General features: G+C 63.4%; 66 protein-coding genes, 1 tRNA gene and 1 pseudogene (2 of these 68 cut by a window edge). 22 read left to right on the top strand and 46 right to left on the bottom strand.

Annotated elements, in window-relative coordinates; translation table 11 throughout:
* Window positions 1-779: the 3' portion of an alpha,alpha-trehalose-phosphate synthase (UDP-forming) gene (gene otsA / locus J2126_RS12800; protein ID WP_209487313.1), read on the top strand. It extends 697 nt beyond the left edge of the window; 779 of the gene's 1,476 nt are visible here — the last part of the coding sequence; its start codon lies off the left edge, out of view; its stop codon occupies window positions 777-779.
* Window positions 780-1,087: 308 nt separating this feature from the next.
* A tRNA-Leu gene (locus tag J2126_RS12795) sits at window positions 1,088-1,172 on the top strand.
* A gap of 85 nt (window positions 1,173-1,257) precedes the next feature.
* Here J2126_RS12795 and J2126_RS12790 read toward each other — a convergent pair.
* Window positions 1,258-2,151 (bottom strand): LysR family transcriptional regulator, encoded by an 894-nt coding sequence (locus tag J2126_RS12790; protein WP_052818860.1) that lies wholly within the window; start codon window positions 2,149-2,151, stop codon window positions 1,258-1,260.
* A gap of 228 nt (window positions 2,152-2,379) precedes the next feature.
* Between J2126_RS12790 and J2126_RS12785 the strand changes: the two genes are divergently transcribed.
* The 5 genes from J2126_RS12785 (at window position 2,380) to J2126_RS12765 (ending at window position 5,761) form a co-directional block, all read left to right on the top strand.
* Window positions 2,380-3,114, top strand: a complete 735-nt coding sequence (locus J2126_RS12785; protein WP_052819068.1) for an SDR family NAD(P)-dependent oxidoreductase — start codon at window positions 2,380-2,382, stop codon at window positions 3,112-3,114.
* Window positions 3,115-3,127: 13 nt separating this feature from the next.
* Window positions 3,128-3,895, top strand: a complete 768-nt coding sequence (locus J2126_RS12780; protein ID WP_052818859.1) for an SDR family NAD(P)-dependent oxidoreductase — start codon at window positions 3,128-3,130, stop codon at window positions 3,893-3,895.
* A 27-nt stretch (window positions 3,896-3,922) separates the two neighbouring features.
* Window positions 3,923-4,522: an NADPH-dependent F420 reductase gene (locus tag J2126_RS12775; RefSeq protein WP_108606858.1), complete on the top strand. Its 600-nt coding sequence runs from the start codon at window positions 3,923-3,925 to the stop codon at window positions 4,520-4,522.
* Between the two features lie 84 nt (window positions 4,523-4,606).
* Entirely contained in the window at window positions 4,607-5,020 is a 414-nt protein-coding gene (locus tag J2126_RS12770) for a nuclear transport factor 2 family protein (protein WP_052818858.1), read from the top strand.
* 108 nt (window positions 5,021-5,128) lie between these two features.
* Window positions 5,129-5,761, top strand: a complete 633-nt coding sequence (locus tag J2126_RS12765; protein WP_052818857.1) for a class I SAM-dependent methyltransferase — start codon at window positions 5,129-5,131, stop codon at window positions 5,759-5,761.
* Here the strand turns inward: J2126_RS12765 and J2126_RS12760 are convergent.
* The 8 genes and pseudogenes from J2126_RS12760 to J2126_RS12725 form a co-directional block, all read right to left on the bottom strand.
* Window positions 5,715-6,293, bottom strand: a complete 579-nt coding sequence (locus J2126_RS12760) for a peptide-methionine (S)-S-oxide reductase (protein ID WP_218142126.1) — start codon at window positions 6,291-6,293, stop codon at window positions 5,715-5,717. The two genes, J2126_RS12765 and J2126_RS12760, sit on opposite strands and share 47 nt — an antisense overlap.
* 54 nt (window positions 6,294-6,347) lie before the next feature.
* Window positions 6,348-6,842, bottom strand: a pseudogene (locus J2126_RS12755) (Dps family protein).
* Between the two features lie 198 nt (window positions 6,843-7,040).
* Window positions 7,041-7,307, bottom strand: a complete 267-nt coding sequence (locus tag J2126_RS12750; protein ID WP_052818855.1) for a hypothetical protein — start codon at window positions 7,305-7,307, stop codon at window positions 7,041-7,043.
* A gap of 166 nt (window positions 7,308-7,473) precedes the next feature.
* A complete protein-coding gene (locus J2126_RS12745) occupies window positions 7,474-7,755 on the bottom strand; it encodes a DUF427 domain-containing protein (RefSeq protein WP_052818854.1) in 282 nt (93 codons plus the stop codon).
* 66 nt (window positions 7,756-7,821) lie between these two features.
* Window positions 7,822-8,094 carry a glutaredoxin 3 gene (grxC, locus tag J2126_RS12740; protein ID WP_052818853.1) on the bottom strand — a complete coding sequence of 91 codons (273 nt, stop codon included), beginning with the start codon at window positions 8,092-8,094 and terminating at the stop codon, window positions 7,822-7,824.
* Between the two features lie 52 nt (window positions 8,095-8,146).
* Window positions 8,147-9,412 carry a thiolase family protein gene (locus J2126_RS12735; protein WP_052818852.1) on the bottom strand — a complete coding sequence of 422 codons (1,266 nt, stop codon included), beginning with the start codon at window positions 9,410-9,412 and terminating at the stop codon, window positions 8,147-8,149.
* Between the two features lie 68 nt (window positions 9,413-9,480).
* The gene (locus J2126_RS12730) at window positions 9,481-10,224 is read right to left on the bottom strand and encodes a ferredoxin reductase (protein WP_052818851.1); all 744 of its coding nucleotides are present in this window, start codon (window positions 10,222-10,224) and stop codon (window positions 9,481-9,483) included.
* Window positions 10,217-10,822, bottom strand: a complete 606-nt coding sequence (locus tag J2126_RS12725; RefSeq protein ID WP_052818850.1) for a sulfite oxidase-like oxidoreductase — start codon at window positions 10,820-10,822, stop codon at window positions 10,217-10,219. The genes J2126_RS12730 and J2126_RS12725 overlap by 8 nt, the downstream gene beginning before the upstream one ends.
* 605 nt (window positions 10,823-11,427) lie before the next feature.
* Here J2126_RS12725 and J2126_RS12720 point away from each other — a divergent pair.
* The 6 genes from J2126_RS12720 to J2126_RS25340 all read left to right on the top strand — a co-directional run bounded on the left by J2126_RS12720 (window position 11,428) and on the right by J2126_RS25340 (window position 15,182).
* On the top strand, window positions 11,428-12,441 hold the full coding sequence (locus tag J2126_RS12720; RefSeq protein ID WP_209487311.1) for a zinc-binding alcohol dehydrogenase family protein: 1,014 nt from the start codon (window positions 11,428-11,430) through the stop codon (window positions 12,439-12,441).
* 73 nt (window positions 12,442-12,514) lie between these two features.
* Complete coding sequence (locus J2126_RS12715; RefSeq protein ID WP_004357630.1) at window positions 12,515-12,946, top strand: GlcG/HbpS family heme-binding protein; 432 nt, start codon at window positions 12,515-12,517, stop codon at window positions 12,944-12,946.
* Between the two features lie 62 nt (window positions 12,947-13,008).
* On the top strand, window positions 13,009-13,299 hold the full coding sequence (locus J2126_RS12710) for a DUF1330 domain-containing protein (protein WP_011191344.1): 291 nt from the start codon (window positions 13,009-13,011) through the stop codon (window positions 13,297-13,299).
* A gap of 150 nt (window positions 13,300-13,449) precedes the next feature.
* The gene (locus J2126_RS25345; RefSeq protein ID WP_026227543.1) at window positions 13,450-13,920 is read left to right on the top strand and encodes a peroxiredoxin family protein; all 471 of its coding nucleotides are present in this window, start codon (window positions 13,450-13,452) and stop codon (window positions 13,918-13,920) included.
* A gap of 3 nt (window positions 13,921-13,923) precedes the next feature.
* Entirely contained in the window at window positions 13,924-14,415 is a 492-nt protein-coding gene (locus J2126_RS12700) for a DM13 domain-containing protein (protein ID WP_052819067.1), read from the top strand.
* Window positions 14,416-14,423: 8 nt separating this feature from the next.
* A complete protein-coding gene (locus tag J2126_RS25340; RefSeq protein ID WP_245327302.1) occupies window positions 14,424-15,182 on the top strand; it encodes a hypothetical protein in 759 nt (252 codons plus the stop codon).
* 20 nt (window positions 15,183-15,202) lie between these two features.
* Here J2126_RS25340 and J2126_RS12690 read toward each other — a convergent pair whose 3' ends face one another.
* Entirely contained in the window at window positions 15,203-15,796 is a 594-nt protein-coding gene (locus tag J2126_RS12690; RefSeq protein ID WP_052818849.1) for a TetR/AcrR family transcriptional regulator, read from the bottom strand.
* 71 nt (window positions 15,797-15,867) lie between these two features.
* On the opposite strand from J2126_RS12690, the gene bdcA reads away from it, so the two are divergent.
* Complete coding sequence (gene bdcA / locus J2126_RS12685) at window positions 15,868-16,581, top strand: SDR family oxidoreductase (protein ID WP_209487309.1); 714 nt, start codon at window positions 15,868-15,870, stop codon at window positions 16,579-16,581.
* Between the two features lie 19 nt (window positions 16,582-16,600).
* Complete coding sequence (locus tag J2126_RS12680; protein WP_052818847.1) at window positions 16,601-17,254, top strand: NADPH-dependent F420 reductase; 654 nt, start codon at window positions 16,601-16,603, stop codon at window positions 17,252-17,254.
* A 313-nt stretch (window positions 17,255-17,567) separates the two neighbouring features.
* Here J2126_RS12680 and J2126_RS12675 read toward each other — a convergent pair whose 3' ends face one another.
* Together J2126_RS12675 and J2126_RS12670 are read right to left on the bottom strand one after the other, a co-directional pair.
* Window positions 17,568-17,816 carry an RNA polymerase sigma factor gene (locus tag J2126_RS12675; RefSeq protein WP_197283317.1) on the bottom strand — a complete coding sequence of 83 codons (249 nt, stop codon included), beginning with the start codon at window positions 17,814-17,816 and terminating at the stop codon, window positions 17,568-17,570.
* Between the two features lie 138 nt (window positions 17,817-17,954).
* Window positions 17,955-18,782, bottom strand: coding sequence for a HEPN domain-containing protein (locus tag J2126_RS12670; protein ID WP_159091606.1), 828 nt, complete (start codon window positions 18,780-18,782; stop codon window positions 17,955-17,957).
* Between J2126_RS12670 and J2126_RS12665 the strand changes: the two genes are divergently transcribed.
* Complete coding sequence (locus J2126_RS12665; protein WP_245327301.1) at window positions 18,765-19,592, top strand: MFS transporter; 828 nt, start codon at window positions 18,765-18,767, stop codon at window positions 19,590-19,592. The two genes, J2126_RS12670 and J2126_RS12665, sit on opposite strands and share 18 nt — an antisense overlap.
* A 30-nt stretch (window positions 19,593-19,622) precedes the next feature.
* Here J2126_RS12665 and J2126_RS12660 read toward each other — a convergent pair whose 3' ends face one another.
* The 8 genes from J2126_RS12660 to J2126_RS12625 form a co-directional block, all read right to left on the bottom strand.
* Window positions 19,623-20,024, bottom strand: coding sequence for a RidA family protein (locus J2126_RS12660; RefSeq protein ID WP_004099044.1), 402 nt, complete (start codon window positions 20,022-20,024; stop codon window positions 19,623-19,625).
* Between the two features lie 106 nt (window positions 20,025-20,130).
* Window positions 20,131-20,580 carry a hypothetical protein gene (locus J2126_RS12655; protein ID WP_052819674.1) on the bottom strand — a complete coding sequence of 150 codons (450 nt, stop codon included), beginning with the start codon at window positions 20,578-20,580 and terminating at the stop codon, window positions 20,131-20,133.
* Between the two features lie 89 nt (window positions 20,581-20,669).
* The gene (locus J2126_RS12650; protein WP_052819673.1) at window positions 20,670-21,242 is read right to left on the bottom strand and encodes a hypothetical protein; all 573 of its coding nucleotides are present in this window, start codon (window positions 21,240-21,242) and stop codon (window positions 20,670-20,672) included.
* Between the two features lie 94 nt (window positions 21,243-21,336).
* Window positions 21,337-22,305 carry a magnesium and cobalt transport protein CorA gene (locus J2126_RS12645; protein WP_052819672.1) on the bottom strand — a complete coding sequence of 323 codons (969 nt, stop codon included), beginning with the start codon at window positions 22,303-22,305 and terminating at the stop codon, window positions 21,337-21,339.
* Window positions 22,302-23,006 carry a glutathione S-transferase N-terminal domain-containing protein gene (locus J2126_RS12640; RefSeq protein WP_003464969.1) on the bottom strand — a complete coding sequence of 235 codons (705 nt, stop codon included), beginning with the start codon at window positions 23,004-23,006 and terminating at the stop codon, window positions 22,302-22,304. The genes J2126_RS12645 and J2126_RS12640 overlap by 4 nt, the downstream gene beginning before the upstream one ends.
* A gap of 140 nt (window positions 23,007-23,146) precedes the next feature.
* The gene (gene msrA, locus J2126_RS12635) at window positions 23,147-23,686 is read right to left on the bottom strand and encodes a peptide-methionine (S)-S-oxide reductase MsrA (RefSeq protein WP_003464967.1); all 540 of its coding nucleotides are present in this window, start codon (window positions 23,684-23,686) and stop codon (window positions 23,147-23,149) included.
* Window position 23,687: 1 nt separating this feature from the next.
* Entirely contained in the window at window positions 23,688-24,131 is a 444-nt protein-coding gene (gene msrB, locus J2126_RS12630) for a peptide-methionine (R)-S-oxide reductase MsrB (RefSeq protein WP_004099035.1), read from the bottom strand.
* Window positions 24,132-24,277: 146 nt separating this feature from the next.
* The gene (locus J2126_RS12625; RefSeq protein ID WP_011191349.1) at window positions 24,278-25,153 is read right to left on the bottom strand and encodes a LysR family transcriptional regulator; all 876 of its coding nucleotides are present in this window, start codon (window positions 25,151-25,153) and stop codon (window positions 24,278-24,280) included.
* A 228-nt stretch (window positions 25,154-25,381) separates the two neighbouring features.
* Here J2126_RS12625 and J2126_RS12620 point away from each other — a divergent pair, with 228 nt between their 5' ends.
* The 3 genes from J2126_RS12620 to J2126_RS12610 are packed head-to-tail and all read left to right on the top strand — an operon-like array spanning window position 25,382 to window position 28,234.
* Window positions 25,382-26,614, top strand: coding sequence for a bifunctional alpha/beta hydrolase/OsmC family protein (locus tag J2126_RS12620; protein ID WP_052819671.1), 1,233 nt, complete (start codon window positions 25,382-25,384; stop codon window positions 26,612-26,614).
* 32 nt (window positions 26,615-26,646) lie between these two features.
* Entirely contained in the window at window positions 26,647-27,231 is a 585-nt protein-coding gene (gene msrA / locus J2126_RS12615) for a peptide-methionine (S)-S-oxide reductase MsrA (RefSeq protein WP_082178899.1), read from the top strand.
* A complete protein-coding gene (locus J2126_RS12610) occupies window positions 27,212-28,234 on the top strand; it encodes a zinc-binding alcohol dehydrogenase family protein (protein WP_197283330.1) in 1,023 nt (340 codons plus the stop codon). Before msrA (J2126_RS12615) ends, J2126_RS12610 begins: the two co-directional genes overlap by 20 nt.
* 396 nt (window positions 28,235-28,630) lie before the next feature.
* Here J2126_RS12610 and J2126_RS12605 read toward each other — a convergent pair whose 3' ends face one another.
* Together J2126_RS12605 and J2126_RS12600 are read right to left on the bottom strand one after the other, a co-directional pair.
* The gene (locus J2126_RS12605; protein WP_004099028.1) at window positions 28,631-29,125 is read right to left on the bottom strand and encodes a MarR family winged helix-turn-helix transcriptional regulator; all 495 of its coding nucleotides are present in this window, start codon (window positions 29,123-29,125) and stop codon (window positions 28,631-28,633) included.
* A gap of 316 nt (window positions 29,126-29,441) precedes the next feature.
* Window positions 29,442-29,585 carry a hypothetical protein gene (locus J2126_RS12600; RefSeq protein ID WP_156316066.1) on the bottom strand — a complete coding sequence of 48 codons (144 nt, stop codon included), beginning with the start codon at window positions 29,583-29,585 and terminating at the stop codon, window positions 29,442-29,444.
* Window positions 29,586-29,874: 289 nt separating this feature from the next.
* On the opposite strand from J2126_RS12600, the gene J2126_RS12595 reads away from it, so the two are divergent.
* Together J2126_RS12595 and J2126_RS25335 are read left to right on the top strand one after the other, a co-directional pair.
* Window positions 29,875-30,363 carry a YkgB family protein gene (locus tag J2126_RS12595; RefSeq protein ID WP_052819669.1) on the top strand — a complete coding sequence of 163 codons (489 nt, stop codon included), beginning with the start codon at window positions 29,875-29,877 and terminating at the stop codon, window positions 30,361-30,363.
* Entirely contained in the window at window positions 30,323-30,820 is a 498-nt protein-coding gene (locus J2126_RS25335) for a DUF6314 family protein (protein ID WP_348634295.1), read from the top strand. The genes J2126_RS12595 and J2126_RS25335 overlap by 41 nt, the downstream gene beginning before the upstream one ends.
* A gap of 38 nt (window positions 30,821-30,858) precedes the next feature.
* Here the strand turns inward: J2126_RS25335 and J2126_RS12590 are convergent, their stop codons facing one another.
* A complete protein-coding gene (locus J2126_RS12590; protein WP_052819667.1) occupies window positions 30,859-31,818 on the bottom strand; it encodes a YeeE/YedE thiosulfate transporter family protein in 960 nt (319 codons plus the stop codon).
* A 26-nt stretch (window positions 31,819-31,844) separates the two neighbouring features.
* Window positions 31,845-32,444: a MarR family winged helix-turn-helix transcriptional regulator gene (locus J2126_RS12585; RefSeq protein ID WP_245327299.1), complete on the bottom strand. Its 600-nt coding sequence runs from the start codon at window positions 32,442-32,444 to the stop codon at window positions 31,845-31,847.
* A 190-nt stretch (window positions 32,445-32,634) separates the two neighbouring features.
* Here J2126_RS12585 and J2126_RS12580 point away from each other — a divergent pair, with 190 nt between their 5' ends.
* Window positions 32,635-33,531 carry a LysR family transcriptional regulator gene (locus J2126_RS12580; protein WP_052819665.1) on the top strand — a complete coding sequence of 299 codons (897 nt, stop codon included), beginning with the start codon at window positions 32,635-32,637 and terminating at the stop codon, window positions 33,529-33,531.
* Here the strand turns inward: J2126_RS12580 and J2126_RS12575 are convergent.
* From J2126_RS12575 to J2126_RS12470, 22 genes are all read right to left on the bottom strand, one after another.
* Window positions 33,528-33,764, bottom strand: a complete 237-nt coding sequence (locus J2126_RS12575; protein ID WP_026227538.1) for a DUF2274 domain-containing protein — start codon at window positions 33,762-33,764, stop codon at window positions 33,528-33,530. The two genes, J2126_RS12580 and J2126_RS12575, sit on opposite strands and share 4 nt — an antisense overlap.
* 2 nt (window positions 33,765-33,766) lie before the next feature.
* On the bottom strand, window positions 33,767-34,987 hold the full coding sequence (locus J2126_RS12570) for a TrbI/VirB10 family protein (protein ID WP_052819664.1): 1,221 nt from the start codon (window positions 34,985-34,987) through the stop codon (window positions 33,767-33,769).
* The gene (gene trbG / locus J2126_RS12565; protein ID WP_052819663.1) at window positions 34,984-36,033 is read right to left on the bottom strand and encodes a P-type conjugative transfer protein TrbG; all 1,050 of its coding nucleotides are present in this window, start codon (window positions 36,031-36,033) and stop codon (window positions 34,984-34,986) included. The genes J2126_RS12570 and trbG overlap by 4 nt, the downstream gene beginning before the upstream one ends.
* Window positions 36,030-36,713 carry a conjugal transfer protein TrbF gene (trbF, locus tag J2126_RS12560; RefSeq protein WP_052819662.1) on the bottom strand — a complete coding sequence of 228 codons (684 nt, stop codon included), beginning with the start codon at window positions 36,711-36,713 and terminating at the stop codon, window positions 36,030-36,032. The genes trbG and trbF overlap by 4 nt, the downstream gene beginning before the upstream one ends.
* Window positions 36,713-38,077, bottom strand: a complete 1,365-nt coding sequence (trbL, locus tag J2126_RS12555) for a P-type conjugative transfer protein TrbL (RefSeq protein ID WP_052819661.1) — start codon at window positions 38,075-38,077, stop codon at window positions 36,713-36,715. The genes trbF and trbL overlap by 1 nt, the downstream gene beginning before the upstream one ends.
* Window positions 38,078-38,081: 4 nt before the next feature.
* Entirely contained in the window at window positions 38,082-38,471 is a 390-nt protein-coding gene (trbK-alt, locus tag J2126_RS12550; protein WP_052819660.1) for a putative entry exclusion protein TrbK-alt, read from the bottom strand.
* Window positions 38,472-38,481: 10 nt separating this feature from the next.
* Window positions 38,482-39,252 carry a P-type conjugative transfer protein TrbJ gene (gene trbJ / locus J2126_RS12545; protein ID WP_052819659.1) on the bottom strand — a complete coding sequence of 257 codons (771 nt, stop codon included), beginning with the start codon at window positions 39,250-39,252 and terminating at the stop codon, window positions 38,482-38,484.
* Window positions 39,249-41,705, bottom strand: coding sequence for a conjugal transfer protein TrbE (trbE, locus tag J2126_RS12540; RefSeq protein ID WP_052819658.1), 2,457 nt, complete (start codon window positions 41,703-41,705; stop codon window positions 39,249-39,251). The genes trbJ and trbE overlap by 4 nt, the downstream gene beginning before the upstream one ends.
* Before the next feature lie 12 nt (window positions 41,706-41,717).
* Window positions 41,718-41,999 (bottom strand): VirB3 family type IV secretion system protein, encoded by a 282-nt coding sequence (locus tag J2126_RS12535; RefSeq protein ID WP_018429603.1) that lies wholly within the window; start codon window positions 41,997-41,999, stop codon window positions 41,718-41,720.
* Complete coding sequence (locus J2126_RS12530; protein ID WP_052819657.1) at window positions 41,999-42,331, bottom strand: TrbC/VirB2 family protein; 333 nt, start codon at window positions 42,329-42,331, stop codon at window positions 41,999-42,001. The genes J2126_RS12535 and J2126_RS12530 overlap by 1 nt, the downstream gene beginning before the upstream one ends.
* Window positions 42,328-43,263 (bottom strand): P-type conjugative transfer ATPase TrbB, encoded by a 936-nt coding sequence (gene trbB / locus J2126_RS12525; RefSeq protein WP_082178887.1) that lies wholly within the window; start codon window positions 43,261-43,263, stop codon window positions 42,328-42,330. Before trbB ends, J2126_RS12530 begins: the two co-directional genes overlap by 4 nt.
* 217 nt (window positions 43,264-43,480) lie before the next feature.
* On the bottom strand, window positions 43,481-43,915 hold the full coding sequence (locus J2126_RS12520) for a hypothetical protein (protein ID WP_052819655.1): 435 nt from the start codon (window positions 43,913-43,915) through the stop codon (window positions 43,481-43,483).
* 8 nt (window positions 43,916-43,923) lie between these two features.
* A complete protein-coding gene (locus J2126_RS12515; protein WP_052819654.1) occupies window positions 43,924-45,909 on the bottom strand; it encodes a conjugal transfer protein TraG in 1,986 nt (661 codons plus the stop codon).
* A gap of 25 nt (window positions 45,910-45,934) precedes the next feature.
* Window positions 45,935-47,674, bottom strand: coding sequence for a relaxase/mobilization nuclease domain-containing protein (locus J2126_RS12510; RefSeq protein WP_052819653.1), 1,740 nt, complete (start codon window positions 47,672-47,674; stop codon window positions 45,935-45,937).
* A 556-nt stretch (window positions 47,675-48,230) separates the two neighbouring features.
* A complete protein-coding gene (locus J2126_RS12505) occupies window positions 48,231-49,319 on the bottom strand; it encodes an IS110 family transposase (protein WP_012112611.1) in 1,089 nt (362 codons plus the stop codon).
* Between the two features lie 190 nt (window positions 49,320-49,509).
* Complete coding sequence (locus J2126_RS12500) at window positions 49,510-50,271, bottom strand: lytic transglycosylase domain-containing protein (RefSeq protein WP_052819652.1); 762 nt, start codon at window positions 50,269-50,271, stop codon at window positions 49,510-49,512.
* Between the two features lie 3 nt (window positions 50,272-50,274).
* The gene (locus tag J2126_RS12495) at window positions 50,275-50,622 is read right to left on the bottom strand and encodes a DUF736 domain-containing protein (protein WP_052819651.1); all 348 of its coding nucleotides are present in this window, start codon (window positions 50,620-50,622) and stop codon (window positions 50,275-50,277) included.
* Between the two features lie 46 nt (window positions 50,623-50,668).
* Window positions 50,669-51,214, bottom strand: a complete 546-nt coding sequence (locus J2126_RS12490) for a S26 family signal peptidase (RefSeq protein ID WP_052819650.1) — start codon at window positions 51,212-51,214, stop codon at window positions 50,669-50,671.
* Window positions 51,211-51,729, bottom strand: coding sequence for a DUF2840 domain-containing protein (locus tag J2126_RS12485; RefSeq protein ID WP_052819649.1), 519 nt, complete (start codon window positions 51,727-51,729; stop codon window positions 51,211-51,213). The genes J2126_RS12490 and J2126_RS12485 overlap by 4 nt, the downstream gene beginning before the upstream one ends.
* Complete coding sequence (locus J2126_RS12480; RefSeq protein WP_052819648.1) at window positions 51,726-51,980, bottom strand: hypothetical protein; 255 nt, start codon at window positions 51,978-51,980, stop codon at window positions 51,726-51,728. Before J2126_RS12480 ends, J2126_RS12485 begins: the two co-directional genes overlap by 4 nt.
* Entirely contained in the window at window positions 51,977-52,615 is a 639-nt protein-coding gene (gene parA, locus J2126_RS12475) for a ParA family partition ATPase (RefSeq protein ID WP_052819647.1), read from the bottom strand. The genes J2126_RS12480 and parA overlap by 4 nt, the downstream gene beginning before the upstream one ends.
* 208 nt (window positions 52,616-52,823) lie before the next feature.
* A protein-coding gene (locus J2126_RS12470) for a replication initiator protein A (protein ID WP_052819646.1) crosses the window boundary here: on the bottom strand, window positions 52,824-52,972 show its 3' portion. The gene runs 739 nt beyond the window's last position; 149 of the gene's 888 nt are visible here — the last part of the coding sequence; its start codon lies off the right edge, out of view; it ends in the stop codon at window positions 52,824-52,826.

Below are 52,972 nucleotides of genomic sequence, written 5' to 3'. Positions count from 1 at the left end.
CCTTCGCGCGGCGGGCGCGGCATGCGAGCCGCACCCGCTTCGTGAAGGCGTTCGACGAAAGTCTCTCCGGCCGCAAGCTCATCATCGGCGTGGACCGGCTGGACTATTCCAAGGGCATTCCCAACCGGCTCGATGCCTACGAGCAGTTCCTGCGCAAGGAACCGGATTGGCACGACCGCGTGACCTTCGTGCAGATCACGCCCAAGAGCCGGACGGACGTGCCGGAGTACCAGGACATGGATCGGAACGTCTCCCACAAGGCGGGCCAGATCAACGGCGCCTACAGCGACGTCTCGTGGACGCCGCTGCGCTATGTGAACCGCACCTATTCCCGCTCGGCGCTCGCCGGCTTCTACCGCCGCGCCAATGTGGCGCTGGTGACGCCGCTGCGCGACGGGATGAATCTCGTCGCCAAGGAATTCGTTGCCGCCCAGGATCCGGCCGATCCCGGCGTGCTGCTCCTGTCCCAGTTCGCGGGGGCGGCCAGCGAACTCGGCACGGGCGCGCTCATCGTCAACCCGCACGACACGGAGGGCGTTGCCGTCGCCCTGCGCCGGGCGCTGGAGATGCCCCTGGTGGAACGCCGCGAGCGGCACCGCCGGATGATGCGGGTGCTGGAAGCCCACGACATCAACCGCTGGGCCGAGGATTTCCTGGCCGCGTTGGTGCCGGACCCGCAGCCGGAACGCCGTGACATCGCGTTGCCCCGCGCCGCGATGCGCAGCATCGTGCGCCTGCCTGTGGGCTGGGGATCGAGCGCCGTGCCGCGCGGCGCCTGAGTCTGTTTGCGGCGACCGACACCGCAAGCACCGACATCCGGGGCGGACGGGCGACAGGCCCGCCGCTTTCCTGTTGGCGCCCGGCCGGCAAGCCTATAAAGAGGCTTCGGCTGCGGGCGTGGCGGAATTGGTAGACGCAGCGGACTCAAAAAGTGGTTTGTCTACCAATCCACAGAAAAACACGATGAATTGAAAACGTCGTGTTTTCAGGGGTTTGAGAAGGAAGGAAAAGTGGCTGGCGATATTCGGTTTTCGCTCTAGGTGCAGTATAGGTGCAGAGAGCGTCGGCTAGAATCGGCGGCAAATGTGCGGGTGTGGTGGAACTGGTAGACGCGCCGGATTCAAAATCCGGTTCCGAAAGGAGTGTCGGTTCGATTCCGACCACCCGCACCATTCTTAAATCAGGTCAAACTCAGCAGGCTATCGCGGCGGACCGGCGGCGGTGGGTCGTTCGCGTTCGACGGAGACCTGCCGGGTATCAATCGTGCGATATGAGCCCCGCGAGAAGCGGCGCGTAGGCGGCGAGCCTGCGGGATACGAACTCAGTGAAGAGCCGCACGCGCTTCGTCTTGCGCGTCTCCCCCTGTGTGAGAAGCCAGAGCGTCCCGTGCATGGGCAGGTCGGTGCCCGGCACTCTCACCAATAGAGCGTCGGCATCGCCGACGAAGCACGGCAGTTTCGTCATCCCGATCCCTTGCTGCGCGGCTACGATCTGCGTCTCGGCGTCCGGCGTCCTGAACGGAACTCCCGTGGTGTGAACCTCTCCCTCGCGCGCCCAGACCGGGAGTCCATGATTGTCTATGACGATCCACCGCATGGGATCCGGCGCGCCCGCACGCCACGCGGCTAGTCGATCGCGAGACATGTAGACGCCGCTGAACAGCTCTGGTCCCTTCAGGCCGTGAAGATTGAGCGGCAGGGTCTTGCGGTCGGCGACAATCCGGATCGCGACGTCGGCCTCTCGGTTGGTCAGGTTTGCAAGCTCGCCGGACGACGAGATCTCCATCTCGATGTCAGGATGCATACGCGCGAAGTCGGCGAGATCCGGCATGAGCAGGTGTGTGGCGACGAACGGTGGAAGCGTCACCCGCAAAAGCCCGCGCGCGCTCTGGTCACGACCGAAGACGCGCGTCTCCAGCCGGTTCGACGACGCTTCCATCTGCTCCGCGAGTTCGAGGACCTCCTCGCCCGCTTCCGTCAACCGGTAGCCCGAAGGCAGCTTTTCGAACATCTGCGCCCCCAGGCGTCCCTCAAGCTGGGCGATGCGTCGCAACACCGTCGCGTGGTTCACCCCCAGGTGCTTGGCGGCGGCGCGCACTGAGCCTCCGCGCGCGGCGGCAAGAAAGTAGCGAACGTCATCCCAGTCGATCATGGTGCATTTCCGCGCCGCGTGGCGCGGCTTCCGAAGTTCATTCTAACACAGTAAGCTAGAGGGCGCGCGATCGTCGTGGCGCTTTATGGGCTAGCCGGATCGTTTTCGCACCACCGATGTGCGCGATTCCGCACTCACCGCCTACCTCCGGCGAACCCATGTTGTGGGTCTGGGGGAACCTCCCCGCACAGCCATAGACCCGACACGGCGAAACGAAGGATGCATGACATGAACAGACTGAATGGAAAGACCGCCGTGATCACCGGCGGCGCTACTGGCATCGGCCGCGCCGCAGCGAAGCGCTTCATCGAGGAAGGCGCCTTCGTCTTCCTATTCGGCCGCCGGCAGGAAGCGCTCGACGCCGCTGTAGCCGAGCTTGGGCCCAATGCCCGCGCGGTGGCGGGCTCGGTCTCCGATGAGGCCGACCTCGACCGGCTCTACGCGGCGGTCAAGGCCGAGCGCGGAATCCTCGACATCGTCTTCGCCAATGCCGGGGTGGGCAGCCAGCTTAAGCTCGGCGCGATTACCGCCAAGCACATTGACGAAACCTTCGACGTCAATGTGAAGGGTACGATCTTCACGGTCCAGAAGGCGTTGCCGCTGATGGGCGAAGGCGGCTCGATCATCCTGACCGGATCGAGCGCCGGCACCACGGGCGCCCCGGCGTTCACCGCCTACAGCGCAAGCAAGGCGGCCGTGCGCAACCTAGCCCGGACCTGGGCAGAGGATCTCAAGGGCACCGGCATCCGGGTAAACGTCCTGTCGCCCGGGGCCATTGCGACCGAACTCGCGACCGAGGCGCTCGGTAAGGACGGCCTGAAGGCCTACGGCTCAATGACTGCGTTTCAGCGCATGGGCGCTCCGGCAGAACTAGGGGCGGCGGCAGCCTTCCTCGCATCGTCGGACAGCAGCTTCATGACCGCCAGCGAGGTCGCCGTCGACGGCGGCCTGGCCCAACTCTGAGGAGGAAAATAAAATGACACAATCACTAAAGGGCAAAACAGCTCTCGTTACCGGGGCATCACGGGGCATTGGCCGCGCCATCGCCGAACGTCTTGCAAAGGACGGTGCGACGGTCGCGCTGAACTACAACGCCAGCAAATCCGGCGCAGACGAGGCGGTCGTGGCCATCCAGAAAGCTGGAGGGACTGCGTTCGCGATCCAGGCGGACCTCGTTGACCCGGCGACCGTCCCGGCCTTGTTCGAGAGACTCGACGACGAGTTCACCAAGCGGAACGGAAGCAAGGCCCTCGACATTCTGGTCAACAACGCTGGCAATGCCGGCTGGGTCGGCTTCAACGACGCGACGCCGGACAGTTGGGACACTCTGATTGCGGTCTACGCCCGGGCGCCCTTCTTCATCGTTCAGGCCGCCCTGAGTCGTCTCGCCGATGGCGGACGCATCATCAACATCTCTTCCGCCGCCGCCACGAAGCCGGTGACAGCCGCGCCGATCTACTCGATGGCCAAAGCGGCCATCAACAATCTGACCCATGCGCTCGCGTCCGAGCTGGGACCGCGCGGAATAACCGCGAACGCCGTCGCGCCGGGATTCACGCGGACAGACGCGAATGCTGCCTTCCGAGAAAATCCCGAACTCGTAAAGGCAATCGAGGCCCAAATCGCGCTGGGACGCTTCGGCGAGCCTTCGGAAATCGCCGCCGTCGTGGCGTTCCTGGCGTCCGATGACGGCCATTGGGTAACCGGCCAGACGATCGAGGCGAGCGGCGGCTACAGGCTCTGACAGCACCGAAAATCAAAGGAGAATGATATGAACTACGCAATCATCGGCTTCGGCGAGATCGGCCAAACCCTCGCCAAGGCGTTTGCTCGCAAGGGCATCGCCGTATCCGTGGCCACCACGCGCGACCCGCAAAGCTTCGCGTCGGCAGCGACGGCGATCGGACCCGGGATCACCCCCACGACGCTCGCGGAGGCGGTCAAGGCGGACGTCATCTTTTTGGCCGTTCGTTTCCAGTCGCACCCGGATGTCGCGAAAGCGCTCCCCTCCTGGCAGGGGAAGATCATCGTCGACGTGACCAATGCCTACGGCGTGCCTGATGAGGAACTGGGCGGACAGCCGTCCGCAAGGGTCGTCGCGCGGGCCTTCACTGGAGCAAAAGTGGTCAAGGGCTTCAACCATCTGGTTGCGGCCGTCCTCGACCAGTCCCCGGCCGTACATGGTGGCAGAAGAGTCGTATTCCTGGCGAGCGACGACGACAATGCTGCATCGCAAATCGGTACGCTCGCGGAAAATCTCGGCTTCGCACCGATCAAGCTTGGCGGGCTTTCGGAAGGCGGGCTGCTCGTCCAGGCGCACGGAAATAGCTGGGGTCATCTGATCTTCAAGGACCTGGTCAAGTTCGGCTGACGAACAGGACGTACCCACCGGCAGGGGCACGATGCACGGATCGGATCGAGCGCGATGCGGTCCGTGCGAAATGGAGAAATTCCCATGAGCATTGAGAAGAACGTTCAGACCGTGAAGGACTTCTTCGCCGCGATCGGCCGCGGCGACAGGAAGGCACTGCTGGCACTAGTCGCCGAAGACATCGAGTGGATCATCCCGGGCGAAGACTGGCCGCTGGCCGGCATACACCGCGGACATGCGGGGCTGGCGGATTTGCTTGAGACCTCATCCAAGTCGATAGAAACGTCCACAGAACCGCGAGAGTTCGTGGCGCAGGGAGATCGAGTCCTGGTCGTCGGTTTCGCCAGGGGGAAGATCAAGGCCACGAACAGAACGTTCGAGGATGACTGGATCTTCGCCATCACGGTCCGAAACGGCAGGCTGACCAGCATCCGGGAATATGTCGATACGCAGGCACTGGCTCGGGCCGCGCAGGTGGACGCGTCCGGGCCGGCATAGCGCTGACCATCTGCGGCCATCGCATCGGAGCATACGGTGGATCAGCCTTGCATCGCCTCTCGCACCCCGCGCGCCCTCGTCGACTGCTCAAACGTAAAGGAGAGCCCGATGTACGACCAATCCAAGCTATCCGAATTAATCCGGTTCGCACGCGTCGATGCGGGCTGCACCGTCATCGACGTTTACCCAGGCGACGGCGACTGGACCCGCCTCTTCTCCGACGTCGTGGGACCCGAAGGACGGGTCTACAGCTTCGTGCCGGCCGAAGTCGCCCACTTCAAGAACGATCCGGTCGGCAGCATGCGGACGCTTGCGAAGGAGCCGGGCCGAGAGAACGTCGAGGCCGTCTCGGCGGACCTCGTGGCGATGCCGAAGGCCACGCAGCCCGCGGATGTCCTGTGGCTGCACCTGTTTTACCACGATCTCCACACCGCGCTGATCCAGGACAAGGGCGCGACGGCGGCCAACTTCAATCGAGCCGTCTACGAGCGGCTTAAGCCGGGTGGGTCCTACGTCATCGTCGACCACGCCGCCGCCGCTGGGTCGGGCACGAGCGACGCCCAGTCGCTGCATCGGATCGATCCCGCGTCCGTCCGCGAGGAGGTCGAGGCGGCCGGCTTCGTGCTGGACGCGGTAAGCACCATACTCGCGAACGAGGACGATCCGCACTCGATCAAGGTGTTCGATCCCTCGATCAAGGGCAAAACCGATCGCTTCGCCTATCGGTTCGTGAAGCCCTGACAGGCCCCGGCTCCGACTTCATGTCGATCTCCCCGACAGTCGGCTTCGCTTCAGGGAGCGCCAGTTCCGAAAAGTGCCGTCGGATATGATCCAGCTTGGGATCGATGTAGCGGCGGCAGAAGGGCCTGCTCGGGTCGGTTCGATAGTAGTTCTGGTAACGCTCGTCCGACGCCCTGAAACCTTTAAACGGGAGGACCAGGGTGTGCACCGGCTTGCCCGACGCGTCGGTGAAGCGGTCGATCGCCAGTTCGGCCTCCGGCCGCTGGCTCTCTTCAAAGATGTAGATCGCGCTGCGGTACTTGCTGCGAGGTGAGCGGGCCCTGGCAGCGGAATGCGTTCTGAGATGCACCTCGGACAGCGTCGCCAACGGAACAACCGATGGATCGAAGGTGACGATCACCCCTTCTGACCAGGTATCTGCCGGCGCGTCCGACTGGACAAAGCCCTGGTCGACCTGGGCGACGCCGCGCAACGCCTGGAACACTCCTTCTGTGCACCAATGGCATCCCCCTCCAAAGCCGGCCTTCGCCATCATCACCTCCCACGCCCAGACGTCATTCCTGACGTAGGTTTGCCCTGCGCAGTGCTAGCGGCTGATTTCGAAGAGGAACCACGCACGGCGCTCAGCCTCGTCCGTCCAGGCATCGATAAGGCCGGACGTCGCATTATCCTTCGCCTTGTCCGCGACGTCCTTTGCGCGGCGAAATGACTCGACCATGTGGAGATTGTCGGCGCGGAGCTCGCCCAGCATGTCCTGCGGCGTCACGAACTCAGCATCATTGTCCTTGATGGTCTGGTGGCGCGCGATATCGCCGATCGATCGAATAGTGGTGTTACCCGTCTTTCGCGCGCGCTCGGCGATCGCATCGGTGGCGGCGAGGATCTCTGCGGCCTGCTCATCAAGAAGCAGATGATAGTCCCTGAAGTAGGGTCCGGAGACGTGCCAGTGGAAATTTTTTGTCTACAGGTAGATCGCGAAGCTGTTCGCGAGAATAATCTTCAGAGCGTCGGCGACAGTCATCGCTGCGCATTCGTCAAGATCAGAAGGTGTCGGAAGGGTGGCGGAATTGTTATTCGTCATCGCTTAGACTTTCTCAATCTGGCTTACACGGGAGCCAGCACCGATTTCCCCACGGATGGCGATGCATAGAAGATGAATTCATCGCCAGACGAAGTCCAATGACCAGCGGCTATAGTTTCGATACCTTTGAGCGACCTGCGCAGTCGTAGGGAGCGGGCGTCGCACGCGGACCGGTCGGCCGGGACCGCCACCTGCCCGTCAGGGGGCCGGTCTGAAATCCAGCACGAACGCCACGACCTTTTCGGCGGACATCTCGCACGGCTTCAGCAAGGTTTTGTCTGACGTAACGCGGTAGAGGTTGAAGCTGACAATGTCGGTCCCGGCCAACTCCCTGGCGAACAGGCTGTTGCGGCGCCCATCCCCGGATCGCCGGACAGTCAGGCCGAAACGCCGGCCTTCGTAGGCGCCTTCGCTGTATCCCTCCGCAAGCTTGGCGAAAGCGGCATCGAACCCGGCATGCTCCATCTCAATCCACCCGTCTTGATCCGGCAGAGACGCAAGGATTCGACGCTGTTGGCGCCGAACGGCCCGGGGCAGTGTCCTTCAGCCGAGCCGTTTCGGGATGGGCGGAAGATTTTAGATGCCGGCGCTTGCACAGGGCCATCAGCGAAGCCGCCGCCTGACCGGTCTGCTATGCAACGTCCACGCCCTTCCAGAAAGCGACGTGATCCCGAATGCCCTCGGCTTCCGGCGTCGGATCGGGATAGGTCCAGGCCGCGTTCGCGTTGAGCGCATCGCCCACACGAACATGGAAGTAGCGCGCGGTGCCCTTGATCGGACAGACGGACGTGTGCGGGCTCATCTCAAGCAGGCCAAAATCGACCGCCGACGGTGGGAAGTAGTGGTTTCCCTCGACGACGACCGTCTCGTTGCTTGTGGCGATGGTGGCGTCATTCCAGATAGCTGAGACCAACGGACTCTCCTTTCCCGTTCAAAAACCGGCGCGGGGTCATGGGGTGTCTGCCCGGGCCGCGCCCCCTCAGTTGGCGCGCGGCGTGCGCCCGAGGAGTTTGTCGAGTTCGCCTCTGACATCGAGCTCGAAAAGCTCGTCGGAGCCACCGACATGCGTGCCGTTGATGAAGATCTGCGGCACGGTGTTTCGACCCGACGCTTCCGTCATGGCCTGCCGGTGAACCGGATCCGCCTCGATATCGAGTTCCTTCCATTGCACGCCCTTCTCCTTGAGGAGCGTCTTCGCCCGGCGGCAGAACGGGCACCAATTCGTGCTGTACAGCAGCACATCAGTTGTCATATCGCGTCTCCGACAGTTGGAAGCGGATCGCTGTCATGGCGTTGATCTACCGTCAGCCGCGTTCGAGGAGGGCGACTGTGCCTTGACCGCCGTCGGCGCAGATGCTGACGATTGCGCGCGATCCGGGCGGCATGGCCCAAAGTTCCTTCACCGCCTGGCTGAGGTCGCGCGCGCCTGTAGCGCCGAACGGATGGCCCAGGGCGACCGAGCCTCCATTGGGATTGACGCGGTCCCAGTCGAAATCGCCCATAGCCGCCTGGACACCGGCTGTCGCGCGCACCCACTCCCGATCGGTGATGGCCGCGACGTTCGCCAGGACCTGGGCTGCGAAGGCTTCGTGGATTTCCCAGAGTGCGATGTCGGAGAAGCTGAGTTGATGCCGCGCGAGCAGGCGCGGAATGCCATAGGAGGGCGCCATCAGCAGGCCCTCGGTGTGGAGATCGACGGCAGAGATCTCGTAGTCGACGAGCCGGGCGTAGGGGGTGCCCTCCGGGAGTCTCGCCACACCGGCTTCGGTGGCAATCCAACACCCGGCGGCTCCATCCGTAATCGGTGAGCTGTTGCCAGCGGTCAGGGTTCCCCTCCCGCTGTCGCGATCGAAGGCGGGCTTGAGTGCGGCCAGCCGTTCGGGCGACGTATCGGCGCGCGGGTTCGCATCGCGCGCCAGCTCTGGCAGCGAAATCACGAGATCGTCGAAGAAGCCACGTTCCCAACCAGCGACTGCCCGCTGGTGGCTCTTGAGCGCCCAATCATCCTGCGCCTCGCGCGAGACTCGCCAAGCCTTAGCGGTCTCTTCCATATGATCACCCATCGTCCTGCCGGTGATCCGATTGGCCCAGCCCTTCGTGGGAAGCACGTAGTCGCGTGGGGTAAGAGACTGGAGGGCGGCAAGCGCGGCCATCGCATCCTGCGCAAAGAGGTCGGTGAGCCGCTTCGATGCCTCGGCCGTCAGGGCGATTGACGGGCGGCTCATGACTTCGGACCCGCCGACCATCGTGAGGTCCGTTCCTCCGCCCAGCATCCCTGCCGCGGCGAAGGTCGCCGTCATGCTGGTAGAGCATGCTAGGACGACGGAAAATGCCGGAACACTCGGAGTTAGCTTGGCGTCAAGCCAGGTTTCGCGAGCAATGTTGCTCCAGCCCAGGTTTGGGATCACGGTTCCCCAGACGAGGAGATCAGGCTCCGCCTGCGCCGCCATCGCCTGCACGACAGGCACGGACAGAGAGATGGCATCGTAGGCAGCCAACGCGCCTCCACCGCGGCCGAAAGGCGTCCGAAGGCCGGCGGCAACGAAGACGGGTTCGGCAAAGCGGCTCATGATGATCTCCAAAATTAATCCGTGGGCTGCACGTCCACGATCGGCGGGACGCGAAGTAGCTTGCGCCGCTAGCCGCCGTAGCGCTCGGTTTTGACAATGGAGGGGTCTAGGCCGGCCAGCAGCGCGCCCTCGGTCGCGATGTTGACGAATCCGTTGGACCCGCAAACAAAGACTTGTGTGGGCTTTCGGGGAAGCCGAGCCAGGATTTCCTGGACCATCGCGCCGTCGATCCGTCGCGCAAAGTCCGATGGGCGGATCGGTTTCTCTCGCGTAATTGCCAGCGCCAGGACGAATGCCGGATCGCTGACTTCGATGGAATGAAGCTCTTTTGAGAAGAGAACGTCCTCAGCGGTTCGTGCGGACAGGAGCAGCGCTGTCGGCACGACCTGGGCCAGCGCGCGGCGCTGCCGGATCATTGCCATCAACGGCACGAGGCCCGAGCCTGCCCCGATCAGCAGCACTGGGTCTATGGCAGGTTCAGGCCATAGGAAATGGCCGCCGAGCGGACCACGAAGCTCGATTTCGTCGCCGATCGCTGCGACATCGTGAAAGAACGGCGAAACTTCGCCATCCGGCAGGCGCTCGATAGCGAGTTCGACGGTCGGAGACGAGATTGCCGAAGACGCGATCGAGTAACTGCGCATCGCACTGTAGCCATCGGGCGCGGTCAGCCGGACATCGACGTGCTGCCCTGCGATGTGCGCGAACGGTTTGCTCAACCGCAGGAAGAAGCTCTTGATACTCGGGGTTTGATGAACGATTTCATCGATTACGCATGGCTGCCACGCGATTTGCGCGCCGTTTTCAGTCATTGGTGTATCGTTGCTCGCGCCACGGATCGCCGTAGATGTGATAGCCGCGCAGCTCCCAAAATCCGGCCTCGTCACGCGTTGTGAATTGCAGCGCGTTCACCCATTTGGCGGACTTCCAGAAGTAAAGGTGCGGAACCAGAAGACGCGCCGGCCCTCCATGATCGCGGGGAAGCGGTTTGCCCGCATAGTTGAGGGCGACCATCGCTTTCCCGGAGAGAAGATCCGCCAGCGGGACGTTTGTCGAGTAATTATCGTAGCAGTGCGCCAAAACGAAATCGGTGGGCCGATCGAGCCCTGCATCTACAAGGATGTCTTCTACGAGTACGCCCTCCCACGCGGTATCCAGCTTGGACCAGGACGTGACGCAGTGAATGTCTCGGGTCATCTTGGTCTTGGGTAGGGCGTTGAACTCGCTCCAGTTCCACACTTTGACGGGCTTCGGACCGATCTTGACGGTGAATTTCCAATCGGAGGGCTCCACGCTCGGCGTTGGCCCGGCCGTCAGAACAGGGAAATTCTCCACGAGATGCTGACCTGGCGGAATCCGATCGGACTGGTCGCCGCCTGAACCGCGGCCGGTGAAACCTCTGGTGACCATAGCGAAACCTCCTTGCTTGTCACGACAGACCAGAACCGGATTCAGCTCGGAACTCTGTAAAAAAGACCTTTGCACGCACAACCGCCGAACGAGCCAATTCACTCAAACTCAGATACCGGATGCTCTATTAGCATAGAAAAGTGTTGGATCATTTTGAGTCGTGGTTATTGCGTGTAGACTATAGCGTCAGGCCGGCATGATTTCCCAATACCCTGTGGCTATAATTTTGATAGCCTTACAGCGGCACTACAGGCGCATCTCCGTTGGCGGATTTCGACCGGACGCCGTGGCTTGCCAGCGGTAGTGTGAGCTCGGGGGCGAGATCGCCCCTGCCAATGCTACCGCTGAGAGGTCGAATCCTCAACCGCTTGGGCGCTTATCGCCTCAATCCGGATCTCACCCGCCGAGCCGCAATAAACCGCTACTATCGATAATCTTCTGAATCCGGCTCAGAGGTATGGAAACTATGTCGTGCCGCTATTGGATATGTTGCGCCCATACCGTCATAGTCTGACCACGCGAAATCTTTAAATCCTGAGTATAGTTCGAAATAATTTTCGGTCTGATCGATCAAGACTTCAGGATACAGAAAGCTGGAGACACTGATGAAAGCCGTTGGTTACAAGGTTCCGGGACCCATCGCCGAGGACGCCGCGCTGGTCGACATCGATCTGCCTTGGCCTGTCGCTGCAGGATACGATATCCTGGTTGAGGTCAAGGCCGTCTCCGTCAATCCGGTCGATTACAAAATCCGCAGCAGCACGCCGCCCGCCGATGGCGACTGGAAGGTGCTCGGATGGGATGCGGCCGGGATCGTGCGCGAGGTCGGCCCCGACGTGACGCAGTTCGCGGCAGGCGACGAGGTCTATTATGCCGGATCGCTCATAAGGTCCGGCACCAATGCGCAGTTCCATCTCGTCGACGCCCGGATCGTCGGTCGTAAGCCCGCGTCGCTCGACTGGGCGGAAGCGGCGGCGCTGCCGCTCACGACGTTGACGGCATGGGAAGCGATGTTCGACCGCCTGGATGTGACAAAGCCTATCCCCGGTGCGGCGCTGGCGATCCTCATCATCGGTGGTGCGGGCGGGGTCGGGTCGATCGCCATCCAGATCGCGCGACAGCGCACGGATCTCATCGTCATCTCCACCGCCTCTCGGCCGCAAACCCAGGAGTGGGTTAAAGGGCTTGGGGCTCATCATGTCATCGACCACTCTCGGCCGCTCGCGCCACAGATTGCCGAGCTCGGCATCGGCGCTCCCGCTTTCGTGTTCTCGACCACGCATACCGAGCAGCATGTCGCCGACATCGCCGAACTGATCGCCCCGCAAGGACGGTTCGGATTCATCGACGATCCCAAGGCACTCGACGTCATGCTGTTCAAGCGCAAGGCAGTGTCGATCCACCACGAGCTGATGTTCACACGGTCGCTCTACGGCACGCCCGACATGGATGAGCAGGGCAAGATCCTCAATTCGCTGGCGGTGCTGGTGGACGACGGCAAAATTCGCACGACGCTAACCGAAAAATTGTCGCCAATTAATGCCGCCAATCTGAAGACGGTGCACGCACTAATCGAAAGTGGCGCAGCAAGAGGCAAGATTGTCCTCGAAGGCTTCTGATGACTGCCACCGCCGAACGTCTTTTCTAACCTCAAGAACGCCGGACGGATTACGCCACGGCGAAGGAAATTCCATGACGAAATCCATTGCCACCGCCTCGATCAACCGCGAAACCGCCGTCGCCCTCATCGACGCGGCGATCGCCGCGGCACGTACAATCGGCATCCCGGCTGCGGTCGCCGTCGTCGACGCCACCGGTAACCTGCGCGCGTTCGAGCGCACTGATGACGCGCCGTTTCTCACCGTCGATGTTGCCATCGACAAGGCTTGGAGTTCCGCCTCGTTTGGGTATCCGACCCATGTCTGGAACGACTATGTTTCGAACGATCCGAAAGTGGCGCCGCTGGCCTATCGCCCCCGGATGGTCGCTGTCGGCGGAGGCTATCCGATCCTGGAAGACGGGAAGTTGATCGGCGGGATCGGCATCTCCGGAGGCAACTATCAGCAGGATCAGGATGCGTGCGTCGAGGCACTCACGAAAATCGGGTTCGAGCTGCCAGCCTGACGACTTTAAGGCCATCGCCAGCGGCGGTGGCCTGCAGATCCGACCTTATGAAAGACTTTAAGATGGAAGCGTTCGTCGTCTTCACCCGCGAAGAAACCACCGATCCGGAAGAACTCGCAACCTATTCTGCAGGCGTCGGCCCATCGTTCGATGGCCACGACGTAACCTTTCTCGCCGCTTATGGCGCGATGGAGCATTTGGAGGGGCCGCCCGTCGAAGGGGCCGTAATTTTGCGGTTCCCGACGATGCAGGCCGCCCGTGATTGGTATCATAGCCCCGCCTACCAAACCATCGCTGCGCACCGTTTTGCCGGTTCCCGCTATCGCGCCTTTGTCATTGAGGGGCGGCGGTGACACACCGACGGAAGAACGGCGGCGCTGGCCACGAGGTATCTGTCGGCGAACTCGCATCCTACAACCTGTAGGGATCAAGGCGGTGAGGTTCGCGTGCCATCGCCACACGCGACCACTCATCGGACTTCTGCATCGGAATTGGAGGATCAGATGAGCGTCGACGAACGACAAGCCCCCGAGCTGCGGGTGCAGAGATGGATTGGCGTGGATGGAGAAAGCATCGCGCCGCTCAAGCTGTCGGATCTCGGCACCGGCCCGAAAGTCCTCTTCGCCTTCCAGCACTGGTGCCGTGGCTGCCATTTGCATGGATTTCCGACGCTACAAAGGTTGCATGGTGCATTGAGCGCCAAGGGCGTGGGCTTCGCGGTGATCCAGACCGTCTTCGAAGGAGCGGATGAGAACACCTTCGAGAAGCTGCGCGTGAACCAGCTCAAGTATGCGCTTCCTGTCGCGTTCGGTCACGACGAGCCACCTGCCGGCGCGACGCTTCCCACCTTCATGGAGGACTACCGCACGCGGGGAACGCCCTGGTTCTCCGTGATGGACGCTGGCGGCCGCATCGTATTCTCGGACTTCCATCTCGACGCCGATCAGCTCGTGAAGGGACTGGAGCTGGTGTAACCGATGCGGCGCTGGGTCATCCTGATTGCCACCCATCTCGCGATGCTCGCCATGGGCTTCGCGGGCGGTGTCTACACGCTGCCGATCCTGACCGCTCCCCAGGCCCCGGACGCGGCGGCCTTGCGGACCATCTCAGCCGAGACGCTCTACGCAGGGCGTCTGGCCCGCGATCTCAAAGGCAGCGACCTGCTTCACTGGGGGGAAGGCGAGATCCGGGTCTCGCGCGACCGTATCGCCCATATCGGGCGCCTCGCCCCTGGTCCCGACTACAAGCTCTACCTCGCACCACGTTTCGTCGACACGAAGGAGGCCTTTCTCCTGATCAAGGACAGATCAGTCCGCGTGGGCGACGTGAAGACGTTCAACGGCTTCATCGTCGAGGTGCCTGCCGGCATCGATGTCCGCGACTACAACACGGTCGTCATCTGGTGCGAAGCATTCGACCAGTTCATCAGTGCGGCAGAGTATCAACCCTCACGTCAGGCCCGAGAATGAGCCCGGCGATGGATACCATGAGGTCGGCGGGCAAGCGCGGCCTCGTTCTCGCGCCGGTGGCGGCGCTGCTGCTGAGCGTCGCCGCTCTGCTGCTGGGCAATGGCCTGCTGAGCACGCTCCTGATCGTGAGAGCCGGCCATGAGGGGTTCTCGACCGGCGCGATCAGCGCGATGATGTCCTTCTACTTCGCGGGTTTCACGATCGGCGCGCTCGTGTTGCCACCGATCATCGTCTCCGTGGGACATGTCAGAACCTTCGCCGGCTTCGCGGCGATTGCCTCGATGACCGCCCTTCTCCATGTGGCGTTCGTGGAGCCGATCGCCTGGATGCCGCTTCGCCTGATTACCGGCTTCGCCTACGCGGGCATGATCCTCGCAACGGAGAGTTGGCTCAACGCCCACGCATTGCCATCCACGCGCGGGCAGCTCCTGTCGATATTCGGAGTTGTCTCTATGGGCTCATGGGCAATCGGGCAGGCGTTACTCAAAATCCAGTTCCGAGAGGAGTGCCGGTTCGACCCCGGCCACCCGCACCACGGAATGTTCGATCCCGGCCATTGGCCGCTTTTGACTCGTTTCGGACCTTCAGCATGTCAGCTTCGCGTCCGCACGATAAGCCGCAGTGCCCGGGAGCTTTCAGTCTTTTCTGGAGGAGTGCGCATTGCCCATCGGCCATATCCAGGTGTCCAAGTCGGATGGCACGCAAACGCTGAAGCGGCAGCGCGACGCGGTGTTCGCGACCAACCTTTCCGGTCGATAACGTCCTGATCATTTGCCGAGTTTGCAGATTAACCGCGAACCACCTGCTCAAGACCAGCCCCGGCGAGCCGGGCGGCGGCGAGCAGGCGATCGAGATCGTGCCCGTTGCGAGCGCTGGCGGACAGGCCGGCCATGACGGTGCTCATATAGTCGGTCACGCGCTCGGCCTGATCGGGATGGCGCGCGGCGACGAAGCGATGGATCGCCCCCTCCGCCGCCGCAAGGAACGTTCCGGCCGCCTCGCGTGCCTCGCGGTCGGTGCAGCGCACCCCCTCGATAACGAGGCATCCCGCCGCGTCCGGATCGGCGGCATAGCGCCGCGCCGCCGCTTCCAGCACCGCGACGAGGCATTCCGCGACCGGGAGATCGGCTTTCAGCAGATCGAACAGCGGGATCGCGCCGGTGCCGGCATAGCGATCGAGAATGCGGCTGTAGAGCTCGGCCTTGCTGCCGAAGGCGGCATAAAAGCTCGGCGGGTTTATCCCGATCGCCTGGGTCAGGTGCGCGATGCTGACGGAATCGTAGCCACGCGAATGGAACAGCCGCTGGGCGGTCGCGACCGCTTCGTCCGGGTCGAACAGGCGCGGTCTGCCTCGTGCACGGCGTATTTTTGTTTGAGCCACTACAAATACCTTGACGAATGTTTCGAACCGTTTATGTAGCGGGTCGTAAGTTATTGATCAAGGAGAGTCCGATGGGTGCGTTTGAGGCGAAATCCGTTCTCGTGCTGGGTGGCAGTCGGGGGATCGGCGCGGCGATCGTTCGGCGTTTTGTGGCCGATGGCGCGAATGTGACCTTTACCTATTCCGGCTCGCGTGACGCGGCCCACGCGCTGGCGGCCGAAACGGGCAGCACTGCTGTCGAGACGGACAGCGCGGATCGCGACGCGGTGATCGCGCGCGTGAAGGACAGTGGCGCGCTCGACGTGCTGGTCGTCAATGCCGGAATCGGTGTTTTCGGCGATGCGCTGGAGCAGGATCCGGACGCAATCGACCGGCTGTTCCGGATCAATATCCACGCGCCCTATCATGCCTCGGTCGAGGCCGCGCGCCAGATGCCCCAGGGCGGCCGGATCATCGTCATCGGATCGGTGAACGGCGACCGGATGCCCGTTCCCGGCATGTCCTCCTACGCGCTCAGCAAGTCTGCGCTGCAAGGGATGGCGCGCGGGCTGGCACGCGACTTCGGGTCCCGCGGGATCACGATTAACGTGGTGCAGCCCGGCCCGATCGACACCGACGCCAATCCGGCGGACGGACCCATGAAGGAGCTGCTGCACGGCTTCATGGCGATCAAGCGCCACGGCCGGCCGGAGGAAGTCGCGGGCATGGTGGCGTGGCTCGCCGGCCAGGAGGCGGGGTTCGTTACGGGCGCCATGCACACCATCGACGGCGCGTTCGGTGCCTGATCCGGCGGCGCGAACGCCGATGACCACCATCGGCATCATCGGCGCAGGCGAGGTCGGCAGCCAGATTGCCCGCGCCGCCATCGCCAACGGCTATCGGGTGGTCATCGCCAACTCGCGCGGGCCCGAAACCCTGGCCGGGCTGGTCGCGGAGCTCGGGCCGTCTGCCCGCGCCGCGACCGCTGCCGGTGCGGCGGAGGCGGGAGAGTTCGTCGTGATCGCGGTCCCGCTCAAGCTGGTCAACGACATGCCCGTGGCGCAACTGGCGAACAAGATCGTGCTCGACACCAACAACTATATGCCGTGGCGCGACGGGCGCTATGCCCTCGTCGATACCGGCGCGAAGACCGAGCACGAACTGCGGCAGGACCAGCTGCCAACGTCCAAGGTCGCGAAGGCGTTCACGCATATCCAGGCGCCGCGCCTGTTGCTGTCGGCGCGGCCCGCTGGCACGCCGGGGCGGCACGCGCTGTCGGTGTCGAGCGACTATCCCGAAGCGGTGGCGCTGGTCACGCGACTGTACGACCAGTTCGGCTTCGACACGGCGGACAACAGCCCGCTTAGCGAGTCCTGGCGTAGCGGTCCGGGTCAGCCCGCATGGCACGCGCACGACCATCAAACGCGTCCCGAGCTGGTTGCTAACCTTGCCAAGGCGACACCGCTCCCACCGAGATAGGGCAGGCGGCCTCTGCCCGACCACAGCGCCCTATGCCTACGAGGTCTTCGCCGTTCTCGCCCTCGCCGGGCATCACGTTCATGTCGGTCTGCGCCTGCCGCGGTCAGTATCGCCGAGAGGCCAGCAGCGATCCGCGATCACGCCGACAAGGCCTACGGTGTTCGACTGAAAACCGGGGTCTGTGTGAAGAGCGGAATATCGCCTTTCAACCAAGTCGGTAATGACCGCTGCTGGCGCAGAGGCGACCGCTAGCGATTGAAGCGCGGCTCGCCATCGACAGATTGCAGCCGCACCATCCTAGTCCGTGATGCACCTAGCCAGAGGCTTCGGAGAAGACAGCTTGGTCTAGTGCAATGAGCGCTTCGCTAAGCCTGCTCTCCACCATAATGATATCAAGGTCGAGGTGATGTGCGATCTCAGCGTATGAAAGCCCTGAAATCCTGTTGAGTAAGAAAACGTCCCTCATAGGCTCGGGCAGAGCGGTGACGGCGGTAAGGAGTTTGCGCTGGTCGCAATTGATCGCCTCCTGCGGTGCCTGGAATTCCACTTCTGCCTGCGACAATCGCTGTCTCGTAAAGGGTGTCCGAAAGTTTCGTCTCCGCATGTTCACATCTCCCGCGTTGTGAATTTGCGGGCGTTCGCTATCGACCGCGGTCTGCTCACCCCTGAAATTGTCTCGGTCGACAGCCTCGCTGGTTCCCTAACGCCGATCATCTGCCCCGTCTGTCGTAGGGATCTTCACGAGTTGGTCCCGGGAACTGTTTAATCCGTCGATCCACCTGTCACACGCGTCGTTGACGAGGTCGGACAAATACTCGACCTGCTCGATCATCCAAGCAGCTTCGCTGGCAGCGACCCGATAGTGCCGGTTATATCTGGACTTGTTATAGGCAGCACGAAGCAGCTCAAAGCACCTGCGATCTTCTTTGGTCTCAGTCGGCCACACGACGCGAAGCTGCTCACTCGCAGACTCGGCAAGCTTCCGCAGGTCGACGATGTTATGGGTGTGTGGGGTGCGCCCTAGGAGCACCAACAAGGCGATATTGTAGAGTCGTTCGGTGGCTTGATGCAGGTCGAACGCGGCCTTCCGGAACCAGCCATTCGCGGCAGACAGCTTCGCTGATCCGAGGAACTCGGCAACAAGCGCGAAGCCTTCCGCTCGGTGGCGGTCGGCCTGTGCAACTACATCGAGCGCCGCCACCGCGTTGCAGTCGGGCCAAACGGTAGGGTCCGCATCATGCAACACAACGCACTCTTCCATGATGTTCTGGAAGTATCGATTTCCCTGGTAAATCTCGTTGCTGAATCGCTCGAAGCTCAGGATCGTGAGCCGCACAGGCGTTCTGAGGTGTTCTCGATTCACCGAAGCGAACAACAGGCTCCTTTCGCATTCAAGCCAAAACTCCCCGACATCCGCCAGCCTTTCGCTGCTGACCAGGACCAGGAGGTCATAGTCAGCGAAGTACCTGCCGCCGGGGTCATCGACCCATGCACCCGATGCATATGGCCCATGCAGCAACAGCTTCAAAATCTGACCATCTCGGACATCGCACCGCCCGCCGACGTGACATTGTTCCTCATCGTGTCGCTGCTGATATCAGCGGCGGTGGTTCCGATCACCTTGCTGCCCATTCATCCGCCGGCCCAGGTGGAACAGGAACGGGTCGCGTTGAGGGACCTCGTCCTCGTATCACCTCTCGCTGCGGCTGGCGCTTTCCTGGCCGGCCTGGCTATCGGTGGTTTCTGGGGCATGGGCGGGAACTTCGCACAGAGCATCGGCCTCGATGTGGGCGGTATCTCCGCCTTCATGGCTGCGGTTCTTGGTGGAACGCTCGCCTTCCATTGGCCACTCGGTTGGCTTTCGGATCGAGTGCCCCGGAATCTTGTCATCGCCGGTGCGGCGCTGGCGTCCGCAGCGTCTGCCATCGGCGTAGCGTTGGCGGTGGAAGCGCCTCTGCCGCTGCTCCTTGCGGCGGGTGCGCTGTTTGGCGGCTTTGGCATCCCGATTTATTCGTTGTGTCTCGCCGTCGCAAACGACGATCTTCCGGCCGGTCGGCTACTCGGCACCGCGCGCGGGCTTCTGTTGCTCAACGGGATCGGGACAGCCGCTGGCCCCTTAATAGGAGCAGCTGCAATGAATATCGTCGGCCCTGGCGGCCTGTTCCTTTATGCGGCGGCGTTGCTCGCGCTCCTGGCAGTGCTGGCCATCGCCCGCAGGCAGCCGAGGCGCGCCAACCAGGCCAAGGCGGCCCCCCGTTCTCCGAGCACGCCGATGATAACCGGATCTCTCGATACGATGATCTGCATCGAGAAGCGGGCGCAGGGCGTGCGGGATTAGCGCGGCACGGCGCCTGCACGAACCGCGGGGTCAGGCGATGATAGCTGTTACGCGAATTTCGATACGCATGGTTGGAAGCCCCAGCGCTTCGATTCCCAACTGCGTCCAGATTGGAGCGCGGTCGGGCATGTAGTGGCGATACAGCTTGGCCATTGTTTCGTTGATCACGGGAGGGAAACCACCGACGTGATAGGAATTGACGTGGACCACATGCGGCCAGCGTGCTCCGGCGGTCGCGAGCGTCCGTTCCACGTTCTTGAACGCCTGCTCGATCTCTTCCTCAATCGACTCCGGAATGACGAGATCGTCGTTCCATCCGCCCTGTCCGGAGATCTCCACGCGGTCACCAATGCGCATTGCCTGAGAATAATGAAGCGCGTCATGCAGGCGCGTCCCGTATCCGGGGGTGATGAAGAATGAAGGTGTTGTCATGAGTTTGCCTCTGATGAGCCAGGTCAATGCGGTTGCAAGTGACCGTATGCATGCAGAAAGAGATGCAGGGCGTTCGGCACTAGCGCGCCGGCTGCGGTGGAGGGCTTTATTCCACGTCTTCTACGGTGAGGTCCCGGCCGTTGAACTGCACGGTCTCCCCGGCTCGGGCACCCTCGATCGCTTCGAAGATCGGCGCCATCGTGGAAATGCCCATGAGCTCACGCCCCTGACAGGTAAACTTGCTCGTTGACACCGCGATCACAAAGTGGCGGCCGGACAGCTTGACGACAGCGCCTTCGCCGACGGCCAACTTGGGGCCGAAATCGATCGTCCTGAGCTTTTCGAGTTTATCCGCATAGTCATGGAGCGTGTCATCGAGCGCTTCAGCGAAGTCGCTCGCGACCTCGGCCTGAGCTAGTTCGTCGTTTTCGATCGGTTCGCTCCGGTCGAGCCGAGCGGTAGAGACATAGTCCAGGTAGTTCTCACGAGCACTGTGCAAGGCTGCGGTCTCCAGCGAGAGCATCGTTTGTCGGATGTGGTCCTTGTTCCAGTCCATAATCACCTCCTAATTTGCGATGTGTTTAAAGTTCAGCTTGCAGATGTGTAGCGCCCGGAGGTTAACCTCCCCCGGGCTAGGCGACACCGCTATTCGTCGCTGATGACGTCTTCGCCCTGGTATGGAACTCGGATCAGCCGAGGATCTCGAATGATACTCGTGACGAGCCAGACATATTCCTGCTCGGCAGTATCGAAGCCGAGGATGCTGAAGGATTGGCCGAAAGGGCATGGCGGGAAGTCTGGAAAGCCCTCGCGCAGAACGTAGCGCTCGGGATCGCTGTGAAACTCGCTCTTGTAGACTTTCCGTAGTCCGTGCTTGCTCGGCGCGTCCTGGTCACCTGCCGGTGCTGTTTCCCGATGCGCCACAAGGCGCTCGGACAAGTCGCGGGGGCAGATTTCGTGGAACACGTCGAAGGCGTCGATCAACAGGCCTTTATGCTCTGTCGCCGGATCGGTGATCGCGTAGATGTTGGAGGCATCTTCGCCGTCGTCCCCGCTCTCGAGGCGCAACGCCGCATCGACGCGAATGCTGCATGCATCGAGGGTTGACCCTAGTTCGAGATCGACGAGATTGCCGTCCTTGACGCGGTATTCGCGGTCATAGCCTTTGGCGATGAATGACTGGACTGCTTCTAGAACGTCGGTCACCTGGGAGGACATGGAAGTACCTTCATCTTGAACTGGATTGGACACGCTCGCGCACAAAGCGCGCTGCGACTCGGCAGCGGACGGAGAAGCTCGCGAAGTGCGTTACTCATAGCCACTTGGCCTTCTTGAAGCGCACGAACAGGAGAAGGCAGAACACCGCTATCACTCCGAGCACGACGAAGTAGCCATATGGCGTGTCCAGTTCCGGCATGTGCTTGAAGTTCATGCCGTATATTCCGGCGATCGCCGTCGGGACCGCCAAGATCGCCGCCCAGGCCGCGAGCTGGCGGGTGACCACACCGATCCTTTGCGCTTCCAGAAGGCTGCTGGCCTCAAAGACCGTGGACAGGACAAGCAGGAGGCCGTCGACCATGGACTGCACGCGGTGGACATGGTCCGCGACGTCGTGGAAATATGGTGTCATTTCGGCGCTGATGCAGGGAAAGTGGCCGCGAACGAGCTTTCGCACCAGCTCGGCCATAGCCCCGAGCGTGCGCTGGAACCGCGTGAGTTCGGACCTTAGTTCGAAGATTCGCGCCACCTCTTCTGGCCCGAGGAAATCGTGCAGCGACCGTCGCTCCATCGCCAGGACGTCGTCCTCGATCATTTCGAAGATGGGCAGATACTGGTCGACCACGCGATGCAAGATCGCGTGCAGCACATAGTCGACACCCTTGCCGAACTGCGTCGGCGATGCCTCGAGTTGCTCCCGAAGTTTGCCCAGCGCTCCGGCATTGCCGTGCCGCACGGTGATAAGGTGATTGTGACCGGTGAAGATCGCCATCTTGCCGTAGCTGATCCGGTCGCCGACCAGCTCGGCGGTCTGCGCGACGACGTACAACTCATCGTTGTAGACCTCGAGCTTGGGCGGGCACAGCGGGTGCATCGCGTTGTCGATCGCCAACGGATGAAGATTATATGTCCTTTGGATCGCGAGTAGTTCCTCGGGGGTGGGTTCGCTAAGCGCGATCCAGCAGAAGCCCGAGCGACTCTCGCCCAACTTGACGTGCTCATCGAGCGCGATTTCGCGAACTCGCTTGCCTTCGTTGTAATAATAGGCGGCGATGATGCTCATGCTGGCCTCGCGGGAATGTGGAGGCCACGCTGGACGGCCGGTCGAGCCAGCCCGCGTCCAAGCCATGCGCGGACGTTCGAAAAGCTGCTGAGGCCAAGGATGTCACCCGCAGCGTAGAATTCCACCAGCGCATTCACCCAGCCGAGCGTCGCGATGTCCGCGATCGAATAGTCGTCGACGATCCAGTCGCGGCCTTCCAGCCGGCGATCCAGAATCCCCAGCAGACGCGTGGATTCGTCGATAAAGCGCTGTTGCGGCCGCTTGTCCTCATAGTCCTTGCCGCCAAATCGCAGGAAGAAGCCGAGCTGACCGAACATCGGCCCGATGGCCGACATCTGAAAGAACACCCACGCTAGGGTCTCGTAACGCTGGCCTGGTTCGGTGGAGATGAACTGACCCGTCTTGTCGGCCAGATAGAGGAGGATCGCACCGGATTCCCATAAGGCGATGGGTCTACCGTCAGGGCCAGCCGGATCGATGATCGCCGGTATGCGTCCGTTCGGGTTCAGCGACACGAACGCCGGATCCTTCGACTCGTTGTTCGAGATGTCGATCAGGTGGGGCTCGTACGCCAGGCCAGTCTCCTCAAGCATGATCGAGACCTTGACGCCATTGGGCGTAGGGGCTGCGTAGAGTTGCAGGCGATCGGGATGAGATGCCGGCCAGCGCTGCGTGATCGGAAAGGACGAGAGGTCTGGCATAAATCTGCGATCCTGGTGTTGCGATGGCGACTGACTGGAACGAGCCGTCACTCTGAAGTAGGGTTCGATGACCGCGTCGCTGAACGACGCGGTCACGAAGATTGCGGACCGGACCGGCGCAGTGGCAACGGCAGTGAAGCCTATTCCGCCGCGGTCCCGGCCGCTGGCTGTACGTCGTCAACCTTTTGGCGCTTCGGAAGCACCCAGCCGGGACGGACGAAGTGGCAGGTGTAGCCGCCCGGGCGCTTCTCCAGATAATCCTGGTGATCGGGCTCGGCCTCCCAGAACTCGCCGACCGGCTGGACCTCGGTCACCACTTTGCCATCCCACAGCCCCGAGGCATCCACATCGGCGATCGTATCCTCGGCGACGCGCTTCTGCTCCTCGTCGACATAATAGATGCCCGACCGGTAGGAGAGCCCACGATCATTGCCCTGGCGGTTCAGCGTCGTCGGATCGTGGATCTGGAAGAAGAATTCCAGGATGTTCCGGTAGCTCGTCACTGTCGGGTCGAAGACAATCTCGATCCCCTCGGCATGCGTGCCGTGATTACGATACGTGGCGTTCGGAATATCGCCGCCCGTGTAACCCACACGGGTCGAGATGATGCCGGGCCGCTTGCGGATCAGATCCTGCATGCCCCAGAAACATCCTCCTGCGAGAACAGCGCGCTGATGCATGTTAAGCCTCCTCTACTTGATCGAGATATTCACCGTATCCCTCGGACTCCATCTCGTCGCGCGGGATGAAGCGAAGGGACGCAGAGTTGATGCAGTAGCGCAGACCGCCGCGGTCGGAAGGACCGTCCGGGAACACGTGGCCCAGATGGCTGTCGGCGTGTACCGACCTGACCTCCGTCCGGACCATGCCGTGTGCACTGTCCCGCACCTCGTTCACGTTTGCCGGAACGATCGGCTTGGTGAAGCTGGGCCAGCCAGTACCCGAATCGAACTTGTCCGTTGAAGCGAACAGCGGCTCTCCCGACACTATGTCGACGTAGATGCCAGGCTCCTTGTTGTCGTTGTGCTCACCCGTGAAGGGCCTTTCGGTCCCCGAATCCTGGGTAATCCGGCGTTGCTCGGGGGTCAGGCGGTCAACTGCTGCCTGTGACTTCTCAAACTTCATGATAGTCTCCAATACTTAATCTAGAGAGCTCGACACGCTGTCATTTATCTTTGCAGTCATTGCGCCGACTATCGCAGTGCGCCCCAGATTTATCCAATACGCTGCGCGTATAGTTTCCATAGCGCCGAAGCTCTTCACGTCGTGATTCAGTTCCACTCGTACCGGGCTGCCAGCTGCGCGATGTTCCGTATCTCGACCGTTGCCGTGGAGCCGGATACTGTCGCGATCACGACTTCGCGCTCCAAGACAAATCCGTCGATCGGCCGAGTCACGAGGCCTTGCACGGTCGGCGATCGTTCCGGAAGAATGCATATGGCGTGGCCGTCAGCGACGACCCGTTGCACCCAGTCCTCGCGATCTGATCGAAAGCGAGGTCGCATGAGCAAGTCCCGTCGCGCGAAGTGATCGAGGATCCGATCGCGAAACTCGCATTTCAGGCGATCGACGAATGGAAACTCGAGCAGGTCTTCGCCGCGCACGATCTCGTTGGCCGCCAAGGGATGGTTTGCAGAACAGCCGAGCACGAAGCGCTCCCGAAATAGAGGATGCACATCCAGCTTGCGTTCCGGTCTTGTTTCACGCGGCATGATGCACGCGTGGTATTTTCCTGAAAGCACCTCCGATGTGTCCTCGTTCGACTGGAGCGAGTGCAGCTTAATTTCGATGGATGGCATCTCCGCCAATGCGCTCTCGAAGAATGCCGTAAATTCCTTTGGTCCGACGGTGGGCGCGACGGCGACATCCAGCACGCGGTGCCCCCCCATCGCCCAGTGCTCCGAGTGATTGCGAACGCTCTTCATCGCGACCACCATGCGCCGGAATTCTGCCTCGACGTCATGGCCAAGGCCAGTCAGGCGGCTGTTCTTCCCGTCGCGATAGATCAGCGGCCCGCCAAGCTCATCTTCCAAGCGGCGGATCGCGCGGGTCAGACTTGGCTGTGACACACCGCTCAAGCGAGCGGCCGCTGTGAAATTCAGCGTCTCGGCCAAGTTGATGAAATAGCTGACTTGATTGAGTTCCATAGTCCTTTGGCCCACGCGCCTGACTGATACCTCTTCCGTGAGACCGCCTTTGGAAAGCAGGTCGCAGAAGTATGCTTGGCGCATATAATCATGATATAGGGGCTTGTCTATATGCGCCAGACATATAAATGATAGCCTGAGATGACGATTACCGGTTGGCGGTGCGCTCCGCTCAGCTCCGTCGAAGGTTCTGAGAGCGCAACCGCCAAGCCGCGTGCTGGAGGTTTGATGGACATGGCAGGAAGATCATTTACGTTTGTCAGTGGGGCTGGCTCTCCGCTGTCCGGGCACCTCGAACCGCCGGAAGGGACGCCGCGGGGCTGGGCGATCTTCGCCCACTGCTTCACGTGCGGGAAAGACAGTCGCGCCGCTGTTCACATCTCGCGCGCGCTGTCGCGTGCGGGCATCGGGGTCTTGAGGTTCGATTTCGCCGGGACCGGGATCGGCGGTGGGACGGGAGAACCTGTGAACTTCGCGTCGGACGTCGAGGACCTTCGGGCCGCCGCAAAGGCGATGGCGGCGGCGGGCATGTCACCGTCCCTCCTCGTCGGGCACAGCCTGGGTGGCACCGCTGCGATCGTAGCCGCCGCCGACATGCCTGATATTGCGGCGGTAGCGACGATTGGTGCGCCGGCCGACCTTCAGCATATCTTGCGCCTCTTCGGACCGAATGATCTGGACACCATCGCGAGCGAGGGCGAGGCCTCGGTGGAGATTGCCGGTAGGCCCTTCCTCATTCGCCGAGGGTTCCTTGAGGCGGTTGAGGGGATCGACGTCGAGAAGGCCATTGCCTCCCTGCGACGGCCGGTGCTGGTCATGCACTCTCCGCTGGATCAGGTGGTCGGCATCGACCACGCGTCGCGCATCTTCGTCGCGTCCAGGCACCCTAAAAGCTTCATCTCGCTCGACAACGCGGATCACCTTCTCACCGACGTCGCGGACGCGAACTACGCCGCGGCCATGGTGGCGGTTTGGGCGAGCCGCTTTCTCCCACCACTCAGCGCGGATCTTCCGCAGGTCGAGGTTGCGGAGGGCGTCGTCGCCACCGAAACTCTTGCAGGGACGTTCCAGCTCAAGGTCCGCAGCGGCGAGCACACTCTGTTCGCCGACGAGCCAGCATCGGTCGGTGGCCTCGGGACCGGACTATCTCCCTACGAACTCGTATCTGCCGGCCTCGCAGCCTGCACGGTGATGACGATGCGTCTCTATGCGAACCGCAAGGGCTTTCCGCTCGAACGGGCGAGCACGACCGTGCAGCACGAGAAGGTGCCGGACATGATGCCACCCGACCGGTTCACCCGCACCATTGTCCTCGATGGGCCGCTGAGTGATGATCAGCGCGCTCGGATCCTCGCGATCGCTGATCGATGTCCCGTCGATCTGAGTCTCATCCGGGGTTCGGACGTGCAGACCGAGCTCTTGAGCGCCAGTCAGGCTGCGGATCCCGCGAGGCTGGCTTGACCGTGGCGCACACGGAGGAGGGCGAACGGACTGTGAGCCAATCGCCTACCGGCAATAGGGCGGCCGCGACAGAGCGAGCAATTCTAGCAGGCGGCTGCTTCTGGGGCATGGAGGATTTGCTGCGCCGAGCCAGGGGAGTCATTTCGACGCGTGTCGGTTACACAGGCGGAGAAATGCCTGATCCGACCTACGCGAGACATTACGGCCATGCGGAAGCAGTGGAAGTGACCTTCGACCCTTCCGTTCTCGCCTATCGCTCGCTCTTGGAACTCTTCTTCCAGATCCATGACCCCACGACCTACGAGCAACAAGGCAGCGATGTCGGTCCGAGCTATCGATCGGCGATTTTCTACACCACCGAAGTGCAGAAGGAAGTCGCCCTCACAACCATCGCGGAAATCGAGGCATCAGGAAGCTGGCCTGGCCCGGTCGTGTCGGAGATCAACCCAGAAGAACCCTTTTGGGAGGCGGAGCCAGAGCACCAAGAATACCTGGTGCGCTATCCTGGGGGCTATAGCTGCCACTTCGTGCGCCCGACCTGGCGGTTGGACCGCTCAGACGAACGCCCAGCTGTATACTTGACAAAAAGAGTTGATGATGACCGAAACCGTGACTAATCAGGCCGCCTGGCAGAAAGCGCCGAGGCAGCCACTGAGGATCGGTGTCACCGCTCTGCCGCATCTGGCGGCGAACGAGATATTGATCCGCAACGCGGCCATCGCGATCAACCCACTCGACTGGATTCTGCAGGACGTCGCGCTTTTGCCATGGCTCGACTATCCCGCGATTCTCGGCAGCGACGTCTCCGGTGAGGTCGCGGCGGTCGGTGGCGCGGTCGAGCGGTTCAAGGTCGGCGATCGAGTCATCGGACAGGCGGTCGGGACAACCGTAAATCAACCTGCGCAGGGTGCGTTCCAGCACCACACGATCGTGCTGGACCACATGGCGGCGCCGATCCCCAACAACATGGCCTTCGCTGATGCGGCAGTCCTCCCGCTTGGCCTTGGCACCGCCGCAAGCGGGCTCTACGGAAGGACACAGTTGGCTCTCGCGCCACCGTTACACTCGCCGACCGCGCGTCCAGAGGTCGTTCTGGTCTGGGGTGGATCGTCGAGCGTTGGCTGCAACGCCATCCAGCTCGCGGTGGCGTCGGGCTACAGGTGCGTCGCCACCGCTTCGGCGCGCAACGCCGGCCTGTTGAAGGAGCTGGGTGCAAGCGAGGTTCTTGACCACTCGAGTCCAGCCATCGTGGAAGACGTGATTGAGGCAATGCGCGGGCGCAGTCTCGCTGGAACGCTTCACGCGACCGGTCACATGAAAGACTGTTTTGCCGTCATTGCGAGATGCGAGGGCTCGCGCCGCGTGGCAGCGACGCTGGCCCCGCCCGACGAGCGTCCATTTGGAGTCGAGGCGACGCACATCTCCGGGACGAGCCTCAAGGATGACGAGGTTGGTCCAATGATCTACCGCGAATTCCTGCCGCAGGCTCTCGCGGCGCGCACGTTCGTCCCCGCCCCTCCGGCGAAGGTCGTGGGCCAGGGCCTTGAAATGCTCCAGGCTGCCTTGGAAGCCCTGAAGGCGGGTGTATCCGCAGCGAAAATCGTCGTTACCCTGCCTTGAGTGACCAGCCAGGCGGTTTTTCGCGTTCGCAGTCTGAGGTGGCCCGCACTTTGCCGATTGGGAAGCTCTACCGGGAAAACGCGCTTGGGACGCGCGCTGCGCTCCTGCCGGAGCATGCGTTCCCGAAACCTGTTCCCGACTGCTTTTCCCCGAAACTACCTATCGGACATAGAGAAATGGGAATGCAGCGAGTGGTTTGAACGGCCGCTTCCGAAACCGCGTTCCGATCAACTGAGCGGCTAAAAGTGGGGCGATCACCGACATATTAGAATGAGACCGCCATGCCCGATCGGCCGGCTTGACGCGTAGCCAAAAGAATGCGGCTGATGGTAGGCTCGCTGGCATTATGAAGCCCCGCCATCTGAGCAGCGTTGAGCTGCCGCAATTGCGAGTCTCCTACGCGTCGTCGTTCTTCTCGCGGTCCACACCTCGCTCATGCAATTCGGCATCGACGGGGCAGTTCGTGCAGCCCTCGTAGCAGCACAAGCGGCAGATGCGGTATGACTGCTCGAGGTTTTCCAAGCGATTTCGGAGAACGCGTTCAGCGATGTCCGATAAGGTTTTCAGTTCGTCTGGATTAAGGATCGATAGCCCTTCGGCAATCACTTGATCGCGCGAGGCCAGGACCTCGTCGCTCGCGACCTTGCCAGTTGGAGTAAGATAGAGGGATCGCGCGCGCCCGTCTGTCGAATGCTCCCTACGCTCGATCAATCCCTCGCTTACCAATCTATCCACCAGGCGAACAGTTCCAGCATGTGAAAGGCCCACCCCGATCGCAAGCATACGGATCGAGAGCCCGGGCTTGTGCGCGAGCAACGCCAGCGCTGAGGCGGCGGGTCCAGCTTCCGGCGCCCGCGATGAACTAGCGCGAACGATGTCGTCGCTGATCATGAGTGCGAACGCCCCGAAAATGTTTCGATCTCGAGGTCCATCCATTGCCACATCTATATGTGCGCGGAGCATAGACAGCAAGCCATACCGTGGTCCTCTTCCGCCGCGCGGCTTGTGGAAAATGTCCTGTTTTAAAAGGGTTTCGGAGGATTTCGACTGATCGAGCGCGCCGAAAAAAACGGGTCCGGCTCGCTAAGGCCGCGGAACCGTTGATACCTGGCGGCTATAGGGCAAGCCTTTTCGCTCGGAATCGCCGTAGGTCGCGCCTGAGAATCACTCCGCGTCAGCGCTGTCATCCAGGCCGCGCAGGTGCAGATCAGCGAGACCTCGCTTGCCCCCGGCGTCGCACTTCCATCGTGTCACCGCGCGCGATCACGATTGTATCAATCCCATTGAGGAACAGTCCGTGCTCCACGACGTCGGGGATTGCGGCGATCGCTGCTACGATTTCGGTCGGCATGGTTATCTCGTCGAGGGCCGCGTCCATCCGTACAGGCTGGACGTTTGCCAACGGGCTATAGGCCCACCCGGAGCGCCAGCCCCATCAAGTCAAAATCCCGCAAGGTCGCGCGTTTGCTGGGTAAAGGCATCGCCGATGAGGATGGCTTCGTGAGGCAGCGAAGCGCGAGCCAGCCGCTCGACATATCTCGCTTATTAGTATATGCGTCGCGCATATACTGCAACGCCTGCCCGAAGCACGTAGACGACGTTCGTGACGTTCCCACGGGACCACTGTTGAGGAATTTTAGATGAGCATTTTCGACCGTTATGAATTTCTTGTCCCCGAGCACGGTCGGAGGGATCTTGGCCTGCTTAGATGGGCTCTCGTGATCGTATTTCTGTGGTTCGGCGCGATGAAGTTCACAGCGTACGAGGCCTATGGTATCGCCCCGTTTATCGAACACAGCCCGATCATGAATTGGCTGGGCATGTTCGGGATGCAGGGGCAAAGCTATTTCATCGGCGTTATCGAGTTATCGACCGGTCTCGTTCTGATCCTTGGTGCATTTCGTCCACTCTTCTCTGCGCTCGGCGCACTGATGTCAGCGGCGACATATCTGATCACGCTGACCTTTTTCATCACCACTCCAGGTGTCGCGGAGCAGACTGCCGGCGGCTTTCCTGCGATTTCGGCTGCACCAGGGCAGTTTCTACTGAAGGACGCAGTTCTGCTAGCGGCGTCCCTCGTGCTGCTGCGTGCTTCGGTCCGCCACAGAGGGGCGCTTGCGCCCTCGTGACTGTGGTCCTCTCGTGACGGCGGGCGTGCAAATCCTGCAGAACCTCCGCGGGGCATGGATGCTCCGTCGCGATATCGAGCCCGGAGGCGCTCAGCTGCATGGCGACGCGGTCTTCGCCCGTTTCGGCGAAGGCGCGCTCGCTTATCGAGAGAGCAGCATTCTCACACTGGCAGATGGCAGAGTATTCTCCGCGTGCCGACAGTATCGCTATCGCTTGAGCGAGGACAGTGTTGTCGTCGAGTTCGCAGACGGACCTCATATCGGGACGCAGTTCCTCAGCGTGAGTTTCTCGCGGACGGATACCGGGTTGGAAGCGAGTGGCGTCTATGCCTGCGGAGACGACACCTACCATGCAACCTACAGGATTCTGGGGCCGGCGGCCTTTGAAGTGGTCATCATGGTCCAAGGGCCTGCAAAGGCATACGAGCTAGTCAGCCGATATTCCCGGTCGGGATAAATGCTCATGTCAGGAGGGCAAGTCCTCTGTTGCCCTTATCATGGCCGTGAAAGGCAGCGCCGGAATAACTTACCACGCGCTGCAAATCCGAAGACGATTGTCGTCGTCATCAGAAGGTAGGCGACTATCCCACCAGGTGAAAGAGTCGGAACCGCTGCGAGGATCAACCCATCATTCCCGCCGGGTATGAGCGCTATTCCGATACCCATCAATGTGCCGCCGACGACAGATCGCAGAATGCCATTGGCTGTCGGCAGTTGGAGACGCAGATTTCCTTGGCGAAAGGAGGCGGTAAGGGCGCCTGCGATCGAAGAGATCACCGCAGTGAGCGCGACCTCGCCGGCCGGCGACATTCTGAGAGGAAGGGCGCGTTGAATCACGTCTGCGAAGGTCCAGGCCGGCGAGAGTGCATATAGAAGTCCGCCAGTGATACCGAGTCCAATCATCGAAGCGCCGAACGACCAACCCGGCTTTGTTCGCAGAACGCTCTTCGTGGAAACGAAAACGAGTGCCAGCACGAGCACAACTAGGAAGGCTAGGAGAGTAACGAGGCCTGTTGCGCTCGGTTTGGAGATTAAGCTTGGCCATGTTGAATCGTAGCCGAACCTGCCATGGTTGGCAGCCAAGATACCAATCGCCAATCCCAAGGGTAGAGCTAGAAGTCGCATCTCCCCATCCCCAAGCCGCGCCAGCGATCCGAGCAGGCATGTGTCATTAATGAGTGCGCCGAGGCCGAAGGCGATGGCGCCGATGAGCGGTAGGAAATTGATGCTAGTCGAGGGTGCGAGTGTTGCGCCCAGTGTTCCCGTCCAGACTATCGGGACCGCAACCAGGCCTGCCGCTGCCGACGCTGCGAGAAATCCGACGAACATTTTCGGCGGCTGTCTTCTGTGTAACTCATGAGCGGCCACCACTAAACAGGTTCCGCCTTGGTTCGCCGCATATCCGAACCCGAAGGCAAGTACGCATAGAAGAAGTTCGAGCGCAAACGATCCCATTATATCAAGCCTGCCTGATCATATCGTCAGCCTTCTGATGCGACGTTCCAGCGTGGCGAGCGCCCCGGCTTAGCTTTACCACGGGAAGGCGCGATCCTGCTGTAGCCGCACAGATGGCAAAGGCTGACCGAGCCATCTTTGTCGAAGCCGTTTGCCACAAGGAGCCGCTCCGACAGCATGCCTAGAATGTCGAGGTCATTGGGCGACAGGGGCGAAACACATTCGGAGATCACCTGCTCCCGTGCCTTGAGCAAGGCTTCCGTTATCTTCTTCCCCGAATTGGTGAGGTGAATGAAGCGCGCCCGCCTGTCGGTGATTTGTCTTCGTCGTTCCACCAACTGTCCGCGCTCGAGCCTATCGATCAATCGCACCGTCCCGGCATGAGAAAGCCCGATCGAGGTAGCCAAAACGCTGATCGGCAGTCCGGGCTCCATGCTGAGTAACACCATCACGGCGGTCCCCCGGCCGCTTGGTGAAAACGAGGCCGAGACACTGGCGATGCTGTCTGCAACCGCCAACGCGAGTGCACCTAAATGGTACTTGGCGACCTCAGGCTCCATACCGCAAGAATATATGCTTCGCGCATAGACTTCAAGCGTGTGAAAATGTATGACCGCCGCATGCATCTATGACAGATTCGGACATGGTCATGCTCATTGAGGGGCTCAGCTCGGATTCCACATCTGAGATCAACGGACGTGCTCGTTCCCCAGGCGCTAGCGGGGGTGGGCTCGATGAAAGTGGACGTGCATGGGTGCCGCTCACCGGGCGCAGGCGGTTCGCCGATGAGACCGCCGGTATGATCGGACGGGTCTCATGCCCGACCTGACTCTTGATCTCCGATACCTGAAGTACGCCGTTCAGGTCGCCGAGGCCGGCAGCTTCCGCCGAGCGGCGGAGCGCCTATCGATATCGCAATCCACCGTCAGCCGACGTGTGCAGCTGTTTGAGCGCCAGCTTGGCTTTTCTCTCTTCAAGCGTACGCGAGCGGGGGCAGGGCTGACTCCAGAAGGTGAGCGCTTCCTTCAACAAGCGGTGGTGGGAGCGCGCTACCTTCGTAACGCCGCAACGGAGATCCGCTCCGCACGAAAGCTCAAGACCGGGCTAGTGAGGTTTGGAATGCTCGAAGCGTTTCCGGCGTGCCCGATCATCGACATTCTCGCGGCATTCAGAAATCGACATCCGACGATCGAGGTAAAGCTTGAGGAAGGCACTTCAGAAGAAAACTCTTTGGGGGTGAAGCGCGGATTACTGGACGCAGCAATCAGCCTGAGTGCGAGCAAAAGTCCTCAGTTCCAAGTTCGACGTCTCTGCGAACCAGATCTGTTCGTAGCATTGTCCCCGCTTCACGAGTTGGCAGCACGGCCAGAGCTGTCGTGGGAGGACATTTGTGACGAAGTCTTCCTCGTTCGCTCGGATGGCGCTGGGCGTGAGCTCGCTGGCATACTCCGGCGCATGGTGGGCGCCGGAGACGGAGCGGTTCAACTCTCGATCCAACAAGTCAGCCGAGAAACCCTGCTGACGATGGTCGAACAGGGCTTCGGCTTGACCATCACCAGCGTGATCTACCGGCCGGATATCGCGTTGATCCCGCTCCCATCGGCGCAGGCGCCGACGGCCGCTATAATTTCTTCCAGTGACAACGAGAACCCGACTCTGCCGCTGCTGCTGAAGTGTTTCGACACCCCCTCTAGAGCGGGGACCACGGATTAATCGGCGCTCCCCGGCGTCAACGTTCGCCTGGCTTTGGCGAAGCCACGGTCTGTCGCGATGAACCGTTGTAACATCGGGACGATTAACCGAGCTGGGTCAACAGCGGACTGACCTTGCTCTCGGCCCAATAGGTGGGCGTAGTCAACAAGGTCCTGGTGGAGAGCTGCAGGTAGCTCGACCTGTACCTTAAGCGGCTTGTCGTCCGCGATGGGGCCTAGCTTAAGCTTCGACATCATCACCCTCCATATGGCTCCAGTACCAAGTCTCGCGTCACGATAACGCGCACGGGAAATCCGGGCCGAATAGTGATCGTGGGCGCGACGTTGAGCTGACGCCTCACAATCTGCTGCCCTGCGTCGTTGATGGTGTCCTGCCCACCGTTCCGGATCGCCTGAACGAGCCGATCGTCGTTGTCGACCGCGAGTTCGGCGCCGACGCTCAGCAGTGTCGACAATCCCGCAGCCTTGGCCAGATCCCACCAATGGTAATCGACGCCATCCTGAAGCCCGGCGAACCCTTCAGCGTCAGCACCAGGCTGGCGCTCGAGAACGATCGAGCGCCCGTTCGGGAAGACGAGCCGAGTCCAGACGAGCAGGACTCGGCTCTGGCCGAACTGCACGTTGTTGTCGTACTGCCCGACCACACGAGTGCCTTGCGGCACAAGCAAGATACGGCCGGTTGGGCTGTCGTAGATGTTTTCGGTGACCTGCGCGGTGATCTGGCCGGGTAGATCGGATCGGATGCCGGTGATCAGCGCCGCGGATATCACTGCTCCCGCCTGAAGGACGTTCGGCGATACTGGCGCAGCGACGCGATCGGGCGCAACCGTCCTGCGATCGGCCGCGGCGTTCAGAAACGCGTTCTGCCGGTCCTGCGCCGAGGGCGTGGCGGGCGGCGGAGCGAGGCCAATGCTCGCCAAATCCGGCGCCGGCGCGAGCGCTGGGGCAGCTCCCGCAGCAGCGGGTGTGCCCCGGCTTTCCGATCCGGAGAAGAGACGGCTGGTGCGCGCGGTCTCGATTTCCTGAAGGCGGCGCTGCTCTTCCGGGCTGATGCCGGGATTGGGCGTGGCCGTCCCGGGTGTGGGCACCGGCTGTCCGCGATCCTGGGTACTAAGGATCGGCCGGCCGAGGTCACCGGGAAGAGGGGGACCGAGCTGTGGCACGCCACTGTAATCTCGCGGCAGGCCGGCCAGTCCGTCAGCGGTCGAGCGGTTCTCGGTCGAATAGAGTTCGTCGTTCGGCCGACCGGCGTCGCGGGTCTGAAGCGCGTAGATCAGCGCACCTCCGAGCCCGACGCTGGCGACAAGACCGAGGCCGGCGAGAACCTTCCGCGACAACCGGGTGACGCGGGGCGGTTCGGCCCGCAGTCGCATCGGCGCAGGCCCGACCGGCTCGCCGGTCAGGGGCTGCGCATCGTCGTCCGGCACTTCCTCAATCCGGGGCGGGTTCTCGCTCACGAGGTCGGCCTCCCGTCTGTGCGGACGATCCTGACGCGCTTCTGCTCGCGGCCGGAGCCGAAGCGAAGTTCGGCAGCCGCGAACAGACGATCAACGATCATGTGGTGGCCGCGAACGCGATAGTTCACGAGCTCAGAGGTGTTGCCCTCGGGGCCGACGACGAAGAGTGGCGGCATCTCGCCCTGACCGATGCCGCGCGGAAACTCGATGAAGACCTGGCGACCGTCGTCGAAGGCGCGCAGAGGCCGCCACGGCGCACGGTCGCCCTCGATCGCATAGCGGAAGTTGACGTTCGCGAGATCGACGCCGCTCGCCACCGGCTGGGCCGCCTGCGCCTCGGCGTTCTGCCGACGCAGCGCGATGAGCTGGTCCTGCGGATACTGCCACGAGACCGACGCCATATAGGTGCGCTCTGTCGAGCGCAGTTCCATGTGATAGGTGCGCATATTGGTGTTGATGACGAGGTTGGTCATCAGGTCGGCGCGGGTGGGCTTCACGAGGATGTGGATCTGGCGCGTTGCGCCTGATCCGCTCTCGGTGTCGCCGATGATCCAGCGCACTGTGTCGCCGGCGGCCACCGGGCCTGCGCCGACAAGCTGCTCCCCGGGTTGGAGCGCGATGTCGGTGATCTGCCCGACGGCGGTATAGACTTGATAAAGCGCCCCTTGAGTCCACGGGTAGACCTGCATCGAGTTAATGAAGCCGTCGCGCACCGGCTGGACTCGTGCCGCCTCGTTTGCCTGGTTGACGCGAGCGGTCGGATTAGAAGGCTCCGGGGCACGCCGCGTCTCCTCCACACGCTGCAATTGGCCAGGCAGCGGTAGCGGTCGGGGCAGTTCGACCACGGTGACCGGCGCAGGTGGGTCGACCGTCTGCACGGCGGGAGCCGCATTGTCGTAGGAGATTTCCGGCGGCGGATTGGTGGTCGCGCAGCCGGCGAGCGCAGTCGTCGCCAACAGGACAAAGGGGACTGCGGCTCGACGGAGAGCCGGGAGTACGTGCGTGTGTGAAGCCGGATTTCCGGCTTTACGGAAAGACGGCTTCATTGCCCAAGCTCCCGTGACCAGTTGATGGCGTTGACGTAGATGCCGAGCGGGTTCGCCCTGAGCCGGTCGGCATTGCGGGGGACCTGCACCACGATCGTCAGGATCGCGGTCCAGCGCGTGGTGTCGGCGAGCTGGCCGTTCTCGTAGCGACGCTCGACCCAGGCGACACGGAAGCTGTCCGGCGAGGCACGGATGACGCTGGAGACGTCGACGGCGACCTGCTGGCGGCCGACCCGCGTGAACGGGTCGTTGGACCGGGCATAATCATTGAGCGCCATGGCTCCGCGATCGGTCGTGAAGTCGTAGGCCCGCAACCAGTTCTGGCGCACGATGATCGCATCGGCGGGAATGCTCCGGACCTGCTCGATGAAACGCGCCAGGTGGAAGGCGATCTGTGGATCGGTGGGACGATAGTCCGCCTCGGCGGGCGCAACGGCCTGAGCCTGTCCAAGGCGATCGACCTGAACTACCCACGGTACGATCGTTCCCCGGGCAGACTGCACGACGAGCGCGGTAGCGAACCCGGCCGAGAGGATCAGCGAGCCAAACGCCATCAGGCGCCAGTTTTTGGCCTGCACGCGCGAGGCGCCGATGCGCTCATCCCAGACCTGGGCGGCGCGCTGATAGGGCGTCTCCGGCTCGAGAGCCTTGCCGTAATGGGTGGAGGGTCGTTTGAACATCAGCGGTCCCCTTCGGAGAGATTGACGGAGGAGCCGCCGCCATGGGCGTCGCCGGAACGGACGGCGTGGGCTGTGGCCTGAGCGGCATGGGTCATGTGTTGTGAGCGGCGCATCCGCTGCGCCCAGGCGGGCGGGCCTCCGGCGCTCGCGGAACCTGCGGAAGCGGCGCCGTCACCGGCGGCATCTCCCCCGATCGAGCCCATCGTGGATGTTCCGCCCGTCGCCTCGAAGGCGGCTTTGCCGCCAGCATTGAAGCTGGACTTCATGCTTTCGGCGGCGCGCGATGCCGCCCTGCGGAGCGGCGAGACGGCGGCGCTGCCGCCAGCGCGGGCAACGCCGCCAAGCCCGGAAGCGACGCCGGCCGCACCAGACTGTCCGGCGGCGCCAAGGCTGTATGCGGTGGATGCGCCGCCTGCGACCGCAGCACCGCCGCGGGCGGCAGCGGCCGCACCGCCAGCCAAGGCCGCTCCCCCGGATGCAGCGGCGCCGACGGCGCCAGCACCGAGGGCCACCATGCCGCCTGCGGCCAAGCCGGTGCCGACCGCAGCGCCGGCGCTGAGCTGCGGGCCACCGGAAACGATGCCGCTGGCGATACCGGGACCGAAGATGCCGAGGCCGAGCAGCGACAGCGCGGCGAGCACGATCGCCATGGCTTCATCGATCGAGGGATTCTGGCCACCGAAGCCGGACGTAAACTCGGAGAAGAGCGTCGAGCCGATGCCGATGATGACGGCCAGCACCAGCACCTTGATGCCGGAGGAGATGACGTTGCCGAGCACGCGTTCGGCCATGAAGGCCGACTTGCCGAACAGGCCGAACGGGATCAGCACGAAGCCGGCGAGCGTCGTCAGCTTGAACTCGATGAGCGTGACGAAGAGCTGGATGGCGAGGATGAAAAAAGCGAGCAGCACCAGCGCCCAGGCCAGGAACATGCAGGCGATCTGGATGAAGTTCTCGAAGAACGACCAGTAGCCCATGAGGCTGGAGATGGAATCGAGCAGCGGCCGTCCGGCGTCGAGCCCGGTCTGAGCGACCTTGCCAGGGCGCAAGAGGTCGGCCGTGGTGAACCCGGTGCCGCTAGCCTTCAGGCCGAGGCCGGCGAAGCTCTCGAAAATGATCCGGGCGAGGTTGTTCCAATTACCGATGATGTAGGCGAACACGCCGACGAACAGCGTCTTCTTCACCAGGCGGGCCATGATGTCGTCGTCGGCGCCCCAGCTCCAGAACAGCGCCGCCAGCGTCACGTCGATGACGATCAGGGTGGTGGCGATGAAGGCGACTTCGCCGCTGAGTAGCCCGAATCCGCTGTCGATGTAGCGGGTGAAGACCTCAAGAAAATGGTCAATGACGCCGGTGCCGCCCATGATCTTATCTCGCCTCGTCGAACTGCGGCGGCGCGATCGGTGCGGCGGGCTCGAAGGCCGGCTGATCGGTGCGGTCCGATTGGGGTATGAGAGTGTTTCGCGGCGCTGGCGGGATGTCCGGCAAGCGCTCGGTAGGTCGCGCGCCGGGCGCGAGGAAGCGGTTGCGGTTTTCGGCCCAGGCCCGCAGGCACGCCGGATCGCGCGGCCCCGCTTCGCCGAGCACCTGGCAGCGGATCAGTTCGTCGCGCAACGGATCGCCCTGCGCTTGGGTGGTCCGGCCGGACGGCCACGCCTCCCGCACTTCCTCTTTCCGGTTCATCTCGATCGCGGTCGCAGTGATCGCGACGGCCACGAACACCACAGCGCCGAGCCGTGCGAGCATCTTGCCGTCCATGGCCGCGCCCTCAGTTGCCGTTCGGGAACATGCGGGCGTTGCCGGGCTGGTAGCCGCTGCCCGGCGTCAGGAATCGGCGGCGCTGCTCGCGACCCTGTTCGGCCGCGGCGGCGCGCTCGGCCTCGGACAGGCTCTGTGCGCGACCATTGGCGGCGACAACCGCGGTAAGGTCGGCGAGCTGCTGGGTTTGAAGCGCCAGGAGCTGATTGCCCGCTTGCGTTGCCTGCAAAGCGCCGGTTGCGCCCTGACTCTGGCCGACCAGTGACGACATCTCGGCACGGTTGGTATCGATGTTGCCGACGACGCCAGCCTGAACGCGCATCGCATCCTGCAGGCCGCCAACCGTGTTCTGCCAGCGCTCCCGCGCCTGCGCCACGAGCGCTTGGTCGGAGGCCGACATCGAGGCGTTGCCGTAGGTCGATGTGAAGGCCTGGTCGATGCGTTGGACGTCATAGGCGATGCCCTGCGCCTGTTGCAGGAGCTGTTGGGTGCGCTGTACCGACTGCTGAAGCTGCTGGAGCGATGAATATGGCAGGCTCGCCAGATTGCGGGCCTGGTTGATCAGCATGGTGGCTTCATTCTGAAGCTGGGTGATCTGCTGATTGACCTGCTGGAGCGTGCGCGCCGCCGTCAGGACGTTCTGCGCATAGTTTGTTGGATCGTAGACGATCCACTGCGCGGCCGCGGGCGGCGCGAAGACTGGCGACAGCGCGATCGGCGCGGCAAGCATTGCGGCCGTCATGCGCAGCGCGCGCGAGCGGGAGCGAACGGAACGGGTCATGGGCGTGCCTCCGGATCAATTTGGGGGGTGACGTTGGTAAGGTCTGCGATGAGGTCTGCGGCCCAACCGAGCCGGTTCTCGCCGAGCCAGTCGGCGAGGAAGCCGTCTGTGCCACTGCGGGCGTGAACCTCGGCGATGAGCGCCTGGTGCTGCTTCGACGACGCGGCGCAAAGCGCCAGCGCGACGTCCGACAGGCCCAGTTCGAACAGCCGGTTGCCGCGCCGCGACTGGCAGTAGTAATCGCGTTTGGGCATTGCCCGCGCGAGGATCTCGATCTGGCGATCGTTCAGCCCGAAGCGGCGATAGATCGCGGTGATCTGCGGCTCGATCGCGCGTTCGTTGGGGAGCAGGATGCGCGTCTGGCAGCTCTCGATGATGGCCGGCGCGATCGCTGAGGCGTCGATATCGGAGAGCGATTGGGTGGCGAAGATGACGCTGGCGTTCTTCTTGCGCAGTGTCTTCAGCCATTCGCGGAGCTGACCGGCGAAGCCCTCATCGTCGAGGGCGAGCCATCCTTCGTCGACGATGAGGAGCGTCGGCCGACCGTCGAGGCGGTCCTCGATGCGATGGAAGAGATAGGCAAGCACAGCGGCAGCCGCGCCGGTGCCGATCAGGCCTTCGGTCTCGAAGGCCTGGACGTTGGCTTCGCCGAGATGTTCGGCCTCGGCGTCGAGCAGTCGACCATAGGGACCGCCCACGCAGTATGGCCGCAACGCCTGCTTCAGGTCGTTCGACTGGAGGAGGACCGAGAGGCCTGTCAGTGTGCGCTCGGTGATCGGCGCTGAGGCCAAGGACGTCAGCGATGACCAGAGATGCTCCTTGACCTCGGGCGTAACGGGCACGCTCTCACGCCCAAGGATCGCGAGCAGCCAGTCCGCGGCCCAGGCGCGCTCGGCGACGTCGTCGATGCGGGCGAGCGGCTGAAGGGACACGCTGTCGTCGGCGCCTTCGGTCAGGCCGCCGCCGAGATCATGCCAGTCGCCGCGCATGGCGAGCGCGGCGGCGCGGATCGATCCGCCGAAGTCGAAGGCGAAAACCTGAGACTGCGGATAGCGCCGGAACTGCAGCGCCATGAGCGCTAGGAGAACTGACTTGCCAGCGCCGGTCGGGCCGACGATCAGCGTATGGCCGACATCGCCGACATGGATGGAAAGCCGGAACGGGGTCGAGCCCTCGGTTCTGCCGTAGAGCAGTGGGGGTGCATCGAAGTGCTCGTCCCGTTCCGGTCCCGCCCACACCGCCGACAGCGGGATCATGTGAGCGAGATTCAATGTGCTGATGGGAGGTTGGCGGACATTGGCGTAGACATGGCCGGGCAGTGAGCCGAACCACGCATCAACCGCGTTGATCGTCTCCGGCATGGCGGTGAAGTCACGGCCCTGGATGACCTTCTCGACCAACCGAAGCTTCTCTGCGGCGATGCGGGGGTCATTGTCCCAGACGGTGATAGTCGCCGTCACATAGGCCTGGCCCGCATAGTCAGCGCCCAGCTCCTGCAACGCCATGTCGGCGTCGGCGGCCTTGTTGGCCGCATCGGTATCGACCAGCGCAGAGGCCTCGTTGGTCATCACCTCCTTGAGGATGGCGGCGATCGACTTGCGCTTGGCGAACCACTGACGCCTGATCTTCGTCAGCAGCTTGGTGGCGTCGGTCTTGTCGAGCAGGACGGCGCGTGTTGACCAGCGATAGGGAAAGGCCAGCCGGTTCAGCTCATCGAGGATGCCGGGCGTGGTCGCGGTCGGGAAGCCGACAATGGTGAGGATGCGGACATGTGCGTTGCCGAGCCGGGGTTCGAGCCCGCCGGTCAACGGCTGATCGGCGAGCAGCGCGTCGAGATACATCGGCGTCTCGGGCACGCGGACGCGGTGCCGCTTCGTCGAAACCGTCGAGTGCAGATAGGTCAGGGTCTCGCCGTCATCGAGCCAGGCGCATTCCGGCATGAAGGCGTCGATGAGCTGGAGGATGCGGTCGGTGCGGTCAGCGAAGCCGCGCAGGATCTCGTGGGCGTCGACGCCCGCGTGATCGCGGCCCTCGTAGAGCCAGGTCTCAGCGCGCGCGGCGTCCTCGGCCGGCGGCAGATAGAGGAAGGTGAGGAAGTAGCTGGACTCAAAATGCGCGCCGGCTTCCTCGAAATCGGCTTTGCGTTCGGCGTCGACCAGGGCGGAGGCGCTGTCGGCGAACATGCTTGCCGGATAGGTGGCGGCGCCATGGCGCTGCGCCTCGACGAAGATCGCCCAACCAGAGCCGAGGCGGCGAAACGCGTTGTTGAGCCGGCCGGCGACGGCGACCAGCTCGGCCGGTACGGCGCTGTCGAGGTCCGGGCCGCGGAAGCGTGCCGTGCGCTGCAGGCTCCCGTCCTTGTTCAGCACGATCCCTTCGCCGACCAGCGCGACCCAGGGCAGGAAGTCAGCGAGCCGGGTATTGCGGTTGCGATATTCGGCAAGGTTCATCATCGTCGTTCCTCCTCAAACCGACAGGTGGCCGGGGATGCGCAGATGCTTGCGCACGACATCGACGAACTGCGGATCGCGCTTGGCTGCCCAGACGGCCGCGAAGTGGCCGAGAGCCCAGAGGCCGAGACCGACCAGCCAGAGGCGCAGGCCGAGGCCGAGCGCTGCCGCCAGCGTGCCGTTGAGGATGGCGAGCGAGCGCGGCGCGCCGCCGAGCAGGATGTGCTCGGTCAGCGCCCGATGGACCGGGACTGAGAAGCCTGCCAGCTCGCCATGATGATCCGCGCCGTTGGCCATCAGACGAGCGCCCCGCCGCCGAACGAGAAGAACGACAGGAAGAAGCTGGACGCGGCGAAGGCGATCGACAGGCCGAAGACGATCTGGATCAGCTTGCGGGCACCGCCGGAAGTGTCGCCGAAGGCCAGCGTCAGGCCGGTGATGATGATGATCATCACCGCGATGATCTTGGCGACCGGCCCCTCGATCGACTCGAGGATGGATTGCAGCGGTGCTTCCCAGGGCATGGAGGAACCGGACGCGTGCGCGGCGGGCGCCATCGCCAGCGAGACGAAGGCGACGGACACCGCCGTAGCGATATGCCGGCGGATGCGCCGGGCGTGCTTAATCATGACGGGTCTCCTGTAAGGGGCTGGGTTGCGGGGGTGACGCGGTAGTCGCCGCCGGGGCCGAGCCCCTCGATGCGGGCGAGTTCGGCGAGGTGGCGCGATGCGCCACGGCCGGACAGCACGGCGATGAGATCAATCGTCTCCGCGATCAGCGCGCGCGGGACGGTGACGACTGCTTCCTGGATTAGCTGCTCCATGCGACGAAGCGCGCCGATGGCGGTGCCGGCGTGGATGGTGCCGACTCCACCGGGGTGGCCGGTGCCCCAGGCTTTCAGCAGATCGAGCGCCTCGGCCCCGCGCACCTCGCCGATCGGGATGCGGTCTGGGCGGAGGCGAAGCGAAGAGCGGACGAGATCGGAAAGTGAGGCGATGCCATCCTTCGTCCGCATGGCGACAAGATTGGGCGCGGCGCATTGCAGTTCGCGCGTGTCCTCGATGAGCACGACGCGGTCGGAGGTCTTCGCGACTTCGGCCAGCAGCGCGTTGGTGAGGGTCGTCTTGCCGGTGGATGTGCCGCCGGCAACGAGGATGTTACGGCGGTCGGCGACGGCCTGGCGCAGCGTCTCGGCCTGACCTGCGGCCATGATGCCGGCGGCGACATAATCGTCGAGAGTGAACACGGCGACAGCGGGCTTGCGGATTGCGAAGGCTGGCGCTGACACCACGGGGGGCAGCAGCCCCTCGAATCTTTCCCCCGTCTCGGGAAGCTCGGCCGACACACGCGGGGCTCCGGGATGAACCTCGGCGCCGACATGATGGGCGACGAGACGGATGATCCGCTCGCCGTCTGAAGGCGACAGCAGCTCACCCGTATCGGAAAGCCCTTCGGAAAGCCGGTCGACCCAGAGCCGCCCATCGGGATTGAGCATCACCTCGACGATCGCGGGATCTTCCAGAAAGCGGGCGATCGCCGGCCCGAGGGCCGTGCGCAGCATGCGGGCACCGCGAAGGAGCGCTTCCGATTTCTGTTGAGTTGCCGCCACGTCGTCCCCGTTCTCTTGCGGGACCGCGACATGCGGCCCTGGATCGGGGATGAGTAGAAGAGGCAGAAATTAGGGCCTGACAACAACCGTGCTGTGGTCGTCGTACTGTGGCGTACAAATACAGGGAAACGGCGGAACGCAGGAATACTTGTGGTAGGCGCGGTCGTGATTAGTCCGTGTCGCGCGCGGGCGCGATGTCTTCCGAAATCTCCTGGCGAAGCTTCGGCCCGTGAGCGAGTCGCCGGCCGAGGGCGGTGACGAACGCCTCGTAGCGCTCGCCTGCTTTCGAGCGCGCCGCAGCCTGTGCGGGCTCCGGCAGCGGCGGGTTTGTCGTCAGCCAGAAGCGGATGAACACGGCCAGCGTTTCGACGCTGATTCCGAGATCGCGCTCCATCCGCGCCATTCGCCGGTCGATCTGGTCGAGCCGCTTCGTCGTCGCAGCCTCCTGCCGTTCGGCAGCATCAGGCGACAGGAAGGAGGCGATGCCGGCTTCCGCGATCAGCGAGAGGGATTGATCACGACGGCCCGCGTGCGCGGCGAGCGCCTTCATGACCTCCGGTTCGAGATATACAGACAGGCGCTGCTTTTTGGGGGGCTTCGCCATTGTGCCTCCTAAAGATCGATGCCGTCGCCGGGATCAAGCGACGCCTGCCGCGCCACCTGGCGCATCGTCTGGTTCATGCGCGAGAGACGTGCGGCGTCCTCATCGGCGTCGTCGCGAGGATCGATCTCGAACTCGTTTTCGATGGGTTGCTTAGGCTCAACGGGTTTTGAGCGACTTAGCTCCGGCTGGTGCCGGCGCTCGGAGTCGGTCGTATCCTCGTCCTCCGATCCGTCGCCGCTGGTGGCCATCGCGACCGCAGGCGTCGCGGGAAGTGGCAGCGTGCTCCAGTCGTCCGGCCGAGCCGTTGCCGGTTTCACGAGGTTCGGCGGTGGCAGGATGCGTTCCTGAAACCGGCGATCCTCATAGTATCGCGCCTTCTTCGCGCGGATCGGCGGGGTGCCGGCGACCATGACGATTTCGTCGGACGGCGGGAGCTGCATGATCTCGCCGGGCGTCATCAGTTGCCGGGCTGTCTCCGAGCGCGAGACCATCATGTGACCGAGCCAGGGCGACAGGCGATGACCGGCATAGTTCTTCATCGCGCGCATCTCGGTCGCGGTGCCGAGCGCGTCGGAGACACGCTTGGCGGTCCGCTCGTCATTGGTCGCGAAGCTGACGCGGACATGGCAGTTGTCGAGGATCGAGTTGTTCGGCCCGTAGGCCTTCTCGATCTGGTTCAGCGACTGGGCGATGAGGAAGGCTTTGAGGCCGTAGCCGGCCATGAAGGCAAGCGCGCTCTCAAAGAAGTCGAGGCGGCCGAGGGCCGGGAATTCGTCGAGCATCAGGAGAAGCCGGTGGCGGTTGCCCTTCGCGTTCAGATCCTCCGTGAGCCGCCGGCCGATCTGATTGAGGATCAGACGGATCAGCGGCTTGGTGCGGTTGATGTCCGACGGCGGCACGACGAGATAGAGCGTCGTCGGATGCTTGCCGCCGACTATGTCGGTGATGCGCCAGTCGCAGCGGCGTGTGACTTCGGCGACGACGGGATCGCGATAGAGGCCGAGGAACGACATCGCGGTGGACAGCACGCCCGATCGCTCGTTGTCGGATTTGTTCAGCAACTCGCGGGCCGCGCTAGCGATTACCGGATGCGGGCCAGCCTCGCCGAGATGGGCGGTCCTCATCATGGCGGCGAGCGTCGAGTCGATCGGCCGCTTCGGGTCGGAGAGGAAGGCGGCGACGCCAGCCAGGGTCTTGTCGGCCTCGGCGTAGAGGACGTGCAGGATGGCGCCGACCAGCAGCGCGTGGCTGGTTTTTTCCCAGTGGTTCCTTTTCTCGAGCGAGCCTTCCGGGTCGACCAAAATGTCGGCGATGTTCTGGACGTCTCTAACCTCCCACTCGCCGCGGCGGACTTCGAGCAGAGGATTGTAGGCGGCCGACTTCGCGTTGGTAGGATCGAACAGCAGCACGCGGCCGTGCCGGGATCGAAAGCCTGCCGTCAGCGTCCAGTTCTCCCCCTTGATGTCGTGGACGATGGCGGAACCCGGCCAGGTCAGCAGTGATGGCACGACCAGGCCGACACCCTTGCCGGACCGGGTTGGCGCAAAGCACAGCACATGCTCGGGACCGTCATGGCGGAGATAGTCGCGCTCGAACTTTCCCAGGATGACGCCATCCGCGCCCAGCAGGCCGGCGGCACTCACTTCGCGAGCAGCGGCCCATCGGGCGGAGCCGAAGGTCTCGGCGTTCTTGGCTTCGCGCGCCCGCCAGACGGACATGCCGATCGCGACGGCGATGGAGATGAAGCCGCCGGACGCGGCGATATAGGCGCCCTCGATGAAGATCGGTGGGGCATAGGCATCGTAGAAATACCACCACCAGAAGAAGGCGGGCGGATAGTAGATCGGCCAGCCAGCCAGTTCGAACCACGGAAGTCCGAGCTGTGGCTGGAAGCCGAGCCGATAGGCCGTCCACTGCGTCGCTGCCCAGGTCGTCATGAGCACGATCAGGAAGACGGTGAGGATCTGGCCCCAGAGGATTTTGGTCGCCGACATGGCGGGCACTCCTTTCTTGATTGGGCTACATGCCGAGCCCGCGGTTGCGGCCGAAGCTCCAGTCGACGCCACCCGCGCCGCGCGACACGCCGGAGACGTGCTGGCCGATCTGACGTTCGAGGGACGGCGACCAGGGCACGAGCTGGAAGCCGAGGCCGTCGTCGATCATGGCGAAGCGGCCAGACGCGAGCGCAAAGCGCTGGCGATAGGTCCCCGCCACATACTCGCCCGTTGCGGCCTTCGAGAATTGTCGGCCGGTCTCGGCGGCGAGCTTCTCGCCGAGGGCGTCGACCTCGCGCTGCCGTAGCGTGTCGATCAGCCCGGGCGAGAAGCTGACGCCGCGCGTCTGCCGCTCGGCAAGGCCTTGGCCGACGAGATGGTCGGCCCGCCTGTCCATCGCCTGGCGAACCTCAGCGCCGAAGCCGCCGCCGCCGAGCGGAACGGGATCGCGGGCGATCGCTTGCCGGTCGAGCCAGGTGGCGCCGGTGGCATGGACTTGCCTCTCGATGTCGAGATCGGAGCGGACGGCGAGCGCGACCCGTCTGCGTCCCTGCGCGTCGTCGAATTTGCGCAGCTCGACGATCGAGCCCGGCGCGCTATCGCCGGCCGCGTCGAGGTCGGGCAACTTGATGTGATGGGTTCGTCCGTCCGTGGCATCGACGATGGCATAGGCCGTGCCCTTCAGCTCATCGTCGAGACCACGATCGACCAGCCGGCCGACGACGGGATCGTTGAGGCTCTCGCCGGCCAGCACGTAGCTGGCGGCGCCGCGCTCGATACCGCGTTCCGTCAGGCCGCGATGAATGCGTTTGATGATGTCGCCACGCTCGCCCAGCTCGCGCAGCGTCGCCTCGGCGTTCTCCGATACGACCCATTGGCCGGGACCGACCTGATCGGCGAGGCCAAGCGTTTCCAGCTTCCGCAGCCGGCCGACCTTCATCGCATGGAATTCGTCCGGCTGGCGGTCGGGGTGCGGGGCAAGATCGACGACGCCGGTGCGGTAGCTGTCCCGCGCAAGCTGGCGGTCGAGGTTGGTCCAGCGCTCCGACTCGATCTGGCGTTCGAGATTGCGGCGGATCTCGTGATCGGTGCGCGGCCCCAGCTCTTGGGTGACGAGATCCTGCGCGCGAGCGCGCATGCCTTCCTTGATGTAGTCGCGCGAGATGACGAGGTCCTGGCCGTCATCGGTGCGCCCGCGCAGGATGATGTGGACGTGCGGATTATCCGTGTTCCAGTGATCGACACCGACCCAGTCGAGCTTCGTGCCGAGGTCTTTCTCCATCTGCCCCATCAGGTCGCGGGCATAGGTCTTGAGGTCGGACATCTCCGTCGCGTCCTCGGGCGAGACGATGAACCGGAAATGATGCCGATCATCCTGGGTCCGCTCGGCGAAGGCCTTGGGATCGGCGTCCTCGGTCTCGGGACCGAACAGCCGCGCCTTCTCCCCATCCCGGGTGACACCCTCGCGCCGCAGGTAGCTGAGGTGGGCGGAAAGCGGCGCGGCCCGCGCGCTATGACGGACGACGCGCGTCTTGATGATGGTGTTGCGCGATCGGCTGGTGAGTAGCCGGTTGGCCTGAACGGTCGCGCGCTGCCCGCGCCCGAACCGCGAGCGGTTGCCCGAGCTGATCTTGCCGGAGCGCGAGACGCTGCCGCCGGCCCGCTGGGCGGCGGCGAGCGCCTGGGCGATGAAGGGCCGCGCCTGCTGCGCTCGGGTCGAGCGGATGCGGCCTGGCCGGATGCGGAAATCGTCCTCGCCGCTCATCGCCGAGGCCCCGCACATCGCGCAAACGCGCGAAAATCCTTGGCGAAATGGCAATTGCGCAGGCTGCGCCGATCAGGCGCACCTCGCGCAGATGCGCCATAAGCCCCTGAAAACACACGACCGCACCAAGCCGCACCTCGCGCGCTTTTATCTCGCCCTCCTAATCGGTCGTATTTCCACTGCTCTTGCGGACATCGTCGTTCATCCTTCCCGATGCGAGAATATACTATGCTGTTCGCCACGGCACGCCTCCGCTCGCGGGCTTCGAGTTCCGATGCGCCTTGCACTCCTCCGCGCTCTGCGACGGGGTGTTCCGGCTGCACGTCGGCAGCGCTCGAACCGTCGCGGCGCACTTTTCCATCGGATTGACGGAGCATCGTCACAGGCAATCGAGCGCGGTCCGGCCGTCTTCCGATCGGCACAGCCGCAGGCAAGATAACGTGCGTTCCGTCGGTCCTGGTCTGCATCGGTCCTCATCCGCCGAGGGCGGATCTCCATGTTCAGAATGGCGTCCGTCAGTTGCGGGCGCGCTGCATGTCTCGTGTCAGCAAGTTGCTCATCGGTGGGCTCCCAGGAGCTTGCGATCCTTGGTGTGCGCCCGCTGCGCGGCGTCGGCAGTGCTCGCTGCCGGATCGCCGAGATAGAAGGTGCCGTCGCTCCACATGGCGTGCATGATGACGGCCAGTTTGCGGGCCACGGCGACGCACGCCTTGCGATGGCAGGAGCGCTTGGCGATCTCCTGGCCCCAGGCCTTCACCTTGTCCTTGCCCTTGAAGCGGGTCAGCAGTCCCGATGCCGCCTCGTAGAGCGCGCGGCGCACATCAGAGTCCCCAGCCTTTGAGATACGCCCCTGCACGTCGATCGATGTGCCCGACTGCCATCGCCTGGACGTCAGCCCGAAATAGGCGGCAACGTCGCGCGAGCGGCGGAAGCGGGACGGGTCGTCGATCGCCGTCATGAAGCTGAGCGCCGTCACCGGCCCGACGCCTGGGATCGCCATGAAGCGCCGGCACAGCTCGCTTTGCGCCACCAGCTTCACGACGAGATCGTGCAGCCGGCAATACTCCTTCCACAGCGCGGCGCGCGCCGACAGCATGGCGTCCATGAGCTCGCAGGACAGCGGATCGTCGGCCACCGCCTCCCGCACCGCCTGGTCGAACTTGCCGCGCGAGGTGCCACCGAGCTTGATCCCGAAGCTCTTCAGCGAGTGGCGGATGGCGTTCTCGAGATCGAGGAACTTGCGCTTCAGGTTGCGTCGATGCGTCAGCAGCAGGCGCATCCGGTAGCAGCTTTCCGTCTTCACGTGCGCCTGGCGGAACCAGCCTGTGCGCATGATGTGGGCGATCCCGAGGGCGTCCGCTGCGTCGGTCTTGTTGCGCTGGGCCGACATCGCGGCCCGCACATGCTGCGTCTCCAGGCAGATCGCCGGCAGGCCGAGCTTCTTGAGCTCGGGATGGAGCCAGGGCGACAGCGAGCCGGCCTCGTGGCCGACACGCTTCAATCGCCCAACGAAGGGCTTCAGCACCGCCAGCAACGCCTCCGGCTCGGTCGCCACCTTCACCGTCAGATGTACTTCACCGCGATCATCGACGACGCACACCGCCGTCTCCTCGATGGCCACGTCCAGCCCGCAAAAGAAGTCCATCACCCGCCTCCTGCGTTGCGTAACGCGGGAGATTTTACCGGGCGGCGAAGCTGTTGGTGGCGCGCTCTTCGGCGGGGAACCGTCCTGCCGATTACGGGCGGCAATCGTGCGGTTGTGTTGCCTGCTCCTCCTCCTCGGACCGCCATCCTTCCGCCAGAGCACGCTATTCCACGAAATGCTGCGAACACCGTCATCGCGGCCCTCCATCGCCGTTTCTAGCCACGAAGAGGCCTCCGGATTGTGGAGCGATGGCTGTGGCATCGCGCACCGGAGTTGCAGCGGGAGTGTCATTGGAAGTGCGATCGCCGGCCGTCGGAACAGCGGTGGCGGTGCGCTCGGACTGCACGATGAACAGCGGCGAGCGTGTCCAGGCGTTGGGATCGGCCGCCGCGACCGTGACGGGAGCAAGGGCATCTCCGCCGCCGATAATAGGTGCCAGCGCGGCGACATAGGCGCGCGTTTCGGCGGGCAACGGACGGCCGGCGAGATACTCTTCGTAGCGGCCGGGACCAGCATTGTAGGCTGCGAGAAATCCCGGCGAACCATAGCGGTCGTGCATCTCGCGGAGATAAGCCGCGCCCGCCAGAATGTTGTCGCGTGGATCGTAGGGATTCGCGCCGAGCCGGTGACGGGCGCGCAGATCGGTCCATGTGGCGGGCATGATCTGCATCAGTCCCATCGCGCCGGCTGACGAGATCGCTCGCACGTCGCCAGCGCTTTCGACGCGCATGACGGCGCGTATCCAGTGCTCGGGAACGCCGAACCGTTGCGCGGCCTCGGTGATGAATGTGGCGTAGGAATCGGCACGAGAGGGGCGCTCGGCCGACACGGTCTGCGCATTCGCGGTGGCGCAAAGCGGCGCGGAAAGCAGAAGGCCGGAAAGGAGAAGGAGGGCTGTGCGCCGGGCGGTGTTTGACCACCCGGCGACAGCTTTGGGGAGCGGGACCGACATCGTTCAGTCCCGCTCTGCGCGCTTGGGCGGCCGGTTCCAGTGCAAGCCCCAGGCGGACTTGTCGTCGGCGGATTGGAAGAGGTTGGCGCGGATCGGATGACCGAAGGTCGGATCATCGATCTGCAGCGAAACGTAGTCGCCGGCCTTCTCGCCGGTGCGCTTCCACCCTGCACCGATCTCCGCGCCGGTTTCGTTGTTCATGCTGTCGAGAACATGGACACGGAAGTCCGGCGCGTTCTCGGCATCGGACGGTTCAGCCGGAACGATGATGATGTCCTGGTGCAATGACAGCGTCATCAGGTGGCCGATGAAGCCGTCATTTTCGCGCGTGAATTGACCGATAACGGACATGGGGCGTCTCCTTCATATTGCGGTGGCTAAGGTCATGGGCGTGCCGTCACCGCGTCGGCGCGCGCCAGACGAAGCGGTCATCGCCGTCCTCGTCAGTGTAGAGGGGGGTGGCCCGGCCGATGACCGAGCTGGCGGGGAGCGGGCCGAAGTAACGCCCGTCGAGACTGTCGCGGACCTGCCAGTTCATCAGGAACAGTTCGTCGTCGGCGATGACGCGGCATCCCTGCCAGATCGGGAGTTCGCGGCCCCGCCGGTCGCGGTCGAGCGCATCGCCGATGGCCTGGCCATCGACGGTGATCGTGTGGCCGGTTCGGCACACACGTTGACCGGGCAAGCCCGCGACTCGCTTCAGCAGCGGCACGCCGCGCGGCAGATATCCGCCATCGGCAAGGAACGTGGCGATTGGCTCCGGCGCCGCTACGGCGACGAGGTCGGTTGCTTCCAATCCGTCGCTGGCGCTGATCGCATAGAGGCCGATCGGCGTGCTCGCGGAGGCATTCCAGATGAGCTTCGGCGCGAACGACACGATCGACAGGATGCCCATCAGCATCACTGCGAAGTACGTCGTCATGACGTATCCAAAGCGGCTCATGGCATGATCCTCCGGCGCAGGAGGAAGGCGCGATGCTGCTGTGCGTCGTAGGCGCGCGGTGCTTCACCGACCGCCAGACGGTTGTGGACGTGCCGCCAGTGATCGGGCGAAACGTCGATCGCACCGATGCCCCGCGCCTCGATGGCATCAATGAGCTGGAGGACGCGCTCGACCTTCGGCCAGCCATCGGCGCGCAAAAGGATGTCGCCGCCGGGGCGCACGAATGGCAGGGTCTGGCAGCGCTCGCCCGCACCGACGGCGCGCACGATGTCGAGCCGAGAAAGTGCGGTGCCGTAGTCGTTGGAGGTCCAGCGAACGAAGGCGAAAACGCTGTCCGGCGCGAACGACACGACGCGCTGGCGGCGGTCGAGAATCTGTTCGGCGGTCTCGCGACCGAACCTGATCCAGAATTCGATCTTCTTCTCGACCCACGTCAACTCGACATGGGTCAGAGCATCGGCCGCGAGCGCGGGCGGCAAGCCGCTGCGCAGCGACGGATCGGCGACACCGATCATCGTGGCTCTCCTTCGCTGGTCGGGAACTCGCGCTCGAACAGGGCGCGCAGCATGTCGGCGACGGTCTGCCCGCGCTGGAAGGCGGCGATCTTGATCCGGCCGCGCATGTCGGCGGTGACGTCGATCGTCAGCCTGGCGGTGAAATCGGCGGCGGCCTCCGCGCGCGGCGACGGACGGTCCGGCGCCTTGATCCAGCTTTCCGGATCGGCAGGGCGGGACGCGAAGCGGCGTTTCGAGGACTGCTCGCTCATGCCCCGATCCTCGTGACTTCGGCAGCGAGCGCGGCGATCTCGCGCGCGGCGGGCGATGTATCGTCCTGTTCGGCTGCGAGCCGTCCGGTCTGCACGACATCGGCGAAAGCGATGCGCTGACCGATGGTGGTCAGGAGTGGCGGCGGGTCGTGGTCGGCGAGCGTCTCGGCGGTTTCTCTGGCAAGCACCGTGCGGGCTGCGCATCGATTCAGCACGAACCGCGCCTTGAGTTCCGGCCGGTAAATCCGCGCTTCGCCGAGTAGCGTCAGCATCTCGGCCGACGCCCAGCCATCAAGCGGCGAAGGCTGCACCGGGATCAGCACAAGATCGGCGGCGAGCAGCGCCGAACGCATCAGACCGGCGACACGCGGCGGTCCGTCGATGACGACATGATCGACGTCGCGCGCCAGCTCCGGCGCTTCGCGGTGGAGCGTGTCGCGGGCCAGGCCAACAACACCGAACAGCCGCTCCAATCCCTCCCGGCCGCGCTGCTGTGACCAGTCGAGCGCCGATCCCTGTGGGTCGGCGTCGATCAGCGTGACGCGCTGCCCGTGCCGAGCCCATTCACCGGCTAGGTGGAGGGCGAGCGTCGTCTTTCCGACGCCGCCCTTCTGGTTGAGGAACGCGACGATCATGACGGTCTCCCGGCGATCGGGGACTCGTCCACAGCGGTCGAAAAACGCGTTTGCGTTAGAAAGATTCCGTAGGAATCTAGGTTAGATAAGTTACGGTGCTCGCAAGCTGCTGATTCAGCGCGATGAATCGACGATTCCGGTCCCCGATAGCACGAGAGTCCGGTCCCCGATGGCACGATAGCGCCGGTCCCTGATAGCACGAGATGATTCACAGCTTATCCCCAGGTCGAGTTGTCGAGCGGCGACGGCGGCGCGGGATGCCGAGCGCGTCGGGATCGGTGGGTACGAAGGACAGGATTTCGGGGCCGCCGAGGCACTGCTCGATGGTCAGCCGATAGCCCGGCAGCGGCTGGCGGC

Origin of the sequence: Xanthobacter flavus (assembly GCF_017875275.1) — a bacterium.
GTDB lineage: Bacteria > Pseudomonadota > Alphaproteobacteria > Rhizobiales > Xanthobacteraceae > Xanthobacter > Xanthobacter flavus_A.
Note: the sequence above shows the minus strand (reverse complement) of the source record. Positions and strands in the feature narration are given on the sequence as shown.

Bases quoted from the DNA above. Each gene is read 5' to 3' on its own strand.
- J2126_RS12660 (WP_004099044.1), bottom strand. From the start codon at position 20,024: ATGACAACACCTTCATTCTTCATCACCCCCGGATACGGGACGCGCCTG.
- J2126_RS12750 (WP_052818855.1), bottom strand. From the start codon at position 7,307: ATGGAGCATGCCGGGTTCGATGCCGCTTTCGCCAAGCTTGCGGAGGGA.
- J2126_RS12775 (WP_108606858.1), top strand. From the start codon at position 3,923: ATGAACTACGCAATCATCGGCTTCGGCGAGATCGGCCAAACCCTCGCC.
- J2126_RS12665 (WP_245327301.1), top strand. From the start codon at position 18,765: ATGCAGCAACAGCTTCAAAATCTGACCATCTCGGACATCGCACCGCCC.
- J2126_RS12655 (WP_052819674.1), bottom strand. From the start codon at position 20,580: ATGGACTGGAACAAGGACCACATCCGACAAACGATGCTCTCGCTGGAG.
- trbG (WP_052819663.1), bottom strand. From the start codon at position 36,033: ATGAAGCCGTCTTTCCGTAAAGCCGGAAATCCGGCTTCACACACGCAC.
- J2126_RS12480 (WP_052819648.1), bottom strand. From the start codon at position 51,980: ATGAGCGAGCAGTCCTCGAAACGCCGCTTCGCGTCCCGCCCTGCCGAT.
- J2126_RS25345 (WP_026227543.1), top strand. From the start codon at position 13,450: ATGAGCGTCGACGAACGACAAGCCCCCGAGCTGCGGGTGCAGAGATGG.
- grxC (WP_052818853.1), bottom strand. From the start codon at position 8,094: ATGACAACTGATGTGCTGCTGTACAGCACGAATTGGTGCCCGTTCTGC.
- J2126_RS12585 (WP_245327299.1), bottom strand. From the start codon at position 32,444: ATGCATGCGGCGGTCATACATTTTCACACGCTTGAAGTCTATGCGCGA.
- J2126_RS12710 (WP_011191344.1), top strand. From the start codon at position 13,009: ATGGAAGCGTTCGTCGTCTTCACCCGCGAAGAAACCACCGATCCGGAA.
- J2126_RS12730 (WP_052818851.1), bottom strand. From the start codon at position 10,224: ATGACTGAAAACGGCGCGCAAATCGCGTGGCAGCCATGCGTAATCGAT.
- J2126_RS12725 (WP_052818850.1), bottom strand. From the start codon at position 10,822: ATGGTCACCAGAGGTTTCACCGGCCGCGGTTCAGGCGGCGACCAGTCC.
- J2126_RS12530 (WP_052819657.1), bottom strand. From the start codon at position 42,331: ATGATTAAGCACGCCCGGCGCATCCGCCGGCATATCGCTACGGCGGTG.
- J2126_RS12650 (WP_052819673.1), bottom strand. From the start codon at position 21,242: ATGTCCTCCCAGGTGACCGACGTTCTAGAAGCAGTCCAGTCATTCATC.
- trbJ (WP_052819659.1), bottom strand. From the start codon at position 39,252: ATGACCCGTTCCGTTCGCTCCCGCTCGCGCGCGCTGCGCATGACGGCC.
- J2126_RS12485 (WP_052819649.1), bottom strand. From the start codon at position 51,729: ATGATCGGTGTCGCCGATCCGTCGCTGCGCAGCGGCTTGCCGCCCGCG.
- J2126_RS12575 (WP_026227538.1), bottom strand. From the start codon at position 33,764: ATGTCGAAGCTTAAGCTAGGCCCCATCGCGGACGACAAGCCGCTTAAG.
- J2126_RS12720 (WP_209487311.1), top strand. From the start codon at position 11,428: ATGAAAGCCGTTGGTTACAAGGTTCCGGGACCCATCGCCGAGGACGCC.
- J2126_RS12580 (WP_052819665.1), top strand. From the start codon at position 32,635: ATGCCCGACCTGACTCTTGATCTCCGATACCTGAAGTACGCCGTTCAG.
- J2126_RS12765 (WP_052818857.1), top strand. From the start codon at position 5,129: ATGTACGACCAATCCAAGCTATCCGAATTAATCCGGTTCGCACGCGTC.
- J2126_RS12520 (WP_052819655.1), bottom strand. From the start codon at position 43,915: ATGGCGAAGCCCCCCAAAAAGCAGCGCCTGTCTGTATATCTCGAACCG.
- J2126_RS12680 (WP_052818847.1), top strand. From the start codon at position 16,601: ATGACCACCATCGGCATCATCGGCGCAGGCGAGGTCGGCAGCCAGATT.
- J2126_RS12610 (WP_197283330.1), top strand. From the start codon at position 27,212: ATGACCGAAACCGTGACTAATCAGGCCGCCTGGCAGAAAGCGCCGAGG.
- J2126_RS12770 (WP_052818858.1), top strand. From the start codon at position 4,607: ATGAGCATTGAGAAGAACGTTCAGACCGTGAAGGACTTCTTCGCCGCG.
- trbK-alt (WP_052819660.1), bottom strand. From the start codon at position 38,471: ATGGACGGCAAGATGCTCGCACGGCTCGGCGCTGTGGTGTTCGTGGCC.
- J2126_RS12505 (WP_012112611.1), bottom strand. From the start codon at position 49,319: ATGGACTTCTTTTGCGGGCTGGACGTGGCCATCGAGGAGACGGCGGTG.
- J2126_RS12490 (WP_052819650.1), bottom strand. From the start codon at position 51,214: ATGAGCCGCTTTGGATACGTCATGACGACGTACTTCGCAGTGATGCTG.
- J2126_RS25340 (WP_245327302.1), top strand. From the start codon at position 14,424: ATGGATACCATGAGGTCGGCGGGCAAGCGCGGCCTCGTTCTCGCGCCG.
- J2126_RS12760 (WP_218142126.1), bottom strand. From the start codon at position 6,293: ATGGCGAAGGCCGGCTTTGGAGGGGGATGCCATTGGTGCACAGAAGGA.
- J2126_RS12620 (WP_052819671.1), top strand. From the start codon at position 25,382: ATGGACATGGCAGGAAGATCATTTACGTTTGTCAGTGGGGCTGGCTCT.
- J2126_RS12715 (WP_004357630.1), top strand. From the start codon at position 12,515: ATGACGAAATCCATTGCCACCGCCTCGATCAACCGCGAAACCGCCGTC.
- trbB (WP_082178887.1), bottom strand. From the start codon at position 43,263: ATGCTGCGCACGGCCCTCGGGCCGGCGATCGCCCGCTTTCTGGAAGAT.
- J2126_RS12780 (WP_052818859.1), top strand. From the start codon at position 3,128: ATGACACAATCACTAAAGGGCAAAACAGCTCTCGTTACCGGGGCATCA.
- parA (WP_052819647.1), bottom strand. From the start codon at position 52,615: ATGATCGTCGCGTTCCTCAACCAGAAGGGCGGCGTCGGAAAGACGACG.
- bdcA (WP_209487309.1), top strand. From the start codon at position 15,868: ATGGGTGCGTTTGAGGCGAAATCCGTTCTCGTGCTGGGTGGCAGTCGG.
- J2126_RS12700 (WP_052819067.1), top strand. From the start codon at position 13,924: ATGCGGCGCTGGGTCATCCTGATTGCCACCCATCTCGCGATGCTCGCC.
- J2126_RS12590 (WP_052819667.1), bottom strand. From the start codon at position 31,818: ATGGGATCGTTTGCGCTCGAACTTCTTCTATGCGTACTTGCCTTCGGG.
- J2126_RS12495 (WP_052819651.1), bottom strand. From the start codon at position 50,622: ATGTCCGTTATCGGTCAATTCACGCGCGAAAATGACGGCTTCATCGGC.
- J2126_RS12535 (WP_018429603.1), bottom strand. From the start codon at position 41,999: ATGGCCAACGGCGCGGATCATCATGGCGAGCTGGCAGGCTTCTCAGTC.
- J2126_RS12625 (WP_011191349.1), bottom strand. From the start codon at position 25,153: ATGGAACTCAATCAAGTCAGCTATTTCATCAACTTGGCCGAGACGCTG.
- J2126_RS12595 (WP_052819669.1), top strand. From the start codon at position 29,875: ATGAGCATTTTCGACCGTTATGAATTTCTTGTCCCCGAGCACGGTCGG.
- trbF (WP_052819662.1), bottom strand. From the start codon at position 36,713: ATGTTCAAACGACCCTCCACCCATTACGGCAAGGCTCTCGAGCCGGAG.
- msrA (WP_003464967.1), bottom strand. From the start codon at position 23,686: ATGCATCAGCGCGCTGTTCTCGCAGGAGGATGTTTCTGGGGCATGCAG.
- msrB (WP_004099035.1), bottom strand. From the start codon at position 24,131: ATGAAGTTTGAGAAGTCACAGGCAGCAGTTGACCGCCTGACCCCCGAG.
- J2126_RS12790 (WP_052818860.1), bottom strand. From the start codon at position 2,151: ATGATCGACTGGGATGACGTTCGCTACTTTCTTGCCGCCGCGCGCGGA.
- trbL (WP_052819661.1), bottom strand. From the start codon at position 38,077: ATGGGCGGCACCGGCGTCATTGACCATTTTCTTGAGGTCTTCACCCGC.
- J2126_RS12785 (WP_052819068.1), top strand. From the start codon at position 2,380: ATGAACAGACTGAATGGAAAGACCGCCGTGATCACCGGCGGCGCTACT.
- J2126_RS12605 (WP_004099028.1), bottom strand. From the start codon at position 29,125: ATGATCAGCGACGACATCGTTCGCGCTAGTTCATCGCGGGCGCCGGAA.
- trbE (WP_052819658.1), bottom strand. From the start codon at position 41,705: ATGATGAACCTTGCCGAATATCGCAACCGCAATACCCGGCTCGCTGAC.
- J2126_RS12500 (WP_052819652.1), bottom strand. From the start codon at position 50,271: ATGTCGGTCCCGCTCCCCAAAGCTGTCGCCGGGTGGTCAAACACCGCC.
- J2126_RS12600 (WP_156316066.1), bottom strand. From the start codon at position 29,585: ATGCCGACCGAAATCGTAGCAGCGATCGCCGCAATCCCCGACGTCGTG.
- J2126_RS12510 (WP_052819653.1), bottom strand. From the start codon at position 47,674: ATGAGCGGCGAGGACGATTTCCGCATCCGGCCAGGCCGCATCCGCTCG.
- J2126_RS12735 (WP_052818852.1), bottom strand. From the start codon at position 9,412: ATGAGCCGCTTTGCCGAACCCGTCTTCGTTGCCGCCGGCCTTCGGACG.
- J2126_RS12515 (WP_052819654.1), bottom strand. From the start codon at position 45,909: ATGTCGGCGACCAAAATCCTCTGGGGCCAGATCCTCACCGTCTTCCTG.
- J2126_RS12640 (WP_003464969.1), bottom strand. From the start codon at position 23,006: ATGCCAGACCTCTCGTCCTTTCCGATCACGCAGCGCTGGCCGGCATCT.
- J2126_RS12645 (WP_052819672.1), bottom strand. From the start codon at position 22,305: ATGAGCATCATCGCCGCCTATTATTACAACGAAGGCAAGCGAGTTCGC.